Origin of the sequence: Ochrobactrum sp. AP1BH01-1, from assembly GCF_018066705.1 — a bacterium.
Lineage (GTDB): Bacteria > Pseudomonadota > Alphaproteobacteria > Rhizobiales > Rhizobiaceae > Brucella.
Genome location: NZ_JAGPOU010000003.1, coordinates 745,123 through 800,719, shown reverse-complemented (window position 1 = coordinate 800,719; position 55,597 = coordinate 745,123). Strand labels below are relative to the sequence as shown.

The window sequence follows — 55,597 nt, the reverse complement described above, 5'->3', positions numbered from 1 at the left end:
GCCTATGCCACCGGCAAGCGCAAGGACGCCGTTGCACGCGTATGGGTCAAGCCGGGCACCGGCAAGATCACCGTCAACGACAAGGAATTCGAAAAGTATTTCGCACGTCCGGTCCTGCAGATGATCCTGCAGCAGCCGATCGTCGCCTCGAACCGCGCAGGTCAGTTCGACATCGTCGCCACCGTTGCCGGTGGTGGCCTCTCCGGTCAGGCCGGTGCCGTTCGTCACGGCATCTCCAAGGCCCTCACCTACTACGAACCAGGCCTGCGCACGGTTCTCAAGAAGGGTGGCTTCCTGACCCGCGACAGCCGCGTCGTCGAACGTAAGAAGTACGGTAAGGCCAAGGCTCGCCGTTCGTTCCAGTTCTCCAAGCGCTAATATCTGTCGCTTTGGATTTACAGAAAAAGCGGGCCTTCGGGTCCGCTTTTTTGTTATGTAGTGCGAGACTCAGCCAGCACGGAGCCCGCCGAATGTCGTCCAGTCGTTTTGCAGTCACACCAGAACCTCCCTATCTGATCGTCACCTTCGCTTCCCAGCGTGTCATGAGCAAGGATGCTGGCGGCGAGGACGACGGCTATGGAGACATGGCGGCTCAGATGGGAGAACTTGCAGCAAAGCAGCCCGGTTATCTTGGTCTTGAAAGCGCGCGCGACGCGGAAGGTTTCGGCATCACCAATTCGTTCTGGGCTGACGAGGAAAGTATCCGCGCCTGGAAGCGCGATGTGGACCATCTGGTCGCGCAGAAGCTCGGGCGCCAGAAATGGTACGAAGCCTATCGCGTGCGCATCGCCCGTGTGGAACGCGCTTATGGATTTGATGCCAAAGGCGAATGAAAGCGCTATAGAAGCCAGACTATCACTCGGATGACCGCCATGCCATCAAAGACCATCGACCACGCGATCACTGCCCGCAACCTGACTGGTGCAGCCACGGACCCGACCCATGCCGGCGTGTTGTCCTTCATGCGGCGGATATACACGAAATCGCTCAAGGGAGCGGAAGCGGTTGTCTGGGGCATTCCCTTCGATGCAGCCGTTTCCAACCGGCCGGGCGCGCGCTTCGGTCCGCAGGCGATCCGGCGGGCATCGGCCATTTTCGACAACGACCCGCAATATCCGTTCGAGCGCGATCTTTTCGAGAAACTCGCTGTCATCGACTATGGCGACTGTCTGCTTGATTATGGCAACCACAGCAAAACCCCGGCCACCATCGAGCGCGAAGCGGCGAAAATCCTGAAATCGGATGCGTTCCTGCTGACGCTGGGCGGCGATCATTTCGTCACATGGCCGCTTCTGAAAGCTCATGCAGCGAAGTATGGCCCGCTGGCGCTGGTTCAATTCGATGCGCATCAGGACACTTGGTTCGACGATGGAAAGCGGATCGACCACGGTTCTTTCGTGGGTCGCGCGGTACGCGACGGGATCATCGATCCGAACCATTCGATACAGATCGGCATCCGCACCCACGCGCCGGAAGATTGCGGCATGAAGATCGTTTACGGCCACGAGGTCGAGGATATGTCGGCGGCGGCAGTTGCCGATGAAATCCTCAAACGCACCAATGGCAGGAAAGCCTATCTGACCTTCGACATCGATTGCCTTGACCCGGCTTTTGCGCCGGGGACAGGAACACCGGTTGCGGGCGGCCCTTCCTCGGCGAAGATGCTGTCCGTCCTGCGTAAGCTGACGGCTCTTGACTTCGTGGGCGCTGACGTGGTCGAGGTTGCACCGGCCTATGATCATGCCGATATAACAGCCATCGCCGGAGCGACGATCGCAATGTACTATCTGGGCCTTTTGGCCGAACGGAGAGAACGACGATGAGACGCTTGCTCACAAATTGATTCAAGCAGCTCGAACACCGATTCCGATTATCGTCGTAACTTTCTGAATTCAAAGGCAAAACGCATGAAACCGAAAATCTTCATCGATGGCGAACACGGCACAACCGGCCTGCAAATCCGTACCCGTCTGGCCCAGCGCGACGACCTTGAAGTGATCTCCATCCCGGAAGCCGAGCGCCGCAACAAGGATTTGCGGGCCGACTATCTGCGGTCTGCCGATATTGCGATCCTTTGCCTGCCGGATGATGCCTCCAAGGAAGCGGTTTCCCTGCTCGAAGGTCACAACTCGACCCGCATCATCGATACGTCGACGGCCTATCGCGTGCATCCCGACTGGGCCTATGGGTTTGCGGAGCTCGCAAAAGGCCAACGCGAACGCATCAGCGAGGCGCGCCTCGTAGCCAATCCCGGCTGCTACCCGACAGGCGCGATTGCGCTTGTTCGCCCACTGCGCGATGCGGGACTCCTGCCTGCCGATTATCCGGTGAGCGTAAACGCTGTTTCCGGCTACACCGGCGGCGGCAAGCAGCTCATTGCGCAGATGGAAGACAAGAACCATCCTGACTATCTGGCGGCAAATAACTTCCTCTATGGCCTTCCGCTGCGTCACAAGCACGTTCCGGAACTGCAATTGCATGGCCGTCTGGATCGCCGCCCGATCTTCTCGCCCAGCGTGGGCCGCTTCCCGCAGGGCATGATCGTGCAGGTTCCCCTCTTCCTGAGCGAACTGGAAGGATCGCCCTCGCTCGAAAAGGTTCATGCCGCGCTGACGGAGCATTATGCCGGTCAGGATATTGTCGAGGTCGTGCCGCTTGAAGAAAGCACGAAGCTGCCGCGTGTCGATGCGGAAGAACTTGCAGGCGAGGATGGCATGAAGCTTTTCGTCTTCGGCACTGAAGGCGACGGGGAGGTCAATCTGGTGGCGCTGCTCGACAATCTCGGCAAGGGCGCATCGGGTGCCGCCGTCCAGAACATGAACCTCATGCTCGGCAATATTTGATGACGACCCAGCCGGTATTTCCTGTCGAATGGAATATCGGCTCCTATGAGCCTTTGGCCGATACGCATTCAAGCCTCGTCTGGAAGGTCGAACGCATCGATCATCCAGGCGAGGTTTTTGTCGTCAAGCAGCTGAAACCAGCCGGGATGGAAGAGTTGCGCGGCGCGCATTATCTCGACTGGCAGGATGGCTATGGTGCGGCACGATTATACGGCCTCAAAGGTGCGTCGATGCTGCTCGAATATGCGGGTGATTATCACCTCGATGAGCACCTGAAACGCGGCAAGGACGGCGAATGTTTGCACATATTCGGCGACGTTTTGAGCGCGCTGCACACGCCCTCTCCCGCCCCGATACCGGCTGACTTGCAGCCGCTGGACAAACACTTTTCCGGCCTTTTTGCGGTAGCGCATGAAAGCCCGCTCTATGCAGAAGGCATAGCGGTCGCGAAGCGTCTGCTGGCGACGCCGCACAAGGCCATTCCGCTGCATGGCGATATTCACCACGAAAACATCATCAGGGGACCGCGCGGCTGGCTCGCCATAGATCCGCACGGGCTTGTCGGAGATGCAGCGTTCGACGCGGCCAATATCTTCTACAATCCGCTCGACCGGGATGATCTCTGCCTCGACCTTGGACGCGCCCGGCGCATGGCCGAACATTTTGCACCGATCATCGGGCGCGATCCCGCCTATATTCTGGATTACGCGTTCGCCTATGGCTGCCTCTCAGCCGCGTGGCATCGCGAAGACGGCAACGACGCGGACGAAGCGCGGGAACTGAAGATTGCCGCCGCGCTGAGGCATTTGCGCCAGAAAAATTATCCTTCATAAGCACCCTTGGTTGCGCGCCAGTGCGCGACCGCAAAAGCGAGCACGATCAGTGCGAAGAACTGGTGTGTCAGGCCCAGATGCAGCGGAACGCTCATCAGAAGCGTGGCAATGCCAATGACGGCCTGCACGAGAACAAAACCAACCAGAACAATCGTACGGCGCGCATGGGTAGTTCCAGCGGCGTTCCTCCAAACCTGCAAGGCGTGGAGCACAGCCAGAACCAGAACCGTATAGGCGAACATGCGGTGCACGAACTGCACCGTCTTCGGGTTCTCGAAAAGGTTGCGCCACCATGGCGACTGAATAAACAGATCGGACGGGATGACGGCACCATCCATCAGCGGCCATGTGTTATAGGTCAGTCCGGCATGAAGCCCGGCCACGAGGCCGCCCAGATAAATCTGCACAAGTACTGCGAACACGATCCATCCGGCAAAGCGCTGGATCGATCTTTCTGCCGGGCGCTCCGTATAGGTTGCGAGCCCGCGCGCAATGTAGAATACCGCCGTTATGATGACACAGGCTGTCGTCAGATGGATCGCCAGGCGGTACTGGCTGACGCTCGTCAACTCACTCAGGCCGGAGGCGACCATCCACCAGCCAATGGCGCCCTGCAACCCGCCCAGCGCGAGCAGACCTAGCATGCGATATTTCAGGCCGCCCTTGAGACGCCCTGTAACCCAAAAGAAGGCCAGCGGAACGGCGACCAGAAAGCCGACAAAGCGCGCCAGCAGGCGATGCGCCCATTCCCACCAGAAAATGTACTGGAATTCCTCCAGCGACATGCCCTTGTTGATCTGCTGGTATTGGGGAATCTGACGATACTTGTCGAACTCCTCCACCCATTCAGCATGGTTGAGCGGGGGGATGACACCATGAATGGGCTTCCATTCGGTGATGGAGAGGCCCGATCCGGTCATACGGGTGGCTCCGCCGACCATGACGATGGCAATCAGCACGACGAACACGGCATAAAGCCAGTACCGCACAAGGCGGCGGTCGCGGTCCTCTTTCGATGACCTAGAGCCCTGTCCTACATGCTGTGTCGCTGCTGCCGTCATGCCATACACCCTTTGATAATGAGCCGAAGGATACATGCCGCATAGGTCAAACGGTTACAAGCTGGCGCCACGCGACATGCCGCCGCGTTTTTGCCCTTTCACTGTCCCCTCTCACCGGTTAGTGATGAACCGGGAAAAGGAGAACTGCGCCATGCCCGTCCGGCTGAAGAAACTGATCGGCACTTTTTTGCTGGTTTCACTGGTCATCATCTATGCCGTGTTCGCGACCATTATCGCGGTAGCGCATCTGGCCCAGTCAAGCGCGTGGGTACATCTCCTTTATTTCTTCGTGACCGGCATCCTCTGGGTTCTCCCCGCTATGGGCATCATCTGGTGGATGGCACAGCCGCCGCGCAAGAAACAGCATTGACCCCATCCTAGGATGCTGCAGACAATGGCGGGCGAAGTCGCAGCGCGCATTCTGACGGATTTCAGCGAGATCGGGCGGCTCTGGAAAGATGCCGGGGCCGTTCATGGCGCGCCTCAATCGCTCGCCTGGATCGATAACTGGCGCGCCTTCGTCAATGCTGACAGTTTTGTCGTCGGGCTTTTTCGCGGAAGCACTCCAATCTTGCTTGTGCCGCTGGAAGCCGTCATCCACAAGGGTGTGAAAATTGCACGCTATCCCGGCGGAACCCACGCCAATTGCAATTTCCCCTGGCTACGAAAGGAATATGGCAGCGTTCCCGGATGCGAGGCGGTCCGTCAGATGGTTGGGGCTATCCGCAAGGCGCGGCCCGACATCGACGCACTATCGCTGACACGCCAGCTTGCTGAACTGCAAGGCACACCCAATCCACTGCTTGCCCTTGAAAGAGGGATCAATCCAAATCCGGTTCTCGCTGTCTCGCTCGATGCCGGCTTTGATGCGGTGCTCGATCGGACCAATCGCAAGCGAAAGCTGAAAAAACATCGCCAGCACGGTCGCCGCTATGAAGAAAACGGAGGCTGGAGAATTACATCTGCCCGGAGCCACACTGAAACAGCGGAGGTTCTCGATCTCTTTTTTGCGATGAAGGCGCAGCGTTTTCGGCAGATGGGTATCAGCGACCCATTCGCCGATGGGAATGTGCGCAATTTCTTCAACGCCTTCTTCCGCGAAGGCCTGGCGAAAGACGGGGAACTGAACGAACTGCGCTTTCTTGAGGTGGGCGGAACCATACGTTCGATCATCGGAAAGGTGTTCGGCATTGCAGGGCCGACCGTTGAGTTTGGCGCAATCGCGCAAGACGAACTGATGACGGCAAGTCCGGGCGAATTCCTCTTCTTCGAGGATATCAGCCGGAGTTGCGATCAGGGACATTTGATCTACAGTTTCGGTATCGGTGATGAGCCATACAAGCGCGAATGGTGCGACATCGAACTCACGATCTACGACACATTCGTGCCGCTTTCCGCCAAGGGCAAGCTTTTCACGGCGCTGCAATCAGCCCGCAACGCGGTCGCCGGAAGTCTCAAGCGAAATCCGCGTCTTTGGGGTTTGGCCAAGACGCTGCGCAGCAGGTTCGCAAAAAGGTAGAGGGTGCTGGCAACCCGATTCAGGAACCTGTTCCAAGCCATTGTTCCAGAATCAGATTCGGCAATCAGGCCGGTTCGTCCATCAAAATGACGACGTCTTCATAACCACCTTGGTCGAGGTCGAGAGCAGCCAGCGCGACGCCCTTGTCATCCGGGTCGACGATGCTCATCACGACGAAAGCAGGTCCGTCGGCAATGCGCCTGATCTGTTCCGAAGATGACGGACCGCACTCTACGACGACAAAATCATAGACCGTTTCCAGCGCGTCGAGAATGAGCGGCAGCCGATCGGCGGAGCGCATGGCGATTTCGGGATCGGCCTCACCCAGCGGCACGACATGCGCCTGTGAGAACCGGTCGCTATGGATGACCTCATTGAACCGTCGCTCGCCGGACAGAAGCTCGGTAATGCCGGGCAGACGTGCACCGTCCAACATGGCCAGACCCACGGTCCCCTGTGCCGTCATGTCCACGAGAATTGCCCGCTTGCCACGGTCAGCGAATTCGCGCAACAGACGCACCGTTCCCGCTGATGCCTTATCACCTTCGGGAGAGACAGCCACGACGCGCTTCTGCTTTCCGCCAGCAAGCAGCTCGACAACAGCTTCCACGCCATTGGGATTGCGCTGTCGCGCCTCACGTCGGCTGATCTCATCCCGCTCGATCATGGGAAGCTCCTCCACGGTTTTCCGTATGTCTGACACCGGCGGTTTGGCCGCAAACGGCATCCTCCACGAACGGCGTGGCACGGCAATTGTTTCGTCGGAAACCGCATTCTCGCGTTCGGAGCCGGATGGCGGCACGGAAGCGGCTTCAGCCGCAGCGGCAATAACCGGCATTTCGATTTCCTCGACGGCAGCAATCCGCTGGCCATCCGCGGTCACGAATGCGCGCCCGCTGAACAACTCACGCAAGAGAACGAAAATCGACAGCAGCAGCAAGCCCGCCACGAAGGTCGAGCCGACAATCGGCAGTATCATCGGATAATAGGGAACGGCGGGAGCCTCGGCGGAAGAAAAAACCCGGGCGTCGACCGGCACATAATTGCGGTCGGTACGGGACGCGGCTTCGCGATAGCGCGTCAGGTAGGTTTCCAGAAGCTGGCGCTGCGCCGCCGCTTCACGCTCCAATGCGCGCAACTCGACTTCCTGATCGCCTGCCTGTGCCGCCTGTGCCTTCACCCGGTTCAGCTCACGATTGAGCTCATCCTCGCGAAGCTTAGCTGCGGAGGCTTCATTATCGAGGCTGGCAACGAGCTTGCGGCCTTCGTTCCTGATCTGCTGGTCGAGATCGACAAGCTGCGAACGTAGCGCCTTGATACGCGGATGACCGTCCAGAAGCGTCGTCGAAAGATCGGCAATCTGGGCATTGAGCTGAATGCGCCTTTCGGCTAGGCGCTGCATCATCCCCGAAGCGAGTACATCCGGCAGCGTGTCGATGGGAGCACCAGAGGCGAGTGCCTTGCGAATGCTTTCCGCCTTCGCTTCCGCCGAAGCACGGCTGGTGCGCACCCGCGTAAGTTCAGTCGAGACTTCAGAAAGCTGCTGTGTCGCAATTGTGCTGTTGCTCTGGCCGGTGAGAAGTCCACGCGAAGCACGATAATCCGCGACCTTCCTTTCCGCATCGCGGACACGATTGCGCAGGTCGTCGATTTCGGGGGCAAGCCAACCGGTCGCATCATCGTTCGATGCCAGCTTCGCAGCCTGCTGGAACAGGATATATTGATTGGCCAGCGCGTTGGCGACGTTCTTAGCTGTCTCAGGGTCCGCGGATGTGTATTGCACCACGATGACGCGCGAGGCGGTAACAGCAAAAACCTGCATGTTTTTGCGAAGTTGCTGTAAAACACGCTCTTCCGGAGTCAGCCGCGCCGGGTCCGTGCGCATGCCCAGCATGATGAGAGCCTGGGTCCACGGCTTCACGTCTGTCGCCGTGAAAGCTGCGTTATCGGTGAGCTTGAGGTCGTCGGAAACCTTCTTGAGAAGCTCGCCGGAGGAAAATACCTCGACCTGGCTTTTCACGCCTTCGGCATCGAATAGTGGCCGCTCGGCGGCGGTTTCGCCAGTGGGACGGGTATAGATGGATTCGCGGGCCTCGATCATGATGCGCGCTTCGGCACGATAATCCGGCGTCAGAAGGAGGCAGATGGTCCAAGCAAGCGCCGCCATGAGAAGCGCGCCGAGAACAATGAACAGCCAGTGGCGCCGCAGGCTGGCGAACAGCGCGCCGATATCGATATCTGCATCTTTTGATAACGGACCGACTTCTGCCATTCACCATTCTCCATGGACTTCGCGAGTGCGCTTGGGCGCGCGACCGCTCTCGCCCGCGTGGGGTAAACGGCCCCCGAATCTCGCCGAACGGTAAAGGAACAAGGTAACCAGAGGGTTAAACGGGATAAGCCACCGGCACGCCGCAAAGTTTTTGCGCTGGAACCTGTCTTCTTTACCAGCCATTAACCCTAATCAATCGATAACGCTTGCAACCGATATTCGTAACCACGCGGCATACCGCGTCGATTGCGTTCGTAGGAAATAATGCTTTTCGGAAGAACCGAGGCGGAAGATGACGGCGACGACAACTCATAACAAGCGCAAAGGCCACACTCTGCTCGTGGCACTCGGCCTTGCCGCCATGACGCTTTCTGCCTGCTCCAGCTATCGCCCTGCCCCGCCCGCTTTCCACGAAGCACTGAACCAGCCCTATATGCTGGACGCCGGTGATCGCGTGCGCATTACGGTTTTCGAGCAGCCGAGCCTCACCAACACCTATAGCGTCGATCAGGCTGGCTATATAGCCTTCCCCCTCGTTGGAAGCATTCCGGCGCGCGGAAAGACATCCAAACAGCTGGAAGGCCTCATCGCATCGAAGCTGCGCGGCGGCTACCTGCGCGACCCGGACGTCAGCGCGGAAATCGACCGCTATCGCCCCATTTTCGTGATGGGCGAAGTTGGTGCTGCCGGCCAATATTCCTATGTCCCTGGCATGACCGCACAGAAGGCAATTGCCGCTGCCGGCGGTTTCAGCCCACGTGCCAATCAGGAAAATGTCGACATCACGCGCCAGTTCAACGGCAAGGTTCTGACCGGCCGCGTGCTGATTTCAGATCCTATCCTGCCGGGCGACACGATCTATGTGCGCGAACGTCTGTTCTGATGGCGATTGATGGCTGATGACACCAATGTCTCCCCACTGCGTATCGTCCACTGCTTCCGCGAACCGACCGGTGGGCTCTTCCGCCATGTTCGCGATCTGGTGGACTTGCAGGCGGAAAAAGGCCACGCGGTCGGCATCGTCTGCGACGCAAGCACCGGCGGCCCGCGCGAAGACGCGCTTCTGGAAGAATTACGGCCAAAGCTCGCGCTCGGCCTTCATCGAATTGCAATGCAGCGCCACGTCGGATTGGGCGATGCAGCCGCAGCCTATAAATCATATCGCATCATCAAGAAATTGCAGCCGGACATATTGCACGGACATGGCGCCAAGGGCGGGGTCTATGCACGTTTGTTCGGCTCAGTCTTACGGGTATTCAGGTCTCGCGTAGCCCGTATCTATTCACCGCATGGCGGCAGCCTGCATTTCGACCGGAAAACGCGGCGCGGCGGCGCCGTCTTTCTGGTCGAGAGATTGCTGGCCCCTCTGACCGACGCGGTGATGTTCGTCTCGAACTTCGAAAAGCGCATCTACGAAGAGAAGGTAGGGCGGCCCTATGGCCTCCATGCCGTCGTTTATAACGGTTTGACCGAAGGGGAGTTCATCCCGGTCGCCGACGCAGCCGATGCCAGTGACTTTCTGTTTGTTGGCACGATGCGCGAGTTGAAGGGACCGGACCTCATGATCCGTGCCCTTGCTCGTCTGCGCACCCAGAACCAGCGCGACTTCACCGCAACCATGGTGGGAGACGGCGCGGAAAAGCCCGGCTTCATCGCCCTTGCCGACGAACTTGGCGTTTCCGGGCAAATCCGGTTTCTGCCCGGCATGGCTGCGCGTGACGCCTTTGCCCTGGGGCGGATAATGGTGGTTCCATCGCGTGCCGAAGCGTTTCCTTATATCGTTCTGGAGGCGCTCGCCGCCGGAAAACCCGTCATCGCCAGCAATGTCGGCGGCATCCCCGAAGTGTTCGGACCTCGTTCCCCGGCGCTGGTGGAGCCGGAGGACGAGGCGCTTGCGCATAAGATGCTGAGCGTTGCGGATGATCCCGGAGCGTTTCGCGCCGCGATGCCGGACGCAGCGCGGCTACACGAGCGTTTCAGCCTGCAATCCATGGCGCACTCGATCGAGACGATCTATTACGAGGCGCATCCGGACCGGACAGTACCGGGAGACTGAGGGATATTCCCTCAGCCCGCCATTGCCGCAAAGGGCTGGGATGCAGTGATGGCCCTGTCGACCTGCGACCGGAATCCGCCCCGCGCCGCAAAATAGATGTAATGGAACGCATCGGCGCGCCCGCCGATGAGCGATACATCCTCGCGTTGCCACTCCCAGGGCAGCATGTCCAGCTTATCTTCAAACGGGTTGGATATGGTTGCCGACCAGAAAGCGGCGATGCCATTCGGCTTCAACGCTCCTTTCACCAGCCTGAGGCCATCATCTTCATAGATGGCGCCATTGGCAGCGCGGACGGTGAAATCCGGTCCATTATCCGTGTCCATCAGAATGGCGTCATACCGGCCCTGCTCTGCACGGAGAACATCCATTACGTCCGCAACCCGGACATCGACGCGCGGGTCTTTCAACGGATGGTCCGCAAGATGACCGATATGGGTCCGGTTCCAGTCCACGATCTCCGGCACAAGCTCGCAGACTGTCACCCTGGCGTCGGGTCCAAGCAAGTCAAGTGCGGCCCGAAGCGTAAAGCCCATGCCGAGCCCGCCGATCAGCATATGCGACACCGCCCGCCCGTGCAGGCGAAGCGACCGTTCTGCCAATACGGTTTCGGACTGGAAATTGATGTTGGACATCAGTTCCAGGCCGTTATAGCGAATTTCATAGATGTGATCGCGTTTTCGCAACAGAATTTCATCGCCGGCATGATTGCCCGCTCTAGCCAGTTCGGCCCAGATAGTCATGATCAACCCTAGCGCGCCTTTCCGAACGTCGCAGAAGGGCTCGGATAAAGCGCATCAAAACAAACAGTTAATACGACCTTCAAAGGTCGCAGCGTGAATTGCTCTCATCAGGATTTTGGGTCGCTGTGCGGTCAGACGCGCAGCAACCCCATGACATCGTCCGATCTGGTGCCGATCAGGAGGGGGAAGAGAGCCTGCCTGTTGACGGCGATATGTGCCGAACAGTTCGATGGCAAAATGCCGCTTGCAGCTTTATCTTCCAACGGTTCCATATCACCGTCCTAGGCAATATAATCCGACAAGGCAAGCCTTGCGACAACTGGCGCCTACCGGTTGCCGCAGCCAATGTAGTAACAGTTGGGGCAGAAATCTTTTCTATTTTAGCCATTGCTAACAGTAACGGCTTTCAGTCATGTATTTAATCGAGTGTTTACCTAAGCCGTAAGCTTGTCAGGCAGTGTTCATGTTCTGCTTAGAACTTTGAGGCTAATCACTACGCGTCATCTTTATGATCAGGGGCAACGTTGTGCGAGATAATGATGCGCTTTCTCCTTTTGGCCGAAAAGCCATGGAAGCCAGCGGCAAGCAGGAAGCCGGGCAAGACGCGAGGTCGCAAGGCTCGGTGAAACTCGGTCCGCTTGCGCGCCAGATGGCCGAACAGTATCAGCGCGAAACATTTTCACCGCTGATGCTGAGCGGCGTCATGCGCATGGTGGAGTTCGGGCTCGTCTTCCTCGCCGGTATTGCGAGCTTTCTGTTCTATGTTGGCGTCCGCACGCATCTCGTCCTCTATTACCCGCTCATCATCATCGCCGGCGGCGCGCTTTTCGTCCTATTGATGGAAGTCAATGACGGCTATCAGATCAACGTACTGCGCAGTCCGGGGGGGTATCTGCGGCGGCTTTTCATCAGTTGGGCGGCCGTACTTGGCACACTTGCCATTGCGGGCTTCCTGCTGAAGTCTTCCTCCGATTTCTCGCGCGGCTGGTTCCTCTATTGGGCGCTCAGCGCCTGCGTGCTGCTGGTGCTCTCGCGTCTCTTCATTGCCTGGAAAATCAAGCGCTGGGCACGAAACGGCACGATGGAGCGCCGCGCCGTCATCGTCGGTGGCGGTCCCAATGCAGAAGCGCTCATTCGCTCGCTTGAACAGCAGCCGGACAACGACATCCGCATCTGCGGCATCTTCGATGATCGTGACGACAAGCGTTCGCCACCCATTGTCGCGGGCTATCCGAAACTCGGCAATATCAACGAGCTTATCGAATTCGCCCGCATTGCGCGCATCGACATGCTGATCGTCTCTCTGCCAATCAGCGCTGAGGCCCGCGTGCTGGCTTTGCTGAAAAAGCTGTGGGTTCTCCCGGTTGATATTCGTCTCTCGGCCCTCAACAACCACCTGCGTTTCCGTCCCCGCGCCTATTCCTATGTCGGCGCGGTACCAATGCTGGATATTTTCGACAAACCGATCAACGATTGGGATTCCGTCGCCAAACGCGCCTTCGACGTGGTGTTCAGCATTCTCGGCATCATTCTCCTTTCGCCCATCATGATCGGCACGGCGATTGCCATCAAGCTGGACAGCAAAGGCCCTGTGATCTTCAAGCAGAAACGGCATGGCTTCAACAATGAAGTCATCAATGTCTGGAAGTTCCGGTCGATGTATACCGAGATGTGCGATCCGACCGCGAAGCTGGCCGTTACCAAAAACGATCCTCGCGTAACCCGTGTCGGGCGCTTCATCCGGAAAGCCTCGATCGACGAGCTGCCGCAGTTCTTCAATGTTCTTGCAGGCTCCCTATCCCTCGTCGGCCCCCGCCCGCATGCGGTCGCAGCCCATTCGCACAATGTCCTCTACAATGAGGTCGTTGACGGTTATTTCGCGCGCCATCGCGTGAAGCCGGGGGTCACCGGCTGGGCGCAGATCAATGGCTGGCGAGGTGAAATCGACAATGAAAACAAAATCCGCATGCGCACGGAGTTCGATCTGTATTACATCGAAAACTGGTCGCTGTGGCTCGATCTCAAGATTCTGTTCCTGACGCCGATACGGCTCCTCAATACGGAAAACGCCTATTGACCAGCGTGGCGCACAGGTTTGACGGCAATCTGCCCCCCGCCATGGTGCTGCGGGCAGACGTAGCGCGCAAACGTGCACTCAATCGCCTCATCGCCAACACGGCGATCGGTTTCGGCGTTTTTCTGCTCGGCTTCGTCATGAGCGAGCCCGCGCCTTACGAACTCTATATGGTCGGCCTGATTGCGCTGGCATTGCTGTTCGGCCTGCGGCTGACAAGAACCAGTCTTGTGCTGCTGGCAATCCTTACCGTGTTCAATTTCGGCGGCATGATCTCGGTCATGCAGATGGCTGACGTCAAGAAAGCCCCGCTCTACATCGCCGTTTCGCTGTTTCTGGGTTTTACTTCGGTATTCTTCGCGGCTGTGATCGAAGCTGATCACAGACGTCTGCGGACCATCTTCAATGCCTATCTTGTGGTCGGCGTGCTTTCATCCATATTCGGCATCGCCGGTTATCTCGGCCTGTTTCCCGGGGCGGAAATATTCACGCGCTACGGACGGGCGCAGGGCGCATTTCAGGACCCGAATGTCTATGGGCCTTTTCTGATACTGCCCCTGACCTGGACGCTATATCGCGTCATGCGCGGGGGCTTGCGCGACTTGGCCATCTATCTGCCGTTCTGCTGCCTCCTTACGCTCGGCGTACTGGTGTCCTTCTCACGTGCGGCCTGGGCGATGGTGCCCCTTTCCTTCATCGTTCTGTTTGGCACCCTCTTCCTGCAAAGCAACAGCAATCGTTTTCGCCTTCGGCTGATCGCGATCGGTCTGCTGGTCGTCGCAGCAATCATTCTCGCGATCCTGATTATCCTGCAAATTCCCGGCGTCGGCGATTTCTTTCGCGAGCGCGCGCGCCTCGAACAAAGTTATGATAGCGCACGGCTCGGACGCTTCGCACGCCATTGGCTTGGACTGCTCCTTGCCAGCCAGCATCCGCTTGGCATTGGTCCACTCGAATTCGCCCCGAAGTTTGGCGAGGACACCCACAATATCTGGCTCAAGGCGGTGCTCGAATATGGCTGGATCGGCTTCATCGCCTTTCTGACGCTGACATTCCTGACACTCGGGATCGGCTTCAAGCTTCTGTTTCGCAATCGTCCGTGGCAGCCGTTTCTTCTGTGCGCTTATGCAACCTATCTCAGCCATGTTTTGATCGGCAATGTCATCGATACCGATCACTGGCGTCATTTTTATCTGCTTTTCGGAGTCATCTGGGGTTGTGCGGGGCTGGAATACAGGTATCAGCTTTCGCTTGGAGCGGCTGCGGCTAAAACGGAATTGCCGAAACCGCTCTAACTGTTTGTACACTGCATCATCCCAAGCATAAACGCTTCGTACTTCGCTGAAAATGTTCCGGGATCTGGGAGAGCAGCACCTTGCAATTCGCCATATACGCCGCAGCAGCCCTCTTTGAAATTGCCGGATGCTTCGCCTTCTGGGCTTGGTTGAAGCTTGACAAGTCAGCGCTCTGGCTGGTGCCGGGGATGCTAAGCCTCGCCTTGTTCGCCTATCTGCTGACCCTTATCGAAAGCAATGTAGCCGGCCGCGCCTATGCGGCCTACGGCGGCATCTACATAATCGCGTCGATCTTGTGGATCTGGTTTGCCGAAGGCGCCCGCCCCGATCGATGGGATATGATCGGCGCGTGCACGGCCTTCGCCGGGACATGCATCATCCTTTTTGCGCCGCGCTCCTGATCATGGCGAATTTCCACGGCGGCAATAACAAAAATAATAATTATGATGGTCCCTTGTAAAATTGGATATTGAGGAATATATTAACAAATATCGATTTTGTCATCGAACGAGATGCCGCTCATCGCGCCTGCTTTTTCTTTCAATTTCGTAATAATCGCAACGAATTCTATTCGTTGTTTCTTTGATCATGCAAATTGAAAGGAATTTCAGTATGACTAATGGAACAGTAAAATTCTTTAATGGCGGCAAAGGTTTCGGTTTCATCCAGCCTGAAGACGGCTCTCCAGACGTGTTTGTTCACATTTCAGCCGTTGAACGAGCAGGGTTGCATACGCTCAACGAAGGCCAAAAGGTGAGCTTCGAACTCGTGGCCGATCGCCGGTCGGGCAAGAAAGCCGCTGATAACCTTCAGGCTCTATAGCCAGAGACGAGATATTGTCTTCGACCTTGACCACGGATGTACTGGCATTGTTCGTTGAGACAATTGGAAGGTCGGGTTAGCCCGACCTTTTTTATTTTGGCGTGTGTTTTTCTGTCCCAAATGCGGAACCATCAGCCGAAAAGGGAGTATTACAATATGGGTGAGCTCACAAAAGAAACGCTCTTCAAGCAGCCTCTCACGAGGATGGAAACAAAGAACGCTGTGACCGACAAGACGGCCAAAGGCATTCTGGAAAAAGAAAGAGCTGCAGTAGACGCAAAAACTGAACGGCTCCGAGCCGCGCGACTGGAGCGCGATCATGCCGGATTATCAAAAGAGTAGGATGGAAATTGCAGGTACTCGTCAGAGATAACAATGTCGACCAGGCGCTTCGTGTACTGAAAAAGAAACTGCAGCGCGAAGGTGTATTTCGTGAAATGAAAGCACGTCGCGCTTACGAGAAACCGTCAGAAAGACGTGTTCGAGAGAAGGGCGAAGCCATCCGTCGCGCAAGGAAAGATGCGAAAAAGAGAGCGCAGCGAGAAGGACTGCTGCCAAAGCCAAAACGCAAAGCCCCGACGAGACAGAGGCCAGGCCAAGCCTCCTCGAGCACTTCTTAAATCACCTGCCTGAGAGGCCCGGCGGCACTGCGGGGTTCTTTTGCTCAAATCTTTTTATCCCGCGCACGCACGGCAAGCACCTGATCGAGCCTCTTGTTTGTCTCTCTAAGACCTCGCCCGTTTCGTCCCCATTGTCCTATCGCTTTTCTCTGGCCTTGCTATCGATAAAATTCCCATTGGTAACCGGCGGGCGACGAATCGCTTATCAAGTCAAAAGAGCAGAAGACGGAATGACATCGAAGGCAGGAGACCAGAACGGGATTTTCCGTGGGACTTTTGGTGCCGAAAGGTTCTACGCCGTGCATCTGTGTGCATTTTGTTCTTTTTTGCAGTTTTTACGGCTTGCGGGAAAATCCTTTATATTCTAAGCCTTTCCCCGGCTCGGAGCGTAGCGCAGCCCGGTAGCGCACTTGACTGGGGGTCAAGGGGTCGTGGGTTCGAATCCCGCCGCTCCGACCATTTTCCCTCCCCCCCACCATTTTCATTCGTTGTACCCTTTGCACATAATGTGGAAATCGGATTAGCTCCGCCACGAATTGTATAGGGGAGAATCCATGAAGAACCTTCTGATCACTGGCGGCAGCCGTGGTATCGGTCGCGCTACTGTCTTGCGCAGTGCGGCGCAGGGCTGGTCTGTAGCTCTCAACTATGCAGGGAACGAACAAGCCGCTCAGCAGACGGCGGCCGCTGCAGCGGAACTTGGCGCGAAAGCGCTGGCGATCCGAGGCAACATATCGAGCGAACAGGACGTGATCTCCGTGTTCGACAAGGCAGAAGCTGGGCTCGGTTCGCTGAAAGGCGTCGTTCTGAATGCCGGGATCGTAGCCCAGACAATGCCGCTTGCGGAAATGAGCGCCGAGCGCCTGAAAACCATGTTCGATGTGAATGTTTACGGCACCTATCTATGTGCCCGTGAAGCAGCTCGCCGCTTGCAGCCGGAAAGCGTCATCGTCATCGTGTCATCCATGGCGTCACGCCTTGGTTCGCCTTTTGAATATGTGGATTATGCCGGAGCGAAAGGCGCGCTCGATACGCTGACCACCGGCCTCTCGAAGGAACTGGCACCGAAAGGTATTCGCGTCAACGCGGTGCGTCCCGGCCTGATCGATACCGATATTCATGCCAGCGGCGGCAATCCGGATCGCGCGGCGAGGCTGGGCGCGGGTACGCCGGTGGGACGCGCCGGAAAGGCCGAGGAAGTCGCGGAAGCCATTTTCTGGCTGCTGAACGACGCCCCCGCCTATGTAACCGGAACGTTCATCGACGTCGCCGGCGGACGTTAAAGATGCCCTCTGAGCCTCCGGACCTATTTCTCGCGCAACTGGTATGTTTCCGCGATGTAGCGATAGCCCTCGCCTTCCCGCTTTAGATAAGCCAGCGCCGGAAACGGCATATGATAGCCGATAAACGGAAGCCTGTCGGTCGCGATCATATCGAATATGCGCTTGCGGGTCTGAACGGCGGCTTCCTTGTCGATATCGAAGGAAACGTGCCATTCGGGTCGCTGCAATGTGATGACGAAATGGTTTGCCGTGTCCGAGATCAGCATGAGCGACTTGCCGCCCGTTTCGACGCGGAAAGCCAGATGGCCCGGCGTGTGGCCGTAGGCCGCAACGGAATGAATGCCGGAAACGACCTCGCTGTCGTCACCCAGAAACGTCATTTTCTCCGCAAGTGGCTTCACGTTTTTGGCCACCATTTCGGCAACCGTTTTTGCCGGGCTGTCGAGTCGCGCGGGGTCTGTCCAGAAGTCGAATTCCTTCTGCCCGGCAGCGTATCGGGCATTGGCGAAGGCTGGCTTGCCGTCTTCCATCAATCCACCGATATGATCGGGGTGGAAATGGCTCAGGACAACCAGCGAGACATCATCCGTCTTGTAACCAGAGGCTTCCAGCGCACCGACCAGCCTGCCCAGCCCCGCCTCGCGAGCGCCAGCTCCCATGCCTGTGTCAAACAGGACAAGTTCCTTGCCCGTATTGATGAGCACCGGAGTGAAGCTGTTGACGAAACGGTCAGCGGGCAGAAGATTTTCCTCGAGAAGTGCGGCGACCGCCTTCGGATCCTGATCGACCGCATAAGTCTTTTCGGGCGCCTCGCCTGCCCTGCGCCCATCGGAAAGCGTGGTGATCTCAAAATCGCCGAACTGAAAACGGTGGAAGCCCGGATTTTCTACCTGTGAAGGGGTTTGCACTTTGGAACTGCCTGTATTGGCTGCTGCGTTGGCGAGCTCCAGAGGCGATAAAGCCAATCCGGCCCCAGCAGCAGTTGCTGTAACAATGAAATTACGTCTTGAGATGGTCATTGATCGATCTCCCGGCATAATCTTTGGATAAGAACAACAGGATACCCGAAAATACTCCCTGATACATGGGATGCGCGATCAAGTTTCCGTTGGCGTTCGAGGGCTGTAACCCTCTTGCCTCTTCGTTCAGGAATCACTATTTACGAGGCTGCGCGGGACGACCCGCGCCAGTGTTTGCATCGGGGACGGCCCCATAGGAAGGTGTCCTATGGCGGGTCCGATCGAACAATTCGCAATCAAGCCCATCGTTGAACTTGGCGAAATCGGCATTCAGCCCGGTCCCCTCTCCCTTCCGCACACATCATGATGCTGACAATGCGCTGCATCCGTCGCATTGAATGGTGAATTCGCGGGAAGGACGACCTTCCCGCTTCCACAACGAACGGGACGGCCCGTTCAGAACCCTCATCAGGGAGCATTAAAATGGCATGGATTTATCTGGTCGTGGCCGGGATTCTCGAAGTTGTCTGGGCCTTTTTCATGAAAAAATCGGAAGGTTTTTCCCTTCTCACACCGAGCGTCATCACCATTGTGACAATGATCGGCAGCTTCGCCCTGCTATCCATCGCCATGCGCAGCTTGCCGCTCGGTACGGCTTATGCGATCTGGACCGGCATCGGTGCGGTGGGGGCTTTTGTGGTGGGCATCGTCATCCTCGGAGAAGCTGCCACCTTCTTCCGCATCGCAAGCGTGACGCTGATCCTCGCCGGCATCATCGGATTGAAACTCTCGTCCAGCTGATCCAGTCCGCTAAAAAAAGGGAGGCAAAAGCCTCCCTTTTTCATATGGTCCGAAGTGGATCAACGTACCTGATCGAGAAGACGCTTGCATTCGAGCAGGTCGAACAATGCTTCCTGCAGAAGCGAGCGATTATCCTTCGATGGCCGCCTTCCATCAGCGCCGATGGGACCGTCTTCCTCGCCCTTCAGGAGACCGAAGAGCTTGCGGGCCGGTTGGGGCGCCTTGATGCCGCTCGGCAAAGCCATTTCATTATCCGCCGCCTCTTCCGCAGCGCGCTTGTCGGCGGCGGCCTGCTTCTGGCGCGTAATCGCCTCGATGGCCTGAACATCGCCATTGCCGAGCGCGATGATGAACTGTGCGTTGTTTTCGCGGAGCAGTCGCTGCACCCCCTTGATGGTATAACCCTGATCGTAGAGCAGATGGCGAATGCCCTTGAGCAATTCCACATCAAGCGGGCGATAATATCGGCGGCCGCCGCCGCGTTTCATAGGCTTGATCTGGGTAAAGCGTGTCTCCCAGAAACGCAGCACATGCTGCGGAAGATCGAGTTCCTCCGCTACTTCGCTGATCGTCCTGAATGCATCAGGGCTCTTGTCCATTCCACTTGCCCTTTCCAGAGGTTCGGGTTTCGCCGTCGCGGCGCAACCTCGCCGATCCAGATAGTTCAACTCGCAAACGCGCTTGCTACACAAAAGGCGTTTCAGCATCAGATTTTAAAGGACGGGAGTTAACAATCTCCAGCGTGCAAAAAGGCACAGCTCAACGTCATTCAAAACCGGACGGTGCTCAACGCAAACTCGTTCTGAAAAACCGCAGGTTTTTCAGATTGCAATATTAGCAGAGCGATTCGCCCTGTAAAATCCATTATATAATATCAGAGCTTTATAAGCATCCCTTCACGCAGAACGGAAGGCAGCGCAGCCGGTTCCCGGTTATGCGACGGCAACTCCAGCCAAGCCAAAATCGCCCCTTGCACCTGACCTTGTCAGGCACAGAAGGAACCGATGTCAGCTTGAGATGAGGGCCAAATAAAATGCTGCCCCATGGACAGCATTTCAGCGATTACTTCTGGCTTTTGGCTTCGCGCTTCTGATGTTCCTGCAGAATACGCTGCTTGAGAACGTTGGAAGCTTTGAAAGTCATCACACGGCGGGGAAGAATTGGAACCTCCTCGCCCGTTTTCGGATTACGGCCAATGCGCTCGTTCTTGTCGCGAACCTGAAATGTCGCGAAAGACGACAATTTCACGGTTTCACCGTTGACGATAGCGTCACAGACTTCATCGAGGATCATCTCGACAAGAGCCGCCGACTCCGTTCTGGAAAGGCCTACCTTCCGGTAAACAGCCTCTGCCAGATCAGCTCGCGTGACCGTTTTACCTCCCATGACCGAACCTGCCTGGTTAGCGTTTGAACAGATAATATCCTTACGTGACAGGACGTTACACAAATAAAAGCGCAACGGTCAAGCAGCGAGTTCCCTCGTGGCGGATCAAATTTGTCGGTTAGGATCAGGACCCGCTCAATTTGATAGAAATGGAGCCCTAAATGACAAGAACCGCAAGGGGAAACGGAAAGACGATTCAGCTCCACCGGTCGAGTGGTTCGACGCAGCAGATCGTAAGCCATTTCGGTGCCTGATGGACGCGCTCCTCCGCTGGCTACTTGTCAAAAAGGCCCGAAATTGCACCGCATTTTCCCGAGCCTTTTCTCCTCGTATCCGAACGGACGGCCTCCTGCCGGCGGATCGGGCGGGTCGCCTACCAGCGCAGCAGAACCGCACCCCAGGTAAATCCACCGCCCATTGCCTCCAGAAGAACGAGGTCGCCCTTCTTGATGCGGCCGTCCGCGACAGCGGTCGCAAGCGCCAGCGGAACCGACGCTGCAGAAGTGTTGCCATGGCGGTCAACGGTGATGACCACCTTGTTTTCCGCAATGTTCAGCTTCTTGGCGGAAGCATCGATAATGCGCTTGTTGGCCTGATGTGGGACGAACCAGTCGATATCCTCGGCTGTAAGGCCGGTTTCGTCGAAAGAAGCCTCGATAACGTCGGTGATCATGCCGACTGCGTGCTTGAAGACTTCGCGGCCTTCCATGCGCAGGTGGCCGACGGTCTGGGTCGTGGACGGACCGCCATCGACAAAGAGCTTTTCCCTGTGATTGCCGTCCGAACGCAGGTTGGCGGCGAGAACGCCGCGATCCGAGGTCAGGCCATTGCCCTCGGCGGCTTCGAGCACGAGCGCGCCAGCACCGTCGCCGAAGAGAACGCAGGTCGTGCGGTCACTCCAGTCGAGAATGCGCGAGAAGGTTTCCGCGCCGATGACCAGGACCCGTTTCGCCATGCCGCCGCGGATATAGAGATCCGCCGTGGTGATGGCATAGATGAAGCCACTGCACACGGCCTGCATGTCGAATGCAAAACCGCTGGTGATTCCAAGCTCGCGCTGGATTTCGACCGCGCTGGCCGGAAAGGTGTGGTTGGGGGTCGAGGTGGCCAGAAGCACCAGATCGATATCGGTGGGCTGCAGGCCGGCATTCTCTATCGCTGCGCGCGCTGCCGCAGCGCCAAGTGAAACCGTGGTTTCATCCTCGCCTGCGATGTGCCGCTCCCGGATACCCGTGCGCTGCACGATCCATTCGTCCGAGGTTTCAACGATACCTTCGAAATCGGTATTCTTCATGATCCGCTTCGGCAATGCCGAACCGATACCCCGCACGACAGATCTTATCATCTCTTATTTCCTGTCCTTACATGAGACCGGCGCGACGAACATTCATGCGCGCAGTCGAGAATTCTGGCCCTACAAATATTCGGCAAAGGTTACTTCACCGCTTCGGCACTGAAAGATAATCGGCAATCCGCAAATCTCTCAAATGCACTTTCCGGACGGCGTTGTCGGAATTCAAGCCTTCGCAGCCTCGTCACCCTCACTCGAAACATGCGGATGACTGTGGTGGAAATGCGCCAGATCGGCCTCGATCTTTTCCAGAAGGCGATTTCTTACCATGTCATAGCCGACTTCGATCGCAGAACAGAAGCCTTCCGCATTCGCGCTGCCATGACTTTTGATGACAATTCCACTGAGACCCAGGAAAACGCCGCCATTGACCTTGTTCGGGTCCATCTTTTCGCGCAGGCGGTCGAACGCACCTTTGGCGAAAACATAGCCGATCTTGGCGAGCAGCGTGCGACTCATGGCCTGACGCAGCAGCTCCGCCATCTGGCGGGCCGTGCCTTCCGCGGTTTTAAGCGCGATATTCCCGGTGAAACCCTCCGTCACGACAACGTCCACAGAGCCCTTGCCGATGTCGTTACCTTCGACAAATCCGGAATAGGCAAGCCCTTCAAGCGGCGTATCGCGCAAAATCTGGCCCGCTTCCTTGATCTCATCGAGACCTTTGACCTCTTCCGTACCGACATTGAGAAGCCCGACAGTCGGCTTGCGCACCTCGAACAGGGCACGCGCCATACCGGCGCCCATGACGGCATAGTCGACGAGCTGGCGCGCGTCGGCGCCGATGGTGGCGCCAATGTCGAGCACGATGCTTTCACCGCGAAGTGTTGGCCAGATGCCTGCAATCGCCGGGCGCTCAACATCCGACATCATGCGCAGGCAAAATTTGGACATGGCCATCAGCGCACCGGTATTCCCGGCGGAGATACACGCGTTGGCGTCGCCGGTCTTTACCGCTTCGATGGCCTGCCACATGGAGGATTTGCCCCGGCCGGCGCGCAAGGCCTGGCTCGGCTTGTCATCCATGCTGATGGCCACCTCGCTTGCGCGGAACTCCGATGCAGCCTTCAGCTTCGGATAGCGTGCCAGCACCGGCTCCACCTGTGCGGGGAGACCAAAAAATATGAAGCGGATGTCAGGATGACGCTCAAGCGCCTTCGCTGCGCCGGGGATGACCACTTCAGGGCCAAAATCACCGCCCATCGCGTCAATCGAAATTTTGATCACTATTGATTATTCCTGTGCGACCCTGCTCCTGTTCTGCTTTTGCAGCAGACAGGTTTTCGGCGAAAATAGTGCTTTTGCGTTTCCACACAACCAAATTCTACCAAACTCACTGTGAATTACGGCTTCTTTTGCAATTCGGGAAGTTTCGCAAACGGTGAAACGGGCTTCTCCTCACCATCATCGTCCCCGAAAACCTTCGGCTGGCTATCTTCCGGCAAGCCGGGCTTGCGGGGATAGGGATCGATGGCGAGATCGAAGAATTCCTCCGCAATCGCACCGACGTCAATCTTGCTTCCCACAAAGACTTCCGGAATGTCGGCGGCTTCAGCATCGAGCAGCACATCGCCGCTATCATCAACCTCAATTCGCGCAAGCCGTGAATTTTCGGGCACGAGTTTCGTATCGACTTCTTCTGTGATGCTGTTGGTCAACGGCTCCAATGTCACGACGCAGGATTGAACGATTTCCGCATCAATACGACCGCGCACCCGGACACCGTCCTTCTTCCAGGGCGTGATCAGAAATTCGGCAGCGAATGCGTTCACGGCCTCAAGCCCGTGATCGGCGGCAAGCGCTGCGCGTTCTTTCTCGTCCGTGCTTATTTTCACCGTCATGCCCTTTTGCGGCAAGCGAAGAACCTGAACGGGATAGGTAAGCGCCGGTTTATCAGTCATTCTCATTGGCCTTTTCAGCATTGTTCGTTGGACCAAGGTTCATCTGGGGCATTCGGGATGCACTCTGATCGGCATCCATATAGGAAATGTTGCCTGCCGCCAAAGCATCGTCCGGAATTTGTTGCAGACGGTCGCGGCATCCCAGAACATATTCACCTAGATGGTGGGCATGCGGCCAAAATTCGAGGTCCGGGCGGATATTTCGTGTGAGCGCTGCAGCCAGCGCGCCGGCGTCATTTGCATCCAGCGCCTCGCCATAAGCCGCGACGCGGCCATAGAACATGCGCGCAAGTTTTTTCATGCGCTTCGGCACGCCCTGGTCACCAATGCCCAGTTCACGCAGCGAATGATCGACGTCCTTGAAAAACTCGTCAGCTATTTCCTGTGCGAGATCGGCAAGCGCCTGGTTTTCTCCCCTCATGCGGTGAAGCGCGAGGAAAATATGCAGCGAAAGCATTTCATAGCGACCAAGCGGCGTGTCAGGCACCTGAAATTGTGCATAGAACCGCTTTTGCCGCGCCGCCGCCACGATCACCTCATAAACACGAAGCATAATGGCCTCGTTTGCTTTGGATTTGCGGCGGAATAGTTGGAGAATCATGTCCGTACGACCGTTCCAGTTGCATAAATAAGCAAGGTGGTTTACCGAAGTTCTCCCGACGGCGAAAGTGCCGCGCTGATTTAGAATGTATGGAGAGGTCTTTGTTGCAGCGAATTTTTCCAAGCGTGCGCACGCAGCGTGCTCTTCTCGCAGGCACGGCAATTCTCGTCTCAGTGGCGCTTGCGGGATGCAACACTGCATCCACGCTCAATCCGTCCGAAACGCTGACAGAGGGTTACGTGCTCGATCAGGGCGCGCTTGATTCGGTCCCCGTCGGCTCCAGCCGCGAGCAGGTGCTTCTGGCGCTCGGCACGCCGTCCACCACCGCAACCTTCGACAATGAAGTGTTCTATTACATTTCGCAGAAGCGTTATCGCGCCGCGCAGTTCATGAAGCCGAAGATCATCGAGCGACAGATCCTCGCCATCTATTTCGACAAGGACGGCAAGGTCGAGCATATCGCCAATTACGGCCTGAAGGACGGCAAGCTGTTCGATTTCGTGTCGCGCACCACGCCGACCGGCGGCAAGGACCAGACCTTCCTCGGTCAGATCATTCAGGGTGTTTCCAAGGCCCCGACATCGCTGCCGGGCGCTTCAGGCGGCCCCAACAACTGATCGGGTCGCAACCGACTGTCAAAATGAAAAACCCGCCTTTACGGCGGGTTTTCTTTTTTGGCGTTCATGCCGTCATGCCATATGCGCCAGCACAGCCAGAAGCAGCAGCGCCACGATATTGGTGATCTTGATGGCCGGATTGACGGCGGGGCCCGCCGTGTCCTTGTAGGGATCTCCGACCGTATCACCGGTCACGGACGCCTTGTGCGCTTCCGACCCTTTCAGGTGCTTCACGCCGTCGGCATCGGTAAACCCATCCTCGAAGCTCTTCTTGGCATTGTCCCAAGCGCCGCCGCCGGACGTCATGGAGATCGCCACGAAAAGGCCATTGATGATGACGCCCAGAAGCGATGCGCCGAGTGCCGCAAAGGCCGCAGCCTTGGAGCCTGAAATGAGCAGAATGCCAAAATAGACGACAATCGGCGCCAGCACCGGCAGGAGCGACGGGATGATCATCTCGCGGATGGCGGCCCTGGTCAGGAGGTCGACCGCGCGGGCATAGTCCGGACGCTCCTTGCCGGTCATAATCCCCGGCTTTTCGCGGAACTGGCGTCGTACTTCCTGTACGACAGCGCCCCCGGCCCGGCCCACCGCCGTCATCGCCATGCCGCCGAACAGATAGGGGATCAAACCGCCAAAGATCAGGCCCGCCACGACATATGGGTTGGAGAGATCGAAGGAGACAGGCCCCATATCGGCAAAGTACGGATAGGTCTGCCCATTGGCCGCGAAATAGGCGAGGTCGTTGGAATAGGCAGCAAACAGCACCAGAGCGCCCAAGCCCGCCGAACCGATGGCGTAGCCTTTGGTGACAGCCTTGGTGGTGTTGCCAACCGCATCGAGTGCGTCAGTGGCCTTGCGGACTTCGGGGTCGAGACCGGCCATTTCCGCAATGCCGCCCGCATTGTCGGTAACCGGGCCGAATGCATCGAGCGCCACGATCATGCCCGCAATGCCAAGCATGGCGGTGACTGCTATAGCCGTGCCGAACAGGCCTGCAAGCTGGTAGGTCGAGATAATGCCGCCGACGATCACGATTGCCGGCAGAGCTGTCGATTCAAGCGAAACCGCCAGTCCTTGAATGACATTCGTGCCGTGGCCTGTGACGGAAGCCTGCGCGATGGAATTGACCGGGCGTTTGTTGGTGCCGGTGTAATATTCCGTAATTACGACAATCAGCCCGGTAACGATCAGGCCGATCAGTCCGCAGAGGAAGAGATTGGTGCCCGTAATGCTTTTGCCGGCAACGGTTCCGATCTCGCCCCAGCCGACGGTCAGCGTATTGGCGACAGCAAGGCCGACGATGGAAAGCAGGCCTGTTGCTATAAGCCCCTTGTAGAGCGCGCCCATGATGGAGCCATCCACGCTGAGCTTGACGAAGAAGGTGCCTATGATAGACGTAATCACGCAGGCACCGCAGATCATCAACGGATAGAGCATGACACTCGGCAGAACGTCCGATCCGTTGAAGAAGATTGCGCCGAGAACCATGGTCGCAACCACGGTAACAGCATAGGTTTCGAAAAGATCGGCCGCCATGCCTGCGCAATCGCCGACATTGTCGCCCACATTATCTGCAATGGTCGCGGGATTGCGCGGGTCGTCCTCGGGGATACCCGCTTCCACCTTGCCGACGAGATCGCCGCCGACATCCGCGCCTTTGGTAAAGATGCCGCCGCCCAGACGCGCAAAGATCGAGATCAGCGAAGCACCGAAGCCGAGCGACACCAGCGCATCAATAACGGTGCGGTCGGAAGGCGAATAGCCAAGCCAGACAGTGAGGATGAAATAATAGACAGACACGCCGAGCAGAGCGAGCCCTGCCACCAGAAGGCCGGTGATCGCACCGGACTTGAATGCCAGCTCAAGCCCTCCGGCGAGGCTGAGCGACGCTGCCTGAGCCGTGCGCACATTGGCGCGAACGGAAACGTGCATTCCGATAAAGCCGGTGACGCCCGACAGAACCGCACCGATCAGAAAGCCGATTGCCGCACTGATCGACAGCAGATACCAGGCTGCCAGAAAAACCACGACGCCAACGATGGCAATCGTCGAATATTGTCTCGTGAGATAGGCTGAGGCACCCTCGCGGATGGCTTCAGCAATTTCCTGCATGCGCTGCGTCCCCTGATCGGCTGCAAGAACCGAACGGATCGCCCATATGGCGAAAAGAACGGAAAGCACACCGCAGGCAATGACCAGAACTAAGACTGCCACTCCCATTTGCATAAAGGCCAACTCCCATTGAGTTCGCGCTGGCCACCGTCAGACCGCAAGCCGCGATTGCCGGCAGGCGCATGCGCAAGATAGGCCCGAAAACCCCTCCCCGGACCCGACTGAGCGGCATGGAAGTGCCTGAAGCCAATTAAAATATACCGGGCTTCTTCGGTACAGTCATATCTGGAACTTACGCCTTGGAATCAATCAATTGGCGCGATTCCTTGCATTTCAGCATTCTCAATGCCGCGCACCCAACATGCGAAACGGTTTAACAAACGTCAAGTCGTTCTTTGCCAGCCTATAATGAAAGAAGGGCTGCGATTTCTCACAGCCCTTCTTGCTCGACAATATCGAAAGAAACCGTCAGCGCGGCTTCACGCCCCGGCTTTCGCCACGGATAACGAATGCCAGACGATCGAGCACGGCATTGACCAGCTTCGGCTCGTCTTCCGTGTAGAAGGCCTTCGCGATATCGACATATTCAGACACGATCACGGCGGTCGGCACGTCCTTGCGTGTCTGCAATTCCCACGCACCGGCGCGCAGAATGGCACGCAGCGTCGAATCCAGACGCGAAAGCGGCCAGTCTTCCGTCAGTGCCTGGTGGATCATCGGATCGAGCTTCAGCTGTTCATCGACCACACCGGCGACGATTGCGCGGAACCACTGCGGATCGGCATCAAGATACTGCGTGCCGTCGACTTCCTTGCCAAGGCGGAAAGCTTCGTATTCGGCCACCACTTCCAGGACGCCCGTCCCGGCTACATCCATCTGGTAGAGCGCCTGCACGGCGGCAAGGCGAGCGACGCCGCGCTTGTTGGCCATGCGCGGAGCATTGGGAGTCGGGCGGCCTCCGGTAGAAGAGCTCATGATGATCAGGCTCCGAACTTCTTGCGCAGGTCGATCATGGTCAGCGCGGCACGGGCGGCAAAACCGCCCTTGTCCTTGTCGTCGCGGCGGGCGCGGACCCATGCCTGCTCTTCATTCTCGACAGTCAAAATACCGTTGCCGATGGCAATGCTTTCCTCGACCGAAAGATCGGTGAGCGCACGGCAGGATTCATTCGCGACGATATCGAAATGATAGGTTTCGCCACGGATAACCGTGCCGAGCGCGACATAGCCATCATATTCCGTACCGCCATTTTCCTCACCGTCGAGTGCGAAGGAAATCGTCGCCGGAATTTCGAGAGCGCCGGGCACGGTCACGACATCGTAGGTCGCCCCTGCCTCATCCAAGGCTGCTTTTGCGCCATCCAGAAGTGCGTCGGCGAGATCATCGTAGAAACGCGCTTCGACAATAAGCAAATGCGGCGCATGCGCCTCGTGCTTGGACATGAGAGACTCCATGACAAATTTTGCGGACCGCAACGATTGCGGTCAACGCTCAAAATCGGGAAATGCTGTTACAGCTTTAGAGTTCTAGGCTCTAAGCCTATTTCTGATATTGCGCAAGCCTTGCTGCGTAACGTGCCAGCTGGTCGATCTCGATATTTATCTTGTCGCCCGCTTTCCGCTCGCCCCAGGTCGTGACTTCAAGCGAGTGGCGGATCAAGAGTACGTCGAACTCGTTTCCATTGACGCCATTGACCGTCAGCGAGGTCCCGTCGAGCGCGACCGAACCTTTCTGGGCGATGAATGGAGCCAGTTCTTCCGGCGCGCGCAGGGTAAAGCGCACGGCGTCGCCCTCTTCCTTGCGCTCGATGATTTCGGCCTGTCCGTCGACATGGCCGGAAACGAGGTGTCCGCCCATTTCGTCGCCAAGTTTCAGCGAACGCTCCAGATTGATGTTTCGTCCGCTCTGCCAATCGGAAATCGTGGTGAGGCGCAACGCCTCCTCCCATGCCTCGACCTCGAACCAGCGGGCATTGGTGCCTTTTTCCGGCAGCGCCACGACCGTCAGGCAGACGCCGGAACAGGCAATCGATGCACCGAGCTCGATCGTTTCCGGGTCATATGCGGTCTCGATACGCAGAAGGACGCCTTCATTCAGCGGCTTGATCCGGTCAACCTTGCCGATATCGGTTACAATGCCTGTAAACATCAAATCTTCCTTACATATTCCGCATAAGCATCGTCGCCATAGCGCGCCTGCCTCAGAATTTTGAATTCGTCTGCGATATGGGTTTCGAGGCCGTCGACGGCAACCCCGTGCTCCGAGCCGATTTCGACCGTCGAACGGAAGATGGCAAGCCGGTCCACCAGCCCTTCCTTCAGAAAACTCTTCGCAACACCTGCCCCGCCTTCGACGAGAACCGAGGAAATGCCCTGCGCGGCAAGATCGTCCATCAACTCGGGCAAGGCGATGCGGCAATCATCGGCTTCGGTTGCGAGGATGCGGCAACCGGCAGCCGTCAACTCGTAACGCCGTTCCGGCGATGCTTCCTCGCCGCAGGCAATCCATAGTGGCTGGGCATCGGCGGTCTGTACGAGCTTTGAGGAAAGCGGCAGGCGCAATCCACCATCCAGCACTACACGAACCGGCGAACGCTGTTCCAGCCCCGGCAGGCGGCAGTTCAAAACGGGATCATCGGCGAGCGCGGTTTCGATGCCGATCAGGATTACGTCGGTCTGGGCGCGCAGGATATGAGACTGTGCACGCGCAATCGGGCCCGTTATGGCAACCTGTCCCTCGCCCCGGCGACCGATCATGCCATCGGCGGAAAGAGCAAGTTTCAGAATCACTTCCGGGCGTTTCCTGGAAGATCGATTCAAATAGCCCGCCAGATCGTCGGCAGCCTGATTAGCGAGAACGCCCGGAACGACCTCGATGCCAGCCTCACGCAGGATGGCGAAGCCCTTTCCGCTGACGCGCTCGTCCGGATCGGTCGCGGCAACCACGACACGCGCCACCCCTGCCCTCACCAGAGTTTCCGCGCAAGGCGGCGTGCGTCCGTGATGGGCGCATGGCTCCAGCGTCACATAAGCCGTCGCGCCGCGCGCGGCCTCTCCCGCGTCGGCCAGCGCCTGCGGTTCTGCATGGGGCCTGCCGCCCAAAGCGGTCACGCCGCGCCCGATGATGACACCATCCTTGACGATGAGCGTGCCAACGGACGGATTGGTGCCTGTAAGCCCCTTGTGACACCGCGCGTAGCGGATCGTCGCTTCCATGAAGCGAACATCATCCGAAGTCACGTCCGAATGCGGAAACTTGCTGCCACTCATGCTTAAGCGTCCAGATCGTCCTCGGTTTCGGGGACCGTCAGCTCGTCAATGACGTTGTGGAAATCGACGGCCTTGCTGAAATTGCGATAGACCGACGCAAAGCGGATATAGGCGATATCGTCGATGCCTTTCAGCGCATCCATGGCCAGCCGCCCGATCTCGTCGGACGTGACCTCCGCTTCGCCTGAGCTTTCAAGCTGGCGGACGATGCCAGAAATGGCCCGTTCAACCCGGTCATTATCGACATCGCGCTTGCGCAGCGCCACCTCGATGGACCGCGTGAGCTTGTCGCGATCGAAAGGAACCCGACGCCCGCTCTTCTTCACGACCATCAGCTCGCGCAACTGCACGCGCTCGAAGGTTGTGAAACGCCCGCCGCAGACCGAGCAGACGCGACGCCTGCGAATGACAGCGCCATCTTCCGCCGGGCGGGAATCCTTCACTTGCGTATCTTCAGACTGGCAATAGGGACAACGCATGGAACACTTTCGACTTTAACTGCCGCACCCTTGCAGCGAGCAAAGGCGGGAACGCACCTATATGTGGGGTTGGTCCCGATACAAACTCAAGAGCGCTATCCCCGCAAACGATTCCTGTCGATCATAGCCGATTAGTGGCAATCCACCTACCGGATGCAAGAATGAAAAAACCCCGCTCAACAGAGTTGAACGGGGTTTCATCTCGATCATGGAAACCGGCTTATCCCTGATATCCGTACATCGGGAAGCGGTCGGTCAGGGCGACGACCTTTTCCTTCACGGCCTGTTCAACGGCTGCATTGCCTTCGTCGGAATTGGCGACTTTCAGACCGTCGAGAACTTCGGCGATCAGCGAACCGATTTCCTTGAATTCAGCCACGCCGAAACCGCGCGTCGTGCCGGCAGGCGTGCCAAGACGGACGCCGGACGTGACAAACGGCTTTTCAGGGTCGAACGGAATGCCGTTCTTGTTGCAGGTGATGTTGGCGCGGCCGAGAGCGGCTTCCGCACGCTTGCCGGTCGCGTTCTTCGGACGCAGATCGACCAGCATCAGATGGTTGTCAGTGCCGCCCGAAACGATGTCGAGACCGTGAGACTTCAGCTCTTCAGCCAGCGCGCGCGCATTGTCGACGACGTTCTTCGCGTAGAGCTTGAATTCCGGTTTCAGCGCTTCCGCGAAGGCAACGGCCTTGCCGGCGATGACATGCATCAGCGGGCCGCCCTGAAGTCCGGGGAAGACAGCCGAATTGATCTTCTTGGCGATGTCGGCATCGTTGGTGAGGATCATGCCGCCACGCGGGCCGCGAAGCGACTTGTGGGTCGTCGTGGTGCAGACATGCGCATGCGGGACCGGCGAAGGATGAACGCCACCGGCAACCAGACCGGCAATATGCGCCATATCGACCATGAGATAGGCGCCCACTTCGTCGGCGATCTCGCGGAAGCGCTTCCAGTCCCAGATACGCGAATAGGCCGTGCCGCCTGCGAGGATGAGCTTCGGCTTGTTTTCGCGTGCGAGGCGGGCAACTTCGTCCATGTCGAGCAGGTGGTCGTCCTTGCGAACGCCATAGGAAACGACATTGAACCACTTGCCGGACATGTTGACCGGCGAACCGTGAGTCAGGTGACCGCCCGAATTCAGGTCGAGGCCCATGAAGGTGTCGCCCGGCTGGAGCAGCGCGAGGAACACGGCCTGGTTCATCTGGCTACCGGAATTCGGCTGAACGTTGGCGAACTCGGCGCCGAAGAGCTTCTTGGCGCGTTCGATGGCCAGTTCTTCCACGATGTCGACATACTGGCAGCCGCCGTAATAGCGCTTGCCCGGATAGCCTTCGGCATATTTGTTGGTGAGGATGGAACCCTGTGCTTCAAGAACAGCGCGCGAAACGATGTTTTCCGAGGCGATCAGTTCGATTTCGTGGCGCTGACGGCCGAGCTCGTTGCGGATTGCACCGAAAATCTCGGAATCGATGTCCTCGAGGCTTGCATTGAAGAAAGCGTCGGATGACGCATTCCTGGCGGCGGCGTTGGCTTGAGACATGTTTCACACCCTCCGGGTTAGCCGGTAAAAGCTATATGGATGAGGCGCATTATCACACTTGAGCGCACAAGGCCAATGGCCGCAAAGCGAAAAGCATATTCCAAAATGCGGCAAACCGATTTGATAATTGAGCGGAAATGAAAAAGCCGCCCGAAAAGCTTCCAGACGGCTTCTGCAACTTCTCTATCCGATCAGAATCAGGTGTCCGTGCCGAGCGCAAGCGCCGTTGCACCGTCCATCTTGTAGATGTCGTCGCGGAACTGCACCACACCGTCGCCGGTGGACCATGCGGAAATATAGACGAAGTGCAACGGAACCGGATCGGCAAGCTGGATCGGCGTATTGGTGCCCGACTTGATCGTGCTTTCGATGGTCTGGCGGTCCCAGCCCGCAGTGTTCTTCAGGAGCCAGACATCAAGATCACGGACGTTCTGGACGCGGACGCAGCCCGACGAGTCGAAGCGCATGAGCTTGTTGAAATAGCTCTTCTGCGGCGTGTCGTGCATATAGACGGCATACGGGTTGTGGAAGTTGATCTTGGTCGAGGACATGGCGTTGATCTTGCCCGGGTCCTGACGGAACATCAGCTTGACCGCATCATCCGTATTCCAGTCCACGGTCTCAGGCGCGACCTCCTGACCGGACTGATCGTAAAGGCGAATCTTGTTCTTCGCCAGATATTGCGGGTCCTTCCGCATGAGCGGAATGATATCCTTCTGGATGATGGACTTCGGCGCGGTCCAGTAAGGATTGAGGATGACCTCGTGAATCTTCGAGGTCAGCAGCGGCGTCTGGCGGTCGATCTTGCCCACCACAGCCGTGTGGCGCTGTACGACGCTGCCACCCTCGACGGCCTCGATGCGCGCGGCCGGAATGTTGACCATCACGAAACGCTGTTCCTGCAAGGATTCATTCGCGAGAGGCGAAAGGCGCTGGAGATTGGTCTGCAGCTGTCCGAGGCGCGTATTCGCGTCCACATTCATCGCCGCATAGGTGAACTGCCCCATGACGCCATCGGCAGGCAGACCGTGACGGGACTGGAAGCGCTTCACGGCGGCATCGACATAGGTGTCGAACGAGTTGGAAAGCCCGGCACCCTGCGGCAGATCGCCGGAAATCATCAGGCGCTTGCGCAGATATTGGACAGCAGGATCGGTCGCGCCGATCTGGAGTTTCGCATTGCCCGGCACGTTCGGCCAGCCGCCGCGACCGGCAATATCCATATATTGCGCAATTGCGTTCTGGAGGTTTGCCACCGTCTGCTGGCTCAGAACCGGCTGGTTGGTCGCCACATGCTGGCCACCTGTCGCGCGGGCATCGAACTGGTCGTCCCAGTTGCCGCGGCGCGGGGATGCGATAACATCGGTCAGCGCCTGTTGGGCGTATGCCGAAGAAACCATGGCGGAAGCGGCTACGGAAAGGCCGGCGGTCGCCGCGCCGCGCAGGAAACTGCGGCGATCTATCCTTAAAGCATCGGCTGGTCTGTCGGTCTTGGTCATCTTGCGTAGTCCCAAAAGGCTAACCGCTCGCGCGGAATCTTCCCAGAATATCAGCAATAGTTCAGCAAGGCGATATCCGGACAGAAAGCGATGCAAAACTGCTCGCTCATCCGAAATTCGACTTTCGAGCCCATTCCTGAATGAAAGAGGCACAATATTGCCCGTGCCATTTTTTAAAACGCTTATGTCGTTTTTTATGGCTTAATCATGTCGCATGGCCGGAATTTCAAGCCATGCGTCTTACGATTGGGAACTCGCGGCGCCTTATTCTTCTCAATGATCGCCTGTTGTGACAGTTCTGCAACAAAACCGTCAGCCCGCCAGCGGCGGCCAGCCGCGATTCAGAGCCGGTAGGCGATGCTGTCGTTCCAGAAGCGGTCGAGACGCTGCAGCGACTTGTTCATCGCCATGAACTCATCGACCTGAATGCCGCCAACCTGCTCGATCGAGGAAATATGGCGTTCATAGAGCGCGGCCACCTGATCGGCGATCGCATTGCCCTTGTCCGTCAGGCTGACGCGCACCGAGCGGCGGTCGACCCGCGAGCGCTGATGATGGATGAAACCCATCTCCACCAGCTTCTTCAGATTGTACGAAACGTTGGAGCCGAGATAGTAACCGCGCGAGCGCAGTTCACCGGCCGTCAGTTCCGAATTGCCGATGTTGAAAAGCAGAAGCGCCTGCGTCGCGTTGATGTCGCTCTGGCCGTTGCGGTCGAACTCATCCTTGACGACGTCGAGCAGGCGGCGATGCAGCCGCTCGACCAGTTGGAGGGCTTCCAGATAAAGCGAGCGGAGTGCGGTTTCCGGTGTCGTGAGCGGAGCGGATATATCCGTCTTGCGCTGTGCGTTGATCATTTCTTTTGCCTCTCTGCCGGAGCCGCATTCCATGAAACCATGATGCAGCTCTCTGTCCTGTTTTATGCGGTGTATTGTTTCTCACCGTCTTGAGAGGAATTTAGGGGAGATGCATAAAATTCGACTTAAAAGTCAGCCTTAACAGTAACTTACCGCCAAAATTGGCCATTCAGGCTTAATGTTTGCTTACTCTGCGCCGACCTTGAGCCTTCTCCGCGATGCGCCGCTCCAGCGTAAAATGCCGGTTTTCCGGGCCGTGGAAAGCCGTGCCGCATTAAACTTTCGTCATTTGAGAAGTGTGCCGATGAACGCTAGATATCGGCCATAACAATCGACTGGAGGAACCATGGCGCATCGTCTTGCACATTATTTTGCGGTTTGCGGGCTGTTAAGCCTTACCGGCTTTACGAGTTTCGCTCATGCCGAGCCGGTTTCCGCCCCTCCGCAAATGACCATATATAAAGACCCTTATTGCGGCTGTTGCGACGGCTGGGCCGAACATATGAAAGCCGCGGGCTTCAATGTAACGGTCAAGGTCGAAGAGGCGATGGACGCTGTAAAGGCGAAGCATGGCGTCGGAGCCAATCTCGCCTCCTGCCACACGGCGGTCGTCGAGGGATATGTTATCGAGGGCCATGTTCCGGCAGGCGCCGTCAAGCGGTTGCTGGCTGAACGTCCACAGGCAACCGGACTAACCGCGCCCGGAATGCCCATGGGTTCACCGGGCATGGAAATGCCGGGCAGCAAAGCCGACACCTATGATGTCCTGCTTTTCAAAGGCCAGATGACGAAGCCCTTTGCCCGCTACGAAGGCACGCAGGCACTATAAGAGCTGAACAGGCAGGCTCGCCCGAGCCTGCCGTCTCTTCTCGAAGAACAGCAGAACACGAAAGGCGATAAAAATAACGATGCAGGCCGCGTTGAACCCGACCGTCAGCGGCTTGTATTCGAAATGCCGGGAAAAAACGGAATAGATGGCGATTTCGCCGAGTGCTGCCACGAACCAGAGCACAGGCCCCCACGGCGCGCGCATCCACAGCCCCGTCGCGGCAACGGGCATCAGCACCGCCAAAGCCACAACCGCCGTCTGCCAGGGCCATGGCATCAGATCGAAGCGCCAAAGAAGGCCGGGATGAATACCGATCAGCCTGACCCAGTAGAAGACGCCGCTGGCCAGCGCCACGAGCGCGAGTATCCGGACGAACCAGGTGAAGGCCCACTCGGTTCCGCTCGGCTGGGTATGCTGGCGCAGCTCGTTCATATGCATGAGCCAATCCTCACAGGGTTAGTTCCCTGTCGCCCAGATTTGCAAAATAGGCGTTGACCTGTTCAGGCTTCACTTCATCCAGCGTTGCGGGTTTCCATGTCGGCGCGCCGTCCTTGTCGATGAGCAATGCGCGAACGCCCTCATAGAAATCGTGCCCTTCCAGCATGCGGCTGGCAATGCGATATTCCATGCGCATGCAATCGTCGAGATCGAGCGCGCGCCCATCGGCAATCTGGCGGAAAGTGACAGCGACACTGGTCGGGGAGCGCGTGGCGATTACCTTCACGATGTCCATTGCAGCCTTGCTGCCTGCTTCCGCTTCCTTTTCCAGCGCCGCCATGCAATCGGCGAGTGTCGCGCCGGAAAAGCACTCGGTGATGATCTGGCGCGTTTCGACGGAGGTTTCAAAATCGGGATACTGGCTGCGCGTCAGCGCCGCGTCGATGTCGGCGGTAGCGATGATGTCTTCACGCAGGTCATGCAGATCGCTTGCGGCGACCGCATGGGTTGCAATCCCGCTTTGCAGGCAGTCCCCCCAACGGATGCGGTTGCCGGTCAGCGCCAGATAATAGCCGAAATTGTCGTGCAGATGCGGCAGGAACGCGCTGCCGCCCACATCCGGGAAGAAGCCGATACCGGTTTCCGGCATGGCGAACATGGTGTTTTCCGTCACGATGCGATGCGAACCGTGAACGGAAATTCCCGCACCGCCGCCCATGACGATGCCGTTGATCAGGGAGATATAAGGTTTTGGAAAACGGCCGATCCGCGCATTGAGCCGATATTCGTCGCGGAAGAATTCATAGGCGGGCGTGCCGGCCTGACCTGACTTGTAGGCGGCAACCACATCGCCGCCCGCACAGAAGGCCCGCCCCTCGCCCTCGAGAATGACGCATGCCACTTCGGGGTCGTCTTCCCAGGACTGCAATGCGCGATCCAGCGCCAGAATCATTTTATGCGTGAGCGCATTGAGGGCCTCGGTCCGCGTAAGCTTCACAAGTCCCGCTTTTCCCTTGCGTTCAAAGCTGATTTCGCTGCCACCGCCGAAGTCAATCTGCATATCGTGTCTCCCGTTCCTGTAAATGGGTAGAAAGTGAGACGCCCCGCGTCAATCCTGCACAGGTCAATGTTCTTGGTTTCGGCACTTTTCCCATGATAAACGAAGCACATCCGATACCAGTCCTGCGTTTTCATATTCCAGGGCCTCAATTCTCGGGAATAGCTCATGACCGATCGCCAGTCCAAATATCTGCCCGCCAATATCAGCCAGCATGTCGATGACGTCACCGGCAGCAGACGCCTGCGCCGCATGCGCAAGGCCGACTGGTCGCGCAGGCTCGTGCAGGAAACCCGGCTGACGGTCGATGACCTTATCCTGCCTTTCTTCCTGACCTATGGCACCGGCGTGGCCGAGCCTGTGGAAGCAATGCCCGGCGTGGAGCGTTATTCGGTGGATATGGCCGTGCGCATGGCGGAGAAAGCCGCCAGGCTCGGCATTCCCGCCATCGCCCCCTTCCCGCGTGAAAAGCTGGAAGTAAAGACGGAGGACGGCTCTTTCGTCGCCAGCCCCGACAACCTGATCAATCGCGCCGTGCGCGCAATCAAGAAGGAAGTGCCGGAAATCGGCATCATTACCGATGCGGCGCTCGACCCGTTCACCACGCATGGCCATGACGGCATCCTGCGCAACGGCGAAATCATCAACGACGAATCGGTGGCCATGGTGGTTCGGGGCGCGCTCTCGCAAGCCGAAGCCGGTGCCGACATCATCGCACCTTCCGATATGATGGACGGTCGCGTCGGCGCCGTGCGTCAGGCGCTGGACGAACATGGCTTTTGCCACATTCCGATCATGTCCTACGCTACCAAGTTCGCTTCCGCCTTCTATGGTCCCTATCGCGATGCCATCGGCACGCAGGGCCTGTTGAAAGGCGACAAGAAGACCTATTATCTTGATCCCGCCAACCCGGAAGAAGCCGTGCGCGAAGCCGAGCAGGATATTGCCGAAGGCGCGGACATGCTGATGGTCAAGCCGGGCCTGCCCTATCTCGATATCATTCATCGCCTGAAAACCGAGTTCCGGCTGCCCACCTATGCCTATCAGGTGTCGGGCGAGTATGCGATGATCAAGGCCGCAGGCATTAATGGCTGGATCGACGAAGAAAAGGTGATGATGGAAAGTCTGCTCGCCTTCAAGCGCGCGGGCTGTGACGGAATTCTCACCTATTTCGCAATCGAAGTGGCTGAAAAACTTAAACAGCAGGGCTGACCGCCAAGTCCTGCTTTCGGGAAATCATCAAATTTCCTTGAAACCGCCGGTTTTGGTTCCCATCTTGATGACTGTTCCGCCGAGGTGGCGGGGCAGCGCCGGTTGACACATTCCCCGGACGCTTCTTTTGAAACGACTGGAAGGAACAATGTCCGACCATATCCTGCACGGCGAAGTCATGGGTCCGCGTTATGAAAGCCGCGCATTTTTTGAAGGCGTGCGAACCCGCCGCATCATGGCTTTTCTTATCGATTACCTGATTGTTTTCCTGCTCTGCATTCCGGCAGCGATCGTCATTGCAATCCTCGGCATCATTACGCTCAGCCTTGGCTGGATGCTCTATGGCATCATGTTCCCCATGGTGGCGCTGTTCTACGTCGCGCGCACGCTCGGCGGTCCGCAGCAGGCCACGAAGGGCATGCAGATGATGAACATCAAGCTCGTCAGGCTCGAAGGCGGCACGGTCGATCCGATGCTGGCAATCGTCCATACGGTCCTCTTCTGGGGTCTCAATGTGGTGCTGACGCCGCTGATCCTGCTTGCCTCGCTGGTGCTCGATCGCAAGCGCACCGTGCACGATCTTCTGCTCGGCACGGCTGTCATTCGTTCGGACCGCTGAGCCTTTCGCTGCCCGATTGAGGGGATGCTTCAAAAAAATTCAGAGCCGGCTGCGCAAAATACCTATTGACGTTTTGCACCGCCGGTTCAATCCTTATGCCGTATCGTGATGGTTTCGGTATTGCCATTTCGTGGATATTGAATGACCCATCAACCGCAGCAGTCTCCGCAGTTCTTTTTGACGGCTCCATCGCCCTGTCCTTATCTCGAAGGCCAGATGGAGCGAAAAGTCTTTACGCATCTGGTCGGAGACAAGGCGAACGAGATCAACGATCTCCTGACTCAGGGCGGGTTTCGCCGTTCCCAGAACATAGCCTACCGTCCGGCCTGCGAGCTTTGCCGCGCTTGCGTGTCGGTGCGCATCCTGGCGGGCGAGTTCGAGATGACCCGCAATATGCGCCGTGTCTGGAACCAGAACCGCGACCTGATCGGGCGCGTGCACAAGGCGCAGCCCAGCACTGAACAATATGCGCTTTTCCGCGACTATCTCGATGCGCGGCATCGCTCGGGCGGCATGTCCGACATGACGGTGCTCGATTATGCGATGATGGTCGAGGATACCCACGTCAATACGCAAATCATCGAATATCGCAAGCGCGGGCCGGACAGTTTCATCGATCCGAAAGGCGATGGCGAACTGGTTGCCGTGGCTCTGACCGACGTGATGGCCGACGGGCTGTCGATGGTCTATTCATTTTTCTCGCCGCATATGCATGAGCGCTCGCTCGGCACCTATATGATCCTCGACCATATCCAGCGCGCACATGCGGCGGGCCTGCCGCATGTCTATCTCGGCTATTGGGTCGAAGGATCGCGGAAAATGCAATATAAGATCCGCTTCACCCCGCAGGAGCATCTGGGTCCCCGCGGTTGGCAGCGGTTCGAGGGTTAGGGCGCGAGCTGTTTTTCCATCGGATATGACAGCTTCCTGTCCCGCCATATCTGCGGTTCGCCTGCGGGCCTGTAGCCTATTCCCTGATAAAATCGAAGCGCCGTTTCCGTGCTGACAAGGCGGGCAACCGTCACCTCGCGCAGCAAAAGGTAGCTCTCAAGCTCCGACATGAGCGCCTTGCTGACACCGTGGAAGCGAAACTCCGGCGCGACGTAATTCAGCAGGATTTCCCCCTTGTCAGTCGCCAGCCCGACCCCCGCCACGGCGCTGCCGATTTCGGCGACAAGCAACGATTGAAACGGCGTTCCTATCCACTTGCTCACATTTTCCGGGGTCTTGTTGGCGAGCCAAGGCAGCAGAATATCGTCGCGTCCCTCATGATCGACCGTGCAAAGCTCGGTAATGGAGCGCCTCAAAACGTCACAAATTTTGGCGGCATCGCCAGATAAAGCCGGGCGAACGTGCATGGAACCTCCTGGAGCGCGGCCTGTATGGCCGCATCCCATGTTATTCAGCAACTACCCGCAAATCGACCGCAACTTCTTGCGGCTCCGAACGATTCAGAACTTGCCCGAACGCGGGAAGCCCTTCGGGACCAGACGGCCGGCAGAGGCGCGCGCGCCGATCCATTCGACAAGCTCTTCCTTGCTGCGATTGAAGGTGCGCTCTGCCGAATCCTGCCAGGAAAGCCCTTCGGCAATCGCAAAGGTGCGGACGTCGGATACGCCGCCATCCTTGTACTTTTGCAGGCGCACGCCCTTGCCGCGTGTCATTTCGGGAACGTCGGACAGCGGGAAGACCACCATCTTGCGGTTTTCGCCCACCACAGCGATATGATCGCCGGAAACGCGCTGGCAAAGCTTCGCCTCGTCCGGCGCCTTCACGTTCATCACCTGCTTGCCCTTGCGGGTATTGGCGACGGCCTCGCTTTCGGGAACGATAAAGCCGTTACCCTCGTGGCTGACGAGCAGCAGTTTTGCCGCCGGATCGTGCACGAAAGCTGTCAGGATATCCTGATCGTTTTCCATATCGACAAGGATGCGGATCGGCTCGCCATGGCCGCGACCACCCGGAAGCGTGTTCGCGCCAATGGTGAAGAACTTGCCGCCCGTTGTGAAGAACAGAATCTTGTCGGTCGTCTCGGCATGGAAAGCGAGCTTGAGCTTGTCGCCTTCCTTGAAAGCGAGCATCGAGAAATCGGCCAGATGCCCCTTCATCGCCCGCAGCCAGCCCTTTTCCGACACGACGATCGTCACCGGCTCACGCTCGATCATCGCGTGATGAATGTCTTCCAGATCGTGGGTCGGCGCATCGGCGAAGGCAGTGCGGCGTTCACCAAGTTTGGTCTTCGGACCGAACTTTTCACGCACGGCCTTGATTTCGGCGCTGATCTTCTTCCACTGGCGTGTGCCGGAAGCGAGCAGGCCTTCCAGATCGGTCTTCTCGGCGGTGAGATCGTCGAACTCCTTGCGGATCTCGAATTCCTCAAGCTTGCGCAGCGAACGCAGGCGCATGTTGAGGATCGACTCTGCCTGAACGTCGGTCAGTTCGAAAGCCCGCATCAGTTCCTGTTTCGGCTCATCCTCCTCGCGGATGATGCGGATCACCTCATCCAGATTGAGATAAGCGATCAGGAAGCCGCCAAGGATTTCCAGCCGTCTTTCGATTTCCGCCAGACGATATTGCGAGCGGCGGACAAGCACTTCCTTGCGGTGGTCAAGCCACTCGCGCAGAACGCTTCCAAGCGAGAGAACATTCGGCACCTTGCCGTGCGACAGCACGTTCATGTTGAGCGAAACGCGGCTTTCAAGCTCGGTCAGCTTGAACAGCGATTCCATCAGCAGTTCAGGATCGACCGTCCGGTTCTTCGGTTCCAGAACGATGCGAATATCTTCCGCCGATTCATCGCGAATATCGTCGAGCAGCGGCAGCTTCTTTGCCAGCAACAGCTCGGCGATCTTTTCGATGAGGCGCGATTTCTGAACCTGGTAGGGAATTTCCGTGACGACAATCACCCATGTGCCGCGATTGCCCTCTTCCTTTTCCCATTTCGCGCGAACGCGAAACGCGCCGCGACCCGTGCGATAGGCTTCGACAATATTGCCGTGTTCCTCGACCAGAACGCCGCCGGTCGGGAAATCCGGCCCGCGCACCTTGCATTTCAGCAGCGCGGATGGATCCGTCTTCGCTTCCTGCTCGATTTCCGCATATTGCTCGGGCGAGGTGATCAGTTCCTCCACCGGCGCATCGGGGTGGTTGATCAGGTAAAGCGCGGCAGAGCAAAGCTCGGCCACATTATGCGGCGGGATGTTGGTGGCCATGCCGACCGCGATGCCAGCCGAACCATTGGCCAGCAGGTTCGGGAAGGCGCCCGGAAGGACGATAGGTTCCTCGTCTTCCTCATTATAGGTGGGACGGAAATCGATGGCGTTTTCGTTGATGCCTTCGAGCAGCAGCGTCGCCACTTCCGTCATGCGCGCTTCGGTATAACGCATGGCGGCGGCATTATCGCCGTCGATATTGCCGAAATTGCCCTGCCCGTCCACCAGCGGATAACGCACCGCGAAATCCTGCGCCAGACGCACCAGCGCGTCGTAGATCGACGCATCGCCATGCGGATGGAACTTACCCATCACGTCACCGACGATACGGGCGCATTTCGCATAGGCCTGATCGGGATTGAGGCGCAGCAGGCGCATGGCGTGCATGATGCGGCGATGCACCGGCTTCAGGCCGTCGCGCACGTCCGGCAGCGCACGATGCATGATCGTCGACAGCGCATAAGCGAGGTAACGTTCCTCGAGAGCCGATTTGAGATCGACCCGCTCGATGTGTTCTTCGCCGTCACCCGGCGGAATCAGACTTTTTCCCATGTCCCTTCGTACCAACTGCGCGATTCGCCAGCAAGAGTTCAGGAGAACCAATCCAGTACATTAGTGTGCAATAGTCGCAATGCTGCCGCCATTTGCGTCCTATAGAGCTATCAGGGGTAAGTATCCCCCGCTGCAATCGCAGGCTGAGGAAATCATGTTGTTATTGCGCGTGATTTCCGCCTATGAATGCCGCGCTACATCAGAGCGCCGATCCGATTGGATCAGATCGGCGCTCTGATCCTTTGTTTTGACGCGCATCTCATCCGAAAACCGTTTCACACTTTTCGGGATGCGCTCTAAAGATCAGGCAGGAGCTTCGAATGCAGGTTTTCGTCAATATCAGGCCAGCGGCACGTGTTCTGGCTGCCGGAACAGCGCTTTCGCTGGTATTCGGCAGTGCTGCCATGGCCGCAGACGCCAATGCAGTCGCCGAGCGCATCAAGGCGCTCTACGCAAAACAGGGCGGTGAGCTGAGCTTCGCCAACGTTCAGGCAAACGGCTCCGACATCGTTCTTCAGGGCACCAAGATCAAGCTGCCGACAGTGGGCGAAAAGGAAACCGCCATCGGTGACGTTACGCTCCGCAACGTTCAGGATGCGCCGGATGGCGGCTACAGCATCGAACAGGTCACCGTGCCCGATCTTGCGTTTTCCGGTCAGGCCGACAAGAACGACAAGGCCGAGATCAAGGGCTTCGCCATGCAGAACGTGCATGTCCCGGCGGAAACGGCCAAGGGGCCGCTCGACAGCATGGTCATGTACGACAAGCTGAAGATCGACGAAATCCTGTTCGGCACGCCCGGAAAAGACGGTGCCACGGTGAAGGGTTTCGACCTGACGCTCGACACCGCCAACAAGGCCGAGAAGATCGGCTATGCCTGGACCATCGCCAATATCGACGCGACCTTTGAAAAGGACGGCAAGAACCCGCTCGCGCCGCTCGACATGAACACGTTCAACGGCTCGCTGAACTCCAAGGGCAGCTGGTCGCCGACTTCCGGCGACACCACGCTGGACCAGCTGGAAATTCAGGCGCAGGAACTCGGCAAGATCAACATTACCGGCAGCCTCGGCGGCTATGATCTGGCGTTCCTCGAAGCCGTGCAGAAGACGCAGGAAAACATGAGCAAGGCCGACGCGGACAAGGACGCCGCCGGTCTTGCCATTCTGGGTCTGGCGGAACAGCTGAACCTGAAAAACCTGTCGATCCGTTTCGACAACGATACCCTGACCCAGAAACTGCTCGACTATTACGGAAAGCAACAGGGTGCCGATGGCAAGCAGCTTGGCCAGCAGATGAAGATGATGGTTCCGCTGATGGCAACGCAGCTGAAGAACCCGGAATTTGCCCAGCAGCTCAAGGCCGCATCCGACAAGTTCTTCGACGATCCGAAGTCGCTGACCATCAGCGCGACACCGGACCAGCCGGTGACCTTCGCTTCGATCGTTGCAACCGCATCGCTGGACCCGACGAAGATCATCCAGCTTCTGAAAGTCAGCGTCGACGCCAACAATTAAAAAATAAGCCTGGTGAGTTTCCTCACCGGGCTTTTTCAGATGCATAAAAAACCCGGCTCAAGGCCGGGTTTTTGATATCTGTTTTAGCTCTTCTGAACCGGAGCCAGACGGATATGCAGGTCGCGCAATTGCGCAGGCGTCACATCCGAAGGCGCGTTCATCAGAAGATCGAGCGCCTGCTGGTTCATCGGGAACAGCGAGATTTCGCGCAGGTTCTTCGCGCCGACCAGAAGCATGATCACGCGATCGATACCGGCAGCCATGCCGCCATGCGGAGGCGCGCCATACTGGAATGCGCGATAGAGACCGCCGAAACGCTCTTCCACATCCTGCTGGCTCAAACCAACCTTCTCGAATGCCTTGACCATGACGTCCGGCAACTGGTTACGGATCGAACCGGAAGCGATTTCAAAGCCGTTGCAGACGAGATCGTACTGGTAAGCCTTGATCGCCAGCGGGTCCTGGTTTTCCAGCGCGTCCATACCGCCCTGCGGCATGGAGAACGGGTTGTGCGCGAAGTCGAGCTTCTTGTTGTCCTCGTCCCATTCGTAGAACGGGAAATCGATGATCCATGCCAGTTCGAAACGGTCACGATCGACGAGGTTCAGTTCTTCACCGGCGCGCGTGCGGGCATCGCCTGCGAACTTGTAGAACTTGGACGGCAGGCCGGCAACAAAGAAGCAGGCATCGCCATCACCCAGACCAAGCTGGTTGCGCAACGCTTCGGTGCGTTCTTCGCCAATGTTCTTGGCAATCGGGCCGGCACCTTCGAGCTTGTCGCCTTCCTTGCGCCAGAAGATATAGCCGAGGCCCGGCTGACCCTCGCCCTGCGCCCACGAATTCATGCGATCGCAGAAGGCGCGGCTTCCGCCCGTCTTGGCCGGGATTGCCCAGACTTCGACCTTCGGGTCGTTGGCGATCATGTTTGCGAAGACCTTGAAGCCCGAACCTGCAAAATGTTCGGTCACGGCCTGCATTTCAATCGGGTTGCGCAGGTCCGGCTTGTCCGAACCATAGGTGCGGATCGCGTCGTCATAGGCGATGCGGCGGAATTTCTGCGTGACCGGCTTGCCTTCGGCAAATTCCTCGAAAATGCCGCGCATGACGGGCTCCATCGTTTCCCAGACTTCTTCCTGGGTCACGAAGCTCATTTCGAGATCGAGCTGGTAGAACTCGCCCGGCAGGCGGTCGGCACGCGGGTCTTCGTCACGGAAGCACGGCGCGATCTGGAAGTAGCGGTCGAAACCGGCAACCATCAGAAGCTGCTTGTACTGCTGCGGCGCCTGCGGCAGCGCATAGAACTTGCCCGGATGAATACGGCTAGGCACGAGGAAGTCGCGCGCGCCTTCCGGCGAGGAAGCCGTCAGGATCGGCGTGGTGAACTCGTTGAAACCGATCTCGGTCATGCGGCGACGCATCGCGGCAATGATCTTGGTGCGGCTCATGATGTTCTTGTGCAGCGTTTCACGGCGCAGGTCGAGGAAGCGGTACTTCAGGCGAATGTCTTCCGGGTAGTCCGGTTCGCCGAAGACCGGCAGCGGCAGTTCCTTGGCAGCCGCCAGCACTTCGATTTCCGTTGCGAAGATTTCCACTTCACCGGTCGGCAGGTTGGCGTTGACCGCATCGTCTGCGCGGGCCTTCACTTCACCATCGACACGGATAACCCATTCGCCGCGAACGGTCTCGGCAACCTTGAACGCGGGCGAATCGGGATCGGCCACGATCTGGGTAATGCCGTAATGATCGCGAAGATCGATGAAGAGAATGCCGCCATGGTCACGGACGCGGTGGACCCATCCGGAAAGGCGAACGTTCGAACCAACGTCCGTCTTGCGAAGGGCTGCGCAGGTATGGCTGCGGTAACGGTGCATGATTTCTGCCTTTTGGTAAGATAAATCAGTGCAGGCAAAGCGCTGCAAATTCTGGCGGAAAAGCGCATTTTGACCAGGTTTTGTCAAGTCTGCACTCTCTGCAAGCGTCGAGGTTCGGGCGCCTTGACGCAAAGTATCGACAAAAAACACTATTTGCACTTGTTATACAGCGCGTTTTGCGCATTCTTTCGGGACAAGCGGCCGCGCTTTCTCTAAAAGGTAACCATGCATCTTATTACGACGACAGAGGCCCTCGAAGAGGCCGTATCCGCCCTTTCCAAATCCGATTTCGTCACGGTCGACACGGAGTTCATCCGCGAAACGACGTTCTGGCCGGAATTGTGCCTTATCCAGATGGCTTCGCCCGACCACACGGCGCTTGTGGACGCGCTTGCGCCGGGGCTGGACCTCGCGCCGTTCTTCCGCCTGATGGCGGACGAAAAGGTGGTCAAGGTTTTCCACGCCGCGCGACAGGACATCGAAATCGTCTTCCATCTCGGCGACCTCATCCCCTCGCCTGTCTTCGACAGTCAGGTGGCCGCAATGGTTTGCGGGTTTGGCGATGCCATTTCCTACGACCAGCTTGTGCAGAAGGTCACAGGCAAGCACATCGACAAGTCGTCCCGCTTCACCGACTGGCGACGCCGCCCCCTTTCCGACAAGCAGCTCGACTATGCGCTGGCCGACGTCACCTATCTGCGCGACATTTATCTCTATCTGAAGCAGGAACTCGAGAAAGAGGGCCGCAGCGAGTGGGTGAACGAGGAAATGGCGGTGCTGACGTCCCGCGAAACCTACGATCTGCATCCGGACGATGCATGGCGGCGGGTCAAGGCACGCGTTCGCAAGCCAATCGAGCAGGCAATCGTTCAGGCCGTGGCAGCATGGCGCGAACGCGAAGCGCGCGAACGCAATGTGCCGCGCGGACGCATCATCAAGGACGACACGATAGCCGAAATCGCGCAGCAGCAGCCGCGTGACGCGGAAGCGCTTGGACGCCTTCGTTCCATTCCGAAAGGATGGGAGCGTTCGGCACAGGCCGCCGGGCTTGTCGCCGCGATCCAGTCGGCGCTTGAAATCCCCAAGGAAGATCTGCCGAAATTGCCGAAGCCGTCGCATTCGCCGGAAGGCAGCGCCGCTGCAGCAGATATTCTCAAGGTTCTGCTCAAGCTTGTCACCGAAGAGCATGGCGTCGCGGCGAAGATCGTGGCGAGCTCCGACGACATCGACAAGATCGCTTCGGAAGGCGACAAGGCAAACGTGCCCGCCCTGCATGGCTGGCGGCGCGAGGTTTTCGGCCAGAAGGCTCTCGATCTCATCGACGGCAAGATCGGCATCAAGTTCGAGAACCGGCGGATAACGGCGGTGGATTTAGGGGAGTAGGGCAATAAGGCAGTAAGGCAGTAAGGCAATATGTGAATGCTCGCGCTAAACATACTGCCTTACTGCCTTACTCGCTTACTGCCTTATTCCCGCGTCCCCTCGATCGCGCCGTCGCCCACCGCGAAATAGAGGTTCTTGCCTGTCAGTTTCGCCAGTTGCTGCAGGCGGCCTTCGGGACGGTCCGAAATCAGATCGGCAAGATCGCCGGGAACCACCAGCGCAATGCCGTTTTCTTCCTCGCGCCAGACAAGGCGCGGAATGACGCCCGGCATCGAAGCCGACAGAAGGTAGACCACGCGCAGAAGCGCCCCGAGCAGCTTCGCCCTTTCGCGCAGGCGCGGCGTGGCGAGTTGCACGATCTCCGGCGCGATCTCATCCTCGATCAGCCCCTCGTGACGGTAATAATTGGCGAGCGCCATGAAAGAACGTCCCGCATGGTCGATACCGCCGAACGAGCCGTGAGCGATGATGTTCAGCGCCTGCGAGCCGCGATAGTCGGGATGCGCGCGCCAGCTTATATCGGCCACAAGGCAGGCTGCCTGCCTGTAGCGCGCCTCGTCGTCGGTTTCGTCAAACCCCAGGACCGGCAGGGACAATGTCGTCCACGTCGCCAGTTCACGAGCATGGCGCGGAGAACGTGAGCGCAAAATGGAAAACTCGTCCGCCGAAGCCAGCAGCGGATCGAGAAGCTGTTCGTTCTTGGGCAGGAGCGAATAAAGATAGCCTTCGCGCACGCCGAGCGCCGAGAAAACGATCTTGGAAGGCTTCATCAGACGGATCGTCTCCAGCAGCACCGTGGCGCCATAAGACAAAAGCTGGCGGCGATTCTTGGAAACCGCCTCGATGCCGCGCATCGTGTCGAGATTTCCCTTGGCGACTCGCTTCAGGAAGCTTTGCGCTTCCACCGGGTTCATCTCGTAGCCGTGCATGACGTGCAGCGGATAGTTCTTCGCCGTCATATGCAGCTTGGCAAGGTTACGCCACGTGCCGCCGACCGCATAGAAAACCTGGCCCTGATGGGCTTTCAGAAGCGTCGCCTTCGCCAGTTCGGTGCGCGCAATCTTCGTTGCCTCTGGCAGCCGTCCATCGGACATATCCTGCAAACGCAGACCGCCGAGCGGCAAGGTAATCCCCTCGCCCACCTCGTGGTCATCCACGGCGACCAGTTCGAGACTGCCGCCGCCAAGGTCGCCAGTCACGCCCTTCGGCTTGTAGAAGCCGGAAATGATGCCGAGCGCCGAATAATAGGCTTCTTCCTTGCCGGAGAGCACTTCGATATGGCGACCGAGAATGGCTTCCGCCTGTGCGATGAAGTCCGGGCCGTTTTTCGCTTCGCGCGCGGCAGCGGTGGCCAGCGCATGAATGGAAACCGCGCCAGCCTGTTCCGCCAGAGCGCGAAAACGCTTCAGCGCGCGCAGCGCCGCCTCAACGGATTTCTCGTTGAGCTTGCCGGTCTTCGCGAGGCCTTTTCCGAGGCCGCATAAAATCTTTTCGTTGAAAAGCACCGTCGGAGAACGGACGATGCCTTCATAGATGACGACACGGATCGAGTTCGAGCCAATGTCGATGACCGCAACGGGCTTCAGTCCCTTGAGGCGGCCTTGTGCTACAGCTGGACTCATGCAGTCGTTTTTCTTTCCGCCTGCGCACGCTTGCGATGCGCGATAAGGCGGGGGGCCGAAGACTTCAGCGACTTTCCGCGACCCGACAGACTAGGATTGGTCATGAAATATTCCTGCGCGTTGAAAGCTTCCTCTCCTTCTTCTTTTTCTATCCGGCGAGAGGTGCCGTCCGCAAGTAGCTGATAGCTCTGTTGGTTATCAATTATGTTGGCAAACATGATTTGCGACAGGATTTGCTGATGCACCGTGGCATTTGTGATCGGAACGAGGGTCTCCACGCGGCGATCCAGATTGCGCGGCATCATGTCGGCGGAGCCGATATAGACGATGGCCTTGTCGGACGGCAGGTCATTGCCGTTTCCGAAGCAGAAAATGCGGCTATGTTCCAGAAAACGCCCGACAATCGACTTGGCGCGAATATTGTCGGAAAGCCCCGGAACGCCCGGACGCAGGCAGCAGATGCCGCGCACGACGAGATCGATCTGCACGCCGGCCTGGCTCGCCATGTAGAGTGCGTCAATTATCTGTGGATCGACCAGCGCATTCATCTTCATCCAGATCGCCGCCGGACGTCCGGCCTTCGCATGGGCGACCTCGTCCTCAATGTGTTTCAGAATGCGGGCGCGCAGCGTGAAGGGTGAAATCGCGATCTTCATCTCCTCGGCAGGCTGGGCGTAGCCGGTGATGAAATTGAAGATATGCGCCACATCGCGGGCAATATCCGCGTCTGACGTGAAGAACGACAGATCGGTATAGATGCGCGCCGTGATCGGGTGATAATTGCCGGTGCCAAGATGCACATAGGAACGCAGCTTCTGGTCTTCGCGGCGCACGACAAGCGACATTTTAGCGTGTGTTTTCAACTCGATGAAGCCGAACACCACCTGAACGCCAGCGCGTTCCAGATCGCGGGCCCAGCGGATGTTTGCTTCCTCATCGAAGCGGGCTTTCAGCTCGACCAGCGCCGTCACCGACTTGCCAGCTTCGGCTGCATCGACCAGCGCGCGCACGATCGGGCTGTCGTTTGAGGTGCGGTAAAGCGTCTGCTTGATGGCCAGCACGTCCGGGTCGGCTGCGGCCTGCCGCAGGAACTGCACCACCACGTCGAAGGATTCATAGGGGTGATGGACCACGATGTCCTTTTCGCGAATCGCAGCGAAGCAGTCGCCGCCATGTTCGCGAATACGTTCCGGAAAGCGCGGGTTGTAGGATACGAATTTGAGGTCTTCACGCGGGATCGAAACGATCTCCGAAATCATGTTCAGCGCCAGCAGTCCTTCGTGCACGCTGATCCGGTTTTCAGAAACGCCCAGTTCCGTCGCGACGAAGATGCGCAAAGCTTCCGGCATTTCACCGTCGAACTCGATGCGGATCACCTGACCGCGGCGGCGGCGCTTCAGCGCTGTCTCGAAGAGGCGAACCAGATCTTCCGCCTCTTCCTCGACTTCGATATCGCTGTCGCGGATGATGCGGAACGTACCGGCACCACGCACCTCGTAACCGGGGAACAGCCGCCCGATGAACAGGCTCACTGCATCCTCGATGGTGATGAAGCGGTAGTCATTGGCCTGATCCGTCGGCAACTGAATAAAGCGTTTCAGCGCAACCGGGATGCGCAGGAGCGCCGTCATCGGATGATTATCGGCGCGCCGCGCAAGCTGCAAAGCGATGGAGAAGCCCAGATTGGGGATGAAAGGGAACGGATGCGCCGGATCGATGGAAAGCGGCGTCAGGACCGGGAAAATCGTTTCGAGGAAGTGGTTTTCAAGCCATTCCTTTTCCGGTTTTGAAAGCGCGGACGGGCGGACGATCTCGATGCTTTCCTGTTCCAGCTCCTCACGCAAGGCGCGCAGGCGCTGCTGCTGCTCTTCCTGCAAGCGGCTTACTTCGTCGAGAACGAAATCGAGCTGTTCTTGCGGCGTGCGTCCATCGGCACTGCGCATCGCCACGCCGGCGCGAACCTGCGCTGCAAGACCGGCGATACGGACCATGAAGAATTCATCGAGGTTGGCGGCGGAAATGGACAGGAAGCGGAGGCGTTCGAGCAAGGGCTGGCGCATGTTCGCGGCTTCTTCGAGAACGCGCCGATTGAACTGCAGCCAGGAAAACTCGCGGTTCACGAAGCGGTCGGCGCTCTGCATCAGCTCGCCGTTCAAAGCTTTGTGAACGTCAGGGGCCGCGTCCATATCGGGGAGGACGTTTGGGTTGGGGGCTAGTCCGGCTGTCATCTCGTGTGTCCCGCCTTCGGTCACGCTGGGGGTTTCGCTCGCCATAACGCTGTTTTCGCTCATGTTTCCTGTCCCGACCGCCACCGGAACGTTCCGGCTCCGTCTGTCTGTTTCTCCGCGCATCCTGATCGAAAACTGCTTCGCACTTTTCTGGACGCTCGATAAGCCTATGGCTGTCATATGACAGTTTGATAGCAAATAGCTTGAAATGTCCTCAGAATTGATGAAAACGCTTCCGGAAACAAGACTTTCGCGGTACAGGCATGCCAATGTCTATGCATGATCTTGCCCGGCAACCGGTGCAAGTCCATGCCCATACCGCCCATCGACCAGAACCGGAGCATGTTATGTCCGATCACATCATTCCTCACTTTCAGAACGACGCCGGCCATGCGGCCATCGAAATCGGCGTGAAGGAATTCATGTGCGTCGGTGCAAACCCGCCTTTCGATCATCCGCATGTGTTTCTCGACATGGGTGATGAAAGCGAAGTCGTTTGCCCGTATTGCTCGACGCTTTATCGCTACAATGCAAAGCTTCATGCCGACGAAACCGTTCCGGCTGGCTGCGTTTACGAAGCGCCCGCTGATAAGGCTGCTTAATCTAAGCGGCCTTACGGGGCTGAATGCCGGATGATCTCATCGACATGAGCAAAGGGCGTATATTGATTGCCGGAGCTGGCGTTGCCGGTCTTTCGGCGGCATTGGAGCTTGCGGCGCGCGGCTGGAATATCCGGCTCATCGAAAAGGCCGAGAGCCTTTCGGAAGTCGGCGCTGGTCTGCAACTTGCTCCCAACGCAATGCGTCATCTGGAACGGCTCGGCGTTGCCAGCCGCCTCTCCGCACAAGCCGTCACGCCGCAAGCGCTCTACCTCATGGACGGGCGCAAGGCGCGCCCGCTGATGGAAATGAAGCTCGGCGACAAGGCCTATGAGCGCTGGCACCATCCCTATGTCGTCTGTCATCGCGCCGACCTGCAATCGGCACTGCTCGATGCCTGCCGCGAACAGCCCGGCATCGAGATCAGCCTTGGCGCTGAAATCACAAGCCATCGCGTCGAAAACGGGACCGTTGCAGCCACCATCCGCCATGGAAATTCCGAACACCCCGCCGACGCCGCCTATCTGATCGCCTGCGATGGTGTCTGGTCGGCGGAACGGTCCAAGGCAGGTTTCAGCAAGGCACGGTTCAGCGGCCATATTGCATGGCGCACAACCCTTGCCGCCAGCGCCCTGCCCGCTTCCTTCCTCAACGCCATGCCGGAACGCAAAGCCGTCTCCGCCTGGCTCGGCAACAAGGCGCATTTCATCGCCTATCCGGTCAAGGGCGGCAGTTTCTTCAACTTCGTCGCCATCACGACAGGCGAAAACCCCGGCGAGGTCTGGTCCAGAACCGGCGACCCGGCGCGTCTGCGATCCATCTATGCCGACTGGGGCGCACCCGTTCGCGACGTAGTCGCGACTACGGATGAATGGACCTACTGGCCGCTTTTTGAAATGGCGGACGCGCAATTTGTCGGTCCGGCCCGCACCATTTTTCTCGGCGATGCCTCACATGCGGTCACGCCTTTTGCGGCGCAGGGCGCGGCCATGGCAATCGAGGATGCGGCAGCACTGGCGCAAGCGCTCGACGGAAGCGACCGCGAAGCCGGGCTGAAGCGTTTCGATGCCGCCCGCAAAGCGCGGATCGCGGCGGTTGCCAAACGCGGCCAGTTGAACAGGTTCGCCTATCACGCAACCGGCATTTTCGCGCTTGGCCGCAACACGCTCTTCGCCATGCGCAGCCCGGACAGTTTCCTTAAGGATCTGGACTGGCTTTATGGCTATGACGCGGTCGCGGCCATAGGGGATTAAGCCGCGTCGCGCGCGGCTTCCAGCGTCGCAATATCGATCTTGACCATCTTCATCATGGCATCCGCAACGCGCTGGCGCACGTCTGGCGGACCATCCTGCAAAGTATCCAGCAGCATGTCAGGAACGATCTGCCACGGCAAACCGTATTTATCCGTCAGCCAGCTGCATTCCATCGGCGAGCCGCCTTCCAGCAGCTTCTCCCAGAACGCATCCACTTCCGCCTGATCCCTGCATCGCACGATCAGCGAACTTGCCGGTGAAAGCTTGAACTGGGGTCCACCGTTCAGGCCGCATATTTTCTGCCCGTCGAGTGTAAAGTTCACCGTGACCGGCTGATCCTCATTTTGCTGGTGGCCATGCTTGAAACGGATGGCGCCGTCGATCGAAGCCGATCTTCCGCATGCGCGGAAGATCGAGACATAGTGGTTCGCGGCTTCTTCGGCATTTCCGTCAAACCAGAGACAGATTGTCAGACCCGACATTTTCTCCTCCTTTGTCTTGTGTGGTCATTCTCCCGAGCGCTAGCCCATGACCTTCCTGGCTTCTTCCATGTCCATCCACATTATCTCCCAGATATGGCCGTCGAGATCCTCGAAGCTGCGCCCATACATGAAGCCATAATCCTGCTTCGGACCCGGATCGGCCTTTCCGCCGGCGTTCAGTGCCTTCTCCACGGTGGCATCCACTTCGGCCTTGCTTTCGGCCGACAGGCAGACCAGCACTTCGCTGACCGCATTGGCGTCGGCGATCTTCTTCGGCGTGAACTGGCTGAACTTGTCATGATCAAGGATCATCACGTGGATCGTATCCGAAAAGACCATGCCGGAAGCCGTTTCGTCCGAGAACATCTCGTTCTTGGTGGCGCCAATCGCTTCGTAGAACGCGGTCGACTTCGCGACGTTCTTCACGGGCAGGTTCACGAAAATCATTTTCGGCATGTTATTTCCTCCAATGGGCCAAGCGGCCCGTTCTTATTTGATGTTTATCTGAAACGATTATCCATCGCCTGCCCGGCTCGCCAGCGGTAAGATCGAGCCTTCGCGCAAACCAGTTGGCGCAATTACAACGGATGAAGTCAAAGTTCGCTTGTACATAATGGCATATAAGTTATAATTAGCAACCATGAAGTTAGAAAAAATAACCAATTCGGAAAAGCCACCTGCAAAACGCAGCTATGACGATGCCTGCGCCGCGGCTCATGCCCTTGATTTGATTGGGGAACGCTGGTCGCTTCTGGTGATGCGCGAATTGATGTTCGGCCCCAAACGCTTCAGCGATTTGAGGGCTGACCTGCCGGGTGTGAGCGCAAATGTCCTCACGCAGCGGCTGGAGGGCTTGGAAGAAGCGGGCATTCTTCGCAAGAAGAAACTCCCGCCTCCCGCATCGGTGCAGGTCTACGAGTTGACCGAATGGGGTTATGAGAGCGAACCTATACTTCAGGCATTGGGCCGGTGGGCGGCACGGTCGCCAAAACATGATCCCAACCTGCCGATCTCGACCGTATCCTTCCTGCTTTCGCTACGGACCATGATCGATCATGACAGGTCCGTAGGTTTGCGCGCGGTAATCGGTCTTCGCCTGGACGGGGAAGATTTCACTGCCCATCTTGACGACACCGGCATTCGGGTAGAGCGCGGCACGGCGCAGGAATACGATCTGCATTTCGAAAGTTCACCGCGCATGCTGGCCGCAGCCATTTATGGCGGGCAGTCTCTTTCAGCCCTGGAAAGTGCCAATGTTCTCAAGATCATAGGCGACCGCGCTCTTGCTGAAAAATTCGTGACGCTGTTCCCGCTTCCGGACAAGGCTCCGCTGCCGGAATAAAATGCGCAACTTTTTGGTTGCTTATTTTATCTTCATCTCTATATTAGCAACCATCAAGTTGCCAATTACGGAGGATGAAGGCCATGACGAACAATACCGATCGCATTGAGAAGACTGTTGATATCCGCGCCGGGATCGACCGGGTCTGGCGCGCGCTGACCGATCATGAGGAGTTCGGAACCTGGTTTCAGGTAAGGATCGAGGGACCGTTCATCGTCGGTACACGCTCGCTCGGCCACACGACCTATCCGGGCTTCGAGCACGTGCGCTGGGAGGCTTTCATCAAGGACATGCATGCGCCCGACTATTTCGCCTTCACCTGGCACCCCTATGCCGTGGAGCCCGACACGGATTATTCCGGCGAACCGCCGACGCTCGTCGAATTCCGGTTGCAGCCTATCGAAACAGGCACACGACTGACCGTGACCGAAAGCGGTTTCGATGCGCTGCCCGCCGAACGCCGCCCGCTGGCGCTGCGAATGAACGATGGCGGCTGGGAAGAGCAGGTTGGAAACATCAAGAGACACGCCGAAAAGCGATAGGGTGGAAATGCGCACCACGGAAATGTCCGCCGTCTTTGCGGCGCTG

Annotated in this window: 58 protein-coding genes and 1 tRNA gene (2 of these 59 running past the window's edge); 30 read left to right on the top strand and 29 right to left on the bottom strand. The window is 57.9% G+C overall.

Going from position 1 to position 55,597, the window contains the following annotated elements:
• From rpsI to J9800_RS14530, 5 genes are all read left to right on the top strand, one after another.
• Window positions 1-378, top strand: partial view of a 30S ribosomal protein S9 gene (gene rpsI, locus J9800_RS14550; RefSeq protein WP_002963925.1) — the 3' portion only. Its footprint begins 99 nt before the window's first position; 378 of the gene's 477 nt are visible here — the last part of the coding sequence; the start codon falls outside the window, past its left edge; the stop codon is at window positions 376-378.
• Window positions 379-470: 92 nt separating this feature from the next.
• The gene (locus tag J9800_RS14545; protein ID WP_114215655.1) at window positions 471-833 is read left to right on the top strand and encodes an antibiotic biosynthesis monooxygenase family protein; all 363 of its coding nucleotides are present in this window, start codon (window positions 471-473) and stop codon (window positions 831-833) included.
• Window positions 834-872: 39 nt separating this feature from the next.
• Window positions 873-1,823, top strand: coding sequence for an agmatinase (gene speB / locus J9800_RS14540; protein WP_114215725.1), 951 nt, complete (start codon window positions 873-875; stop codon window positions 1,821-1,823).
• Between the two features lie 84 nt (window positions 1,824-1,907).
• Window positions 1,908-2,843, top strand: a complete 936-nt coding sequence (argC, locus tag J9800_RS14535) for an N-acetyl-gamma-glutamyl-phosphate reductase (protein WP_114215656.1) — start codon at window positions 1,908-1,910, stop codon at window positions 2,841-2,843.
• Window positions 2,843-3,676, top strand: coding sequence for an aminoglycoside phosphotransferase family protein (locus J9800_RS14530; RefSeq protein ID WP_114215657.1), 834 nt, complete (start codon window positions 2,843-2,845; stop codon window positions 3,674-3,676). The genes argC and J9800_RS14530 overlap by 1 nt, the downstream gene beginning before the upstream one ends.
• Here J9800_RS14530 and J9800_RS14525 read toward each other — a convergent pair.
• A complete protein-coding gene (locus J9800_RS14525) occupies window positions 3,664-4,737 on the bottom strand; it encodes a COX15/CtaA family protein (RefSeq protein ID WP_114215658.1) in 1,074 nt (357 codons plus the stop codon). The genes J9800_RS14530 and J9800_RS14525 overlap by 13 nt on opposite strands.
• 151 nt (window positions 4,738-4,888) lie before the next feature.
• Between J9800_RS14525 and J9800_RS14520 the strand changes: the two genes are divergently transcribed.
• Window positions 4,889-5,107, top strand: coding sequence for a DUF2842 domain-containing protein (locus J9800_RS14520; RefSeq protein ID WP_006472806.1), 219 nt, complete (start codon window positions 4,889-4,891; stop codon window positions 5,105-5,107).
• Window positions 5,108-5,131: 24 nt separating this feature from the next.
• Window positions 5,132-6,256, top strand: coding sequence for a GNAT family N-acetyltransferase (locus J9800_RS14515; protein ID WP_114215726.1), 1,125 nt, complete (start codon window positions 5,132-5,134; stop codon window positions 6,254-6,256).
• A 64-nt stretch (window positions 6,257-6,320) separates the two neighbouring features.
• On the opposite strand, the gene J9800_RS14510 is transcribed toward J9800_RS14515, so the two are convergent.
• Window positions 6,321-8,528, bottom strand: coding sequence for a GumC family protein (locus tag J9800_RS14510; RefSeq protein WP_114215659.1), 2,208 nt, complete (start codon window positions 8,526-8,528; stop codon window positions 6,321-6,323).
• Between the two features lie 292 nt (window positions 8,529-8,820).
• Here J9800_RS14510 and J9800_RS14505 point away from each other — a divergent pair, with 292 nt between their 5' ends.
• A complete protein-coding gene (locus J9800_RS14505; RefSeq protein WP_114215660.1) occupies window positions 8,821-9,411 on the top strand; it encodes a polysaccharide biosynthesis/export family protein in 591 nt (196 codons plus the stop codon).
• 9 nt (window positions 9,412-9,420) lie between these two features.
• Entirely contained in the window at window positions 9,421-10,584 is a 1,164-nt protein-coding gene (locus J9800_RS14500) for a glycosyltransferase family 4 protein (RefSeq protein ID WP_114215661.1), read from the top strand.
• An 11-nt stretch (window positions 10,585-10,595) separates the two neighbouring features.
• Here J9800_RS14500 and J9800_RS14495 read toward each other — a convergent pair whose 3' ends face one another.
• Together J9800_RS14495 and J9800_RS14490 are read right to left on the bottom strand one after the other, a co-directional pair.
• Window positions 10,596-11,327, bottom strand: a complete 732-nt coding sequence (locus tag J9800_RS14495; RefSeq protein ID WP_114215662.1) for a spermidine synthase — start codon at window positions 11,325-11,327, stop codon at window positions 10,596-10,598.
• A 131-nt stretch (window positions 11,328-11,458) separates the two neighbouring features.
• Window positions 11,459-11,599 carry a hypothetical protein gene (locus tag J9800_RS14490; protein WP_162707470.1) on the bottom strand — a complete coding sequence of 47 codons (141 nt, stop codon included), beginning with the start codon at window positions 11,597-11,599 and terminating at the stop codon, window positions 11,459-11,461.
• A gap of 296 nt (window positions 11,600-11,895) precedes the next feature.
• On the opposite strand from J9800_RS14490, the gene J9800_RS14485 reads away from it, so the two are divergent.
• The 8 genes from J9800_RS14485 (at window position 11,896) to J9800_RS14450 (ending at window position 17,421) form a co-directional block, all read left to right on the top strand.
• Window positions 11,896-13,404: an undecaprenyl-phosphate glucose phosphotransferase gene (locus J9800_RS14485; RefSeq protein WP_286191778.1), complete on the top strand. Its 1,509-nt coding sequence runs from the start codon at window positions 11,896-11,898 to the stop codon at window positions 13,402-13,404.
• Window positions 13,401-14,696 (top strand): O-antigen ligase family protein, encoded by a 1,296-nt coding sequence (locus J9800_RS14480; RefSeq protein WP_114215663.1) that lies wholly within the window; start codon window positions 13,401-13,403, stop codon window positions 14,694-14,696. Before J9800_RS14485 ends, J9800_RS14480 begins: the two co-directional genes overlap by 4 nt.
• A gap of 80 nt (window positions 14,697-14,776) precedes the next feature.
• Window positions 14,777-15,097 carry a YnfA family protein gene (locus J9800_RS14475; protein WP_114215664.1) on the top strand — a complete coding sequence of 107 codons (321 nt, stop codon included), beginning with the start codon at window positions 14,777-14,779 and terminating at the stop codon, window positions 15,095-15,097.
• Window positions 15,098-15,308: 211 nt separating this feature from the next.
• Entirely contained in the window at window positions 15,309-15,518 is a 210-nt protein-coding gene (locus tag J9800_RS14470; protein WP_112589496.1) for a cold-shock protein, read from the top strand.
• Window positions 15,519-15,674: 156 nt separating this feature from the next.
• Complete coding sequence (locus J9800_RS14465; RefSeq protein WP_112589498.1) at window positions 15,675-15,860, top strand: hypothetical protein; 186 nt, start codon at window positions 15,675-15,677, stop codon at window positions 15,858-15,860.
• Window positions 15,861-15,868: 8 nt separating this feature from the next.
• Window positions 15,869-16,138, top strand: a complete 270-nt coding sequence (gene rpsU / locus J9800_RS14460; protein ID WP_112589500.1) for a 30S ribosomal protein S21 — start codon at window positions 15,869-15,871, stop codon at window positions 16,136-16,138.
• 382 nt (window positions 16,139-16,520) lie between these two features.
• Window positions 16,521-16,597: transfer RNA gene (locus J9800_RS14455), tRNA-Pro, on the top strand.
• 95 nt (window positions 16,598-16,692) lie between these two features.
• Entirely contained in the window at window positions 16,693-17,421 is a 729-nt protein-coding gene (locus J9800_RS14450) for an SDR family oxidoreductase (RefSeq protein WP_114215665.1), read from the top strand.
• Window positions 17,422-17,444: 23 nt separating this feature from the next.
• On the opposite strand, the gene J9800_RS14445 is transcribed toward J9800_RS14450, so the two are convergent.
• The gene (locus tag J9800_RS14445) at window positions 17,445-18,440 is read right to left on the bottom strand and encodes an MBL fold metallo-hydrolase (protein ID WP_114215666.1); all 996 of its coding nucleotides are present in this window, start codon (window positions 18,438-18,440) and stop codon (window positions 17,445-17,447) included.
• Window positions 18,441-18,863: 423 nt separating this feature from the next.
• On the opposite strand from J9800_RS14445, the gene sugE reads away from it, so the two are divergent.
• The gene (gene sugE, locus J9800_RS14440; protein ID WP_112589505.1) at window positions 18,864-19,181 is read left to right on the top strand and encodes a quaternary ammonium compound efflux SMR transporter SugE; all 318 of its coding nucleotides are present in this window, start codon (window positions 18,864-18,866) and stop codon (window positions 19,179-19,181) included.
• A 59-nt stretch (window positions 19,182-19,240) separates the two neighbouring features.
• On the opposite strand, the gene J9800_RS14435 is transcribed toward sugE, so the two are convergent.
• The 6 genes from J9800_RS14435 to J9800_RS14410 form a co-directional block, all read right to left on the bottom strand.
• Window positions 19,241-19,780, bottom strand: coding sequence for a MerR family transcriptional regulator (locus J9800_RS14435; protein ID WP_114215667.1), 540 nt, complete (start codon window positions 19,778-19,780; stop codon window positions 19,241-19,243).
• Between the two features lie 463 nt (window positions 19,781-20,243).
• Window positions 20,244-20,567 carry an integration host factor subunit alpha gene (locus J9800_RS14430; RefSeq protein ID WP_006472791.1) on the bottom strand — a complete coding sequence of 108 codons (324 nt, stop codon included), beginning with the start codon at window positions 20,565-20,567 and terminating at the stop codon, window positions 20,244-20,246.
• A gap of 373 nt (window positions 20,568-20,940) precedes the next feature.
• Entirely contained in the window at window positions 20,941-21,912 is a 972-nt protein-coding gene (locus J9800_RS14425) for a beta-ketoacyl-ACP synthase III (RefSeq protein ID WP_114215668.1), read from the bottom strand.
• 171 nt (window positions 21,913-22,083) lie between these two features.
• On the bottom strand, window positions 22,084-23,142 hold the full coding sequence (gene plsX / locus J9800_RS14420; protein WP_114215669.1) for a phosphate acyltransferase PlsX: 1,059 nt from the start codon (window positions 23,140-23,142) through the stop codon (window positions 22,084-22,086).
• Window positions 23,143-23,258: 116 nt separating this feature from the next.
• Window positions 23,259-23,816, bottom strand: coding sequence for a YceD family protein (locus J9800_RS14415; RefSeq protein ID WP_114215670.1), 558 nt, complete (start codon window positions 23,814-23,816; stop codon window positions 23,259-23,261).
• Window positions 23,809-24,417: a ubiquinol-cytochrome C chaperone family protein gene (locus tag J9800_RS14410; RefSeq protein WP_114215671.1), complete on the bottom strand. Its 609-nt coding sequence runs from the start codon at window positions 24,415-24,417 to the stop codon at window positions 23,809-23,811. The genes J9800_RS14415 and J9800_RS14410 overlap by 8 nt, the downstream gene beginning before the upstream one ends.
• A 101-nt stretch (window positions 24,418-24,518) precedes the next feature.
• On the opposite strand from J9800_RS14410, the gene J9800_RS14405 reads away from it, so the two are divergent.
• Entirely contained in the window at window positions 24,519-25,034 is a 516-nt protein-coding gene (locus J9800_RS14405) for an outer membrane protein assembly factor BamE (protein ID WP_112589517.1), read from the top strand.
• A gap of 72 nt (window positions 25,035-25,106) precedes the next feature.
• Here J9800_RS14405 and J9800_RS14400 read toward each other — a convergent pair whose 3' ends face one another.
• The 9 genes from J9800_RS14400 to ldtR all read right to left on the bottom strand — a co-directional run bounded on the left by J9800_RS14400 (window position 25,107) and on the right by ldtR (window position 34,793).
• Complete coding sequence (locus J9800_RS14400; protein ID WP_114215672.1) at window positions 25,107-27,263, bottom strand: sodium-translocating pyrophosphatase; 2,157 nt, start codon at window positions 27,261-27,263, stop codon at window positions 25,107-25,109.
• Between the two features lie 354 nt (window positions 27,264-27,617).
• Window positions 27,618-28,124 (bottom strand): transcription antitermination factor NusB, encoded by a 507-nt coding sequence (gene nusB, locus J9800_RS14395; RefSeq protein WP_112589521.1) that lies wholly within the window; start codon window positions 28,122-28,124, stop codon window positions 27,618-27,620.
• A 5-nt stretch (window positions 28,125-28,129) separates the two neighbouring features.
• Window positions 28,130-28,591: a 6,7-dimethyl-8-ribityllumazine synthase gene (locus tag J9800_RS14390; protein WP_112589613.1), complete on the bottom strand. Its 462-nt coding sequence runs from the start codon at window positions 28,589-28,591 to the stop codon at window positions 28,130-28,132.
• A 97-nt stretch (window positions 28,592-28,688) separates the two neighbouring features.
• Window positions 28,689-29,297: a riboflavin synthase gene (locus J9800_RS14385; protein WP_114215673.1), complete on the bottom strand. Its 609-nt coding sequence runs from the start codon at window positions 29,295-29,297 to the stop codon at window positions 28,689-28,691.
• Window positions 29,297-30,418 (bottom strand): bifunctional diaminohydroxyphosphoribosylaminopyrimidine deaminase/5-amino-6-(5-phosphoribosylamino)uracil reductase RibD, encoded by a 1,122-nt coding sequence (gene ribD / locus J9800_RS14380; protein WP_114215674.1) that lies wholly within the window; start codon window positions 30,416-30,418, stop codon window positions 29,297-29,299. The genes J9800_RS14385 and ribD overlap by 1 nt, the downstream gene beginning before the upstream one ends.
• 2 nt (window positions 30,419-30,420) lie before the next feature.
• Complete coding sequence (gene nrdR / locus J9800_RS14375) at window positions 30,421-30,897, bottom strand: transcriptional regulator NrdR (RefSeq protein WP_112589527.1); 477 nt, start codon at window positions 30,895-30,897, stop codon at window positions 30,421-30,423.
• Window positions 30,898-31,117: 220 nt separating this feature from the next.
• Entirely contained in the window at window positions 31,118-32,437 is a 1,320-nt protein-coding gene (glyA, locus tag J9800_RS14370) for a serine hydroxymethyltransferase (RefSeq protein ID WP_114215675.1), read from the bottom strand.
• 197 nt (window positions 32,438-32,634) lie between these two features.
• Window positions 32,635-33,936, bottom strand: coding sequence for a L,D-transpeptidase family protein (locus J9800_RS14365; RefSeq protein WP_112589615.1), 1,302 nt, complete (start codon window positions 33,934-33,936; stop codon window positions 32,635-32,637).
• A gap of 341 nt (window positions 33,937-34,277) precedes the next feature.
• Window positions 34,278-34,793: a transcriptional regulator LdtR gene (gene ldtR, locus J9800_RS14360; protein ID WP_112589531.1), complete on the bottom strand. Its 516-nt coding sequence runs from the start codon at window positions 34,791-34,793 to the stop codon at window positions 34,278-34,280.
• 346 nt (window positions 34,794-35,139) lie between these two features.
• Between ldtR and J9800_RS14355 the strand changes: the two genes are divergently transcribed.
• On the top strand, window positions 35,140-35,622 hold the full coding sequence (locus J9800_RS14355) for a DUF411 domain-containing protein (protein WP_114215676.1): 483 nt from the start codon (window positions 35,140-35,142) through the stop codon (window positions 35,620-35,622).
• Here J9800_RS14355 and J9800_RS14350 read toward each other — a convergent pair.
• Together J9800_RS14350 and J9800_RS14345 are read right to left on the bottom strand one after the other, a co-directional pair.
• Window positions 35,617-36,060 (bottom strand): DUF6163 family protein, encoded by a 444-nt coding sequence (locus J9800_RS14350; RefSeq protein ID WP_114215677.1) that lies wholly within the window; start codon window positions 36,058-36,060, stop codon window positions 35,617-35,619. The two genes, J9800_RS14355 and J9800_RS14350, sit on opposite strands and share 6 nt — an antisense overlap.
• 10 nt (window positions 36,061-36,070) lie before the next feature.
• On the bottom strand, window positions 36,071-37,120 hold the full coding sequence (locus J9800_RS14345) for an enoyl-CoA hydratase/isomerase family protein (RefSeq protein WP_114215678.1): 1,050 nt from the start codon (window positions 37,118-37,120) through the stop codon (window positions 36,071-36,073).
• A 165-nt stretch (window positions 37,121-37,285) separates the two neighbouring features.
• On the opposite strand from J9800_RS14345, the gene hemB reads away from it, so the two are divergent.
• The 3 genes from hemB (at window position 37,286) to J9800_RS14330 (ending at window position 39,839) form a co-directional block, all read left to right on the top strand.
• Window positions 37,286-38,329, top strand: coding sequence for a porphobilinogen synthase (gene hemB / locus J9800_RS14340; RefSeq protein WP_114215679.1), 1,044 nt, complete (start codon window positions 37,286-37,288; stop codon window positions 38,327-38,329).
• A 148-nt stretch (window positions 38,330-38,477) separates the two neighbouring features.
• Window positions 38,478-38,948, top strand: a complete 471-nt coding sequence (locus tag J9800_RS14335) for an RDD family protein (protein WP_061347371.1) — start codon at window positions 38,478-38,480, stop codon at window positions 38,946-38,948.
• Between the two features lie 141 nt (window positions 38,949-39,089).
• Window positions 39,090-39,839: an arginyltransferase gene (locus tag J9800_RS14330; protein ID WP_112589542.1), complete on the top strand. Its 750-nt coding sequence runs from the start codon at window positions 39,090-39,092 to the stop codon at window positions 39,837-39,839.
• Here the strand turns inward: J9800_RS14330 and J9800_RS14325 are convergent.
• A complete protein-coding gene (locus J9800_RS14325) occupies window positions 39,836-40,306 on the bottom strand; it encodes a GNAT family N-acetyltransferase (protein WP_162792641.1) in 471 nt (156 codons plus the stop codon). The two genes, J9800_RS14330 and J9800_RS14325, sit on opposite strands and share 4 nt — an antisense overlap.
• Before the next feature lie 93 nt (window positions 40,307-40,399).
• A complete protein-coding gene (gene parC, locus J9800_RS14320) occupies window positions 40,400-42,712 on the bottom strand; it encodes a DNA topoisomerase IV subunit A (protein WP_114215681.1) in 2,313 nt (770 codons plus the stop codon).
• A 320-nt stretch (window positions 42,713-43,032) separates the two neighbouring features.
• Here parC and J9800_RS14315 point away from each other — a divergent pair, with 320 nt between their 5' ends.
• Entirely contained in the window at window positions 43,033-44,229 is a 1,197-nt protein-coding gene (locus J9800_RS14315) for an aq_1923 C-terminal domain (RefSeq protein WP_114215682.1), read from the top strand.
• Window positions 44,230-44,312: 83 nt separating this feature from the next.
• Here J9800_RS14315 and aspS read toward each other — a convergent pair whose 3' ends face one another.
• Complete coding sequence (aspS, locus tag J9800_RS14310) at window positions 44,313-46,100, bottom strand: aspartate--tRNA ligase (RefSeq protein ID WP_006472405.1); 1,788 nt, start codon at window positions 46,098-46,100, stop codon at window positions 44,313-44,315.
• Window positions 46,101-46,325: 225 nt separating this feature from the next.
• Here aspS and rnd point away from each other — a divergent pair, with 225 nt between their 5' ends.
• Complete coding sequence (rnd, locus tag J9800_RS14305) at window positions 46,326-47,483, top strand: ribonuclease D (RefSeq protein WP_112589552.1); 1,158 nt, start codon at window positions 46,326-46,328, stop codon at window positions 47,481-47,483.
• Window positions 47,484-47,566: 83 nt separating this feature from the next.
• On the opposite strand, the gene ppx is transcribed toward rnd, so the two are convergent.
• Together ppx and J9800_RS14295 are read right to left on the bottom strand one after the other, a co-directional pair.
• Window positions 47,567-49,105, bottom strand: a complete 1,539-nt coding sequence (ppx, locus tag J9800_RS14300) for an exopolyphosphatase (RefSeq protein ID WP_114215683.1) — start codon at window positions 49,103-49,105, stop codon at window positions 47,567-47,569.
• Entirely contained in the window at window positions 49,102-51,333 is a 2,232-nt protein-coding gene (locus J9800_RS14295) for an RNA degradosome polyphosphate kinase (protein WP_286167512.1), read from the bottom strand. The genes ppx and J9800_RS14295 overlap by 4 nt, the downstream gene beginning before the upstream one ends.
• A gap of 347 nt (window positions 51,334-51,680) precedes the next feature.
• Here J9800_RS14295 and J9800_RS14290 point away from each other — a divergent pair, with 347 nt between their 5' ends.
• Window positions 51,681-51,935: a zinc-finger domain-containing protein gene (locus tag J9800_RS14290; protein ID WP_010661074.1), complete on the top strand. Its 255-nt coding sequence runs from the start codon at window positions 51,681-51,683 to the stop codon at window positions 51,933-51,935.
• A 44-nt stretch (window positions 51,936-51,979) separates the two neighbouring features.
• Entirely contained in the window at window positions 51,980-53,185 is a 1,206-nt protein-coding gene (locus J9800_RS14285) for an FAD-binding protein (RefSeq protein WP_114215728.1), read from the top strand.
• Here J9800_RS14285 and J9800_RS14280 read toward each other — a convergent pair.
• Both J9800_RS14280 and J9800_RS14275 read right to left on the bottom strand, forming a co-directional pair.
• Window positions 53,182-53,667: a VOC family protein gene (locus J9800_RS14280; protein WP_114215685.1), complete on the bottom strand. Its 486-nt coding sequence runs from the start codon at window positions 53,665-53,667 to the stop codon at window positions 53,182-53,184. The two genes, J9800_RS14285 and J9800_RS14280, sit on opposite strands and share 4 nt — an antisense overlap.
• Before the next feature lie 39 nt (window positions 53,668-53,706).
• Window positions 53,707-54,123 (bottom strand): VOC family protein, encoded by a 417-nt coding sequence (locus J9800_RS14275; protein ID WP_112589560.1) that lies wholly within the window; start codon window positions 54,121-54,123, stop codon window positions 53,707-53,709.
• Window positions 54,124-54,307: 184 nt separating this feature from the next.
• On the opposite strand from J9800_RS14275, the gene J9800_RS14270 reads away from it, so the two are divergent.
• From J9800_RS14270 to J9800_RS14260, 3 genes are all read left to right on the top strand, one after another.
• The gene (locus J9800_RS14270) at window positions 54,308-55,009 is read left to right on the top strand and encodes a winged helix-turn-helix transcriptional regulator (protein WP_114215686.1); all 702 of its coding nucleotides are present in this window, start codon (window positions 54,308-54,310) and stop codon (window positions 55,007-55,009) included.
• Between the two features lie 83 nt (window positions 55,010-55,092).
• Window positions 55,093-55,551, top strand: a complete 459-nt coding sequence (locus J9800_RS14265) for an SRPBCC family protein (protein WP_114215687.1) — start codon at window positions 55,093-55,095, stop codon at window positions 55,549-55,551.
• 7 nt (window positions 55,552-55,558) lie between these two features.
• Window positions 55,559-55,597 carry the 5' end (the start) of an ArsR/SmtB family transcription factor gene (locus J9800_RS14260; RefSeq protein WP_114215729.1) on the top strand. The gene runs 279 nt beyond the window's last position, so 39 of the gene's 318 nt are visible here — the first part of the coding sequence; the start codon lies at window positions 55,559-55,561; its stop codon lies off the right edge, out of view.

What these genes read in the sequence shown, in the direction of transcription:
- J9800_RS14290 (WP_010661074.1), top strand. Translation starts at nt 51,681, where the DNA reads ATGTCCGATCACATCATTCCTCACTTTCAGAACGACGCCGGCCATGCG.
- sugE (WP_112589505.1), top strand. Translation starts at nt 18,864, where the DNA reads ATGGCATGGATTTATCTGGTCGTGGCCGGGATTCTCGAAGTTGTCTGG.
- J9800_RS14425 (WP_114215668.1), bottom strand. Translation starts at nt 21,912, where the DNA reads ATGATAAGATCTGTCGTGCGGGGTATCGGTTCGGCATTGCCGAAGCGG.
- nrdR (WP_112589527.1), bottom strand. Translation starts at nt 30,897, where the DNA reads ATGCGTTGTCCCTATTGCCAGTCTGAAGATACGCAAGTGAAGGATTCC.
- J9800_RS14325 (WP_162792641.1), bottom strand. Translation starts at nt 40,306, where the DNA reads ATGCACGTTCGCCCGGCTTTATCTGGCGATGCCGCCAAAATTTGTGAC.
- J9800_RS14365 (WP_112589615.1), bottom strand. Translation starts at nt 33,936, where the DNA reads ATGACCAAGACCGACAGACCAGCCGATGCTTTAAGGATAGATCGCCGC.
- J9800_RS14335 (WP_061347371.1), top strand. Translation starts at nt 38,478, where the DNA reads ATGTCCGACCATATCCTGCACGGCGAAGTCATGGGTCCGCGTTATGAA.
- J9800_RS14410 (WP_114215671.1), bottom strand. Translation starts at nt 24,417, where the DNA reads ATGATTCTCCAACTATTCCGCCGCAAATCCAAAGCAAACGAGGCCATT.
- ppx (WP_114215683.1), bottom strand. Translation starts at nt 49,105, where the DNA reads ATGAGTCCAGCTGTAGCACAAGGCCGCCTCAAGGGACTGAAGCCCGTT.
- J9800_RS14525 (WP_114215658.1), bottom strand. Translation starts at nt 4,737, where the DNA reads ATGACGGCAGCAGCGACACAGCATGTAGGACAGGGCTCTAGGTCATCG.
- J9800_RS14470 (WP_112589496.1), top strand. Translation starts at nt 15,309, where the DNA reads ATGACTAATGGAACAGTAAAATTCTTTAATGGCGGCAAAGGTTTCGGT.
- J9800_RS14275 (WP_112589560.1), bottom strand. Translation starts at nt 54,123, where the DNA reads ATGCCGAAAATGATTTTCGTGAACCTGCCCGTGAAGAACGTCGCGAAG.
- rnd (WP_112589552.1), top strand. Translation starts at nt 46,326, where the DNA reads ATGCATCTTATTACGACGACAGAGGCCCTCGAAGAGGCCGTATCCGCC.
- J9800_RS14265 (WP_114215687.1), top strand. Translation starts at nt 55,093, where the DNA reads ATGACGAACAATACCGATCGCATTGAGAAGACTGTTGATATCCGCGCC.
- J9800_RS14350 (WP_114215677.1), bottom strand. Translation starts at nt 36,060, where the DNA reads ATGCATATGAACGAGCTGCGCCAGCATACCCAGCCGAGCGGAACCGAG.
- speB (WP_114215725.1), top strand. Translation starts at nt 873, where the DNA reads ATGCCATCAAAGACCATCGACCACGCGATCACTGCCCGCAACCTGACT.
- nusB (WP_112589521.1), bottom strand. Translation starts at nt 28,124, where the DNA reads ATGAGCTCTTCTACCGGAGGCCGCCCGACTCCCAATGCTCCGCGCATG.
- J9800_RS14545 (WP_114215655.1), top strand. Translation starts at nt 471, where the DNA reads ATGTCGTCCAGTCGTTTTGCAGTCACACCAGAACCTCCCTATCTGATC.
- J9800_RS14345 (WP_114215678.1), bottom strand. Translation starts at nt 37,120, where the DNA reads ATGCAGATTGACTTCGGCGGTGGCAGCGAAATCAGCTTTGAACGCAAG.
- J9800_RS14400 (WP_114215672.1), bottom strand. Translation starts at nt 27,263, where the DNA reads ATGCAAATGGGAGTGGCAGTCTTAGTTCTGGTCATTGCCTGCGGTGTG.
- J9800_RS14390 (WP_112589613.1), bottom strand. Translation starts at nt 28,591, where the DNA reads ATGTCCAAGCACGAGGCGCATGCGCCGCATTTGCTTATTGTCGAAGCG.
- J9800_RS14280 (WP_114215685.1), bottom strand. Translation starts at nt 53,667, where the DNA reads ATGTCGGGTCTGACAATCTGTCTCTGGTTTGACGGAAATGCCGAAGAA.
- J9800_RS14510 (WP_114215659.1), bottom strand. Translation starts at nt 8,528, where the DNA reads ATGGCAGAAGTCGGTCCGTTATCAAAAGATGCAGATATCGATATCGGC.
- J9800_RS14530 (WP_114215657.1), top strand. Translation starts at nt 2,843, where the DNA reads ATGACGACCCAGCCGGTATTTCCTGTCGAATGGAATATCGGCTCCTAT.
- J9800_RS14385 (WP_114215673.1), bottom strand. Translation starts at nt 29,297, where the DNA reads ATGTTTACAGGCATTGTAACCGATATCGGCAAGGTTGACCGGATCAAG.
- aspS (WP_006472405.1), bottom strand. Translation starts at nt 46,100, where the DNA reads ATGCACCGTTACCGCAGCCATACCTGCGCAGCCCTTCGCAAGACGGAC.
- J9800_RS14495 (WP_114215662.1), bottom strand. Translation starts at nt 11,327, where the DNA reads ATGACTATCTGGGCCGAACTGGCTAGAGCGGGCAATCATGCCGGCGAT.
- hemB (WP_114215679.1), top strand. Translation starts at nt 37,286, where the DNA reads ATGACCGATCGCCAGTCCAAATATCTGCCCGCCAATATCAGCCAGCAT.
- parC (WP_114215681.1), bottom strand. Translation starts at nt 42,712, where the DNA reads ATGGGAAAAAGTCTGATTCCGCCGGGTGACGGCGAAGAACACATCGAG.
- J9800_RS14490 (WP_162707470.1), bottom strand. Translation starts at nt 11,599, where the DNA reads ATGGAACCGTTGGAAGATAAAGCTGCAAGCGGCATTTTGCCATCGAAC.
- glyA (WP_114215675.1), bottom strand. Translation starts at nt 32,437, where the DNA reads ATGTCTCAAGCCAACGCCGCCGCCAGGAATGCGTCATCCGACGCTTTC.
- J9800_RS14430 (WP_006472791.1), bottom strand. Translation starts at nt 20,567, where the DNA reads ATGGGAGGTAAAACGGTCACGCGAGCTGATCTGGCAGAGGCTGTTTAC.
- J9800_RS14505 (WP_114215660.1), top strand. Translation starts at nt 8,821, where the DNA reads ATGACGGCGACGACAACTCATAACAAGCGCAAAGGCCACACTCTGCTC.
- J9800_RS14485 (WP_286191778.1), top strand. Translation starts at nt 11,896, where the DNA reads ATGGAAGCCAGCGGCAAGCAGGAAGCCGGGCAAGACGCGAGGTCGCAA.
- J9800_RS14355 (WP_114215676.1), top strand. Translation starts at nt 35,140, where the DNA reads ATGGCGCATCGTCTTGCACATTATTTTGCGGTTTGCGGGCTGTTAAGC.
- J9800_RS14445 (WP_114215666.1), bottom strand. Translation starts at nt 18,440, where the DNA reads ATGACCATCTCAAGACGTAATTTCATTGTTACAGCAACTGCTGCTGGG.
- J9800_RS14315 (WP_114215682.1), top strand. Translation starts at nt 43,033, where the DNA reads ATGCAGGTTTTCGTCAATATCAGGCCAGCGGCACGTGTTCTGGCTGCC.
- J9800_RS14520 (WP_006472806.1), top strand. Translation starts at nt 4,889, where the DNA reads ATGCCCGTCCGGCTGAAGAAACTGATCGGCACTTTTTTGCTGGTTTCA.
- argC (WP_114215656.1), top strand. Translation starts at nt 1,908, where the DNA reads ATGAAACCGAAAATCTTCATCGATGGCGAACACGGCACAACCGGCCTG.
- J9800_RS14515 (WP_114215726.1), top strand. Translation starts at nt 5,132, where the DNA reads ATGGCGGGCGAAGTCGCAGCGCGCATTCTGACGGATTTCAGCGAGATC.
- J9800_RS14465 (WP_112589498.1), top strand. Translation starts at nt 15,675, where the DNA reads ATGGGTGAGCTCACAAAAGAAACGCTCTTCAAGCAGCCTCTCACGAGG.
- ribD (WP_114215674.1), bottom strand. Translation starts at nt 30,418, where the DNA reads ATGAGTGGCAGCAAGTTTCCGCATTCGGACGTGACTTCGGATGATGTT.
- J9800_RS14330 (WP_112589542.1), top strand. Translation starts at nt 39,090, where the DNA reads ATGACCCATCAACCGCAGCAGTCTCCGCAGTTCTTTTTGACGGCTCCA.
- J9800_RS14415 (WP_114215670.1), bottom strand. Translation starts at nt 23,816, where the DNA reads ATGACTGATAAACCGGCGCTTACCTATCCCGTTCAGGTTCTTCGCTTG.
- J9800_RS14285 (WP_114215728.1), top strand. Translation starts at nt 51,980, where the DNA reads ATGAGCAAAGGGCGTATATTGATTGCCGGAGCTGGCGTTGCCGGTCTT.
- ldtR (WP_112589531.1), bottom strand. Translation starts at nt 34,793, where the DNA reads ATGATCAACGCACAGCGCAAGACGGATATATCCGCTCCGCTCACGACA.
- J9800_RS14435 (WP_114215667.1), bottom strand. Translation starts at nt 19,780, where the DNA reads ATGGACAAGAGCCCTGATGCATTCAGGACGATCAGCGAAGTAGCGGAG.
- J9800_RS14450 (WP_114215665.1), top strand. Translation starts at nt 16,693, where the DNA reads ATGAAGAACCTTCTGATCACTGGCGGCAGCCGTGGTATCGGTCGCGCT.
- J9800_RS14500 (WP_114215661.1), top strand. Translation starts at nt 9,421, where the DNA reads ATGGCTGATGACACCAATGTCTCCCCACTGCGTATCGTCCACTGCTTC.
- J9800_RS14295 (WP_286167512.1), bottom strand. Translation starts at nt 51,333, where the DNA reads ATGACAGCCGGACTAGCCCCCAACCCAAACGTCCTCCCCGATATGGAC.
- J9800_RS14270 (WP_114215686.1), top strand. Translation starts at nt 54,308, where the DNA reads ATGAAGTTAGAAAAAATAACCAATTCGGAAAAGCCACCTGCAAAACGC.